Here is a 55,942-nt window from a genome sequence, read left to right on the forward strand (position 1 = left end):
GCACCTGGCTGCCCGTGGTGAAGAGCTGGCGCCTGAACGAGCGCCACTACGGCGCCCTGCAGGGCCTGAACAAGGCCGACATGGCCAAACAATATGGCGACGAGCAGGTGCTGATCTGGCGCCGCAGCTACGACACGCCACCGCCCGCACTGGAGCCGACCGACCCGCGCTGCGAGCGCAGCGACCGCCGCTACGCCCTGCTGCAACCCGACCAGGTGCCCCTGACCGAATGCCTGAAAGACACAGTGGCCCGCGTCATGCCGTTCTGGAACGAGGCGCTGGCACCCGCCATCAAGGCCGGCAAACGCGTGGTGGTGGCCGCCCACGGCAACAGCATCCGTGCCATGGTGAAGTACCTCGAAGGCATCAGCGACGCAGACATTGTGGGCATCAACATCCCCAACGGCATTCCGCTGGTGTACGAACTGGACGCCGATCTGAAGCTCATCAAGCGTTACTACCTGGGGGACGCCGAAGCCGCAGCGGCCGCGGCGGCTGCCGTCGCGGCACAAGGCAAGGGCTGAAGGCCACCCGCTGAGGCACCAAAGGCTTTACGGAACCGAAATACCCGGGCTTGCTCCAAGGTGTATATTGCTTTGCAGCAGGCGCCTCCGGCACCGCTCAGGTTTGTTTTGAGGTATTTCCATGGGTAAATTTGTGGGTCAAAAGCTGAAAATTGCGGGCTGGGTTGCCATTGGCGCGGTGGCTGGCGCGCTCACCACCGTACAACTGCAGGCGGTGGCTCGGGGCACGCTGGCGCCCTTGCCACTCGAAGAGCTGCAACAGCTCGCTGCGGTGTTTGGCATGGTCAAGACCGACTACGTGGAGCCGGTGGATGAGAAAAAACTCATCTCCGAAGCCATCTCTGGCATGGTGGCCAGCCTCGATCCGCACTCCCAGTATTTCGACAAAAAGTCGTTCAAGGAATTCCGCGAAGGCACCAGCGGCCGGTTCGTGGGCGTGGGCATTGAAATCACCATGGAAGACGGTCTGGTCAAGGTGGTTTCGCCCATCGAAGACTCACCTGCTTTCCGCGCCGGACTCAAAACCGGCGACCTGATCACCAAGATCGATGACACGGCCGTGAAGGGCCTGTCGATCAACGACGCGGTCAAGCTCATGCGGGGCGAGCCGCGCACCAAGGTGCTGCTCACCATTTTCCGCAAGGACGAAAACCGCAGTTTTCCGGTGACGATCACGCGCGAAGAAATCAAAACCCAGAGCGTCAAGTCCAAGGTGGTCGAGCCCGGCTACGCCTGGGTTCGGGTGTCGCAGTTCCAGGAACGGACCATTGAAGACTTTGCCCGCAAAGTGGAAGAGATCTACAAGGCCGACCCCAAGCTCAAGGGCTTGGTGCTGGACCTGCGCAACGACCCGGGCGGTTTGCTGGACGCAGCGGTTGCGCTGTCAGCAGCGTTTCTGCCTGAAAACGTCACGGTGGTGTCGACCAACGGCCAGCTCGAAGACAGCAAATTTGTCTACAAGGCGATTCCGCAGCACTACCTGCGCCGCGGTGGCCCGGACCCGATCAAGCGGCTGACCGACGCCACCCAGGGCGCACTGAAAAAAGTACCGCTGGTGGTGCTGGTGAACGAAGGCTCTGCATCGGCCAGCGAAATCGTGGCGGGCGCCTTGCAAGACCACAAACGCGCCACCATTCTGGGCAGCCAGACGTTCGGCAAGGGCTCGGTGCAAACCGTGCGTCCCCTCGGGCCAGAAACCGGCCTGAAGCTGACCACCGCGCGCTACTACACGCCCTCGGGCAACTCCATTCAGGCCAAGGGGATCGTGCCCGACGTGATGGTGGACGAAACCCTCGAAGGCAATGTGTTTGCCGCCCTGCGTACCCGCGAGGCCGACCTGCAAAAGCACCTGGGCAACGGCAAAGACGCCGAACCGCCCATGACCGATGCGCGCCGCGCTGAGGAACAGCAGCGCGAAGAAGCGCGTGAGCAAGCCCGCAAACGCCTGGAAGAAGAAGCCAAGAAGAACCCGGGCCAACGCCTGGTGCCGGAATTTGGCAGCGAAAAAGACTTCCAGCTGCAACAAGCGCTCAACCAGCTCAAAGGCCAGCCGGTGGTGGTGAGCAAGACGCTGACGGTGCGCAGCGCCGAAGAGAAAAAAGACAACTGACCCTGCGGCGGCCCTGCCGCAGCGACTGCCCTTGAACGACGCCCAGCTCCTGCGCTATTCGCGCCACATCTTGCTCAACGAACTCGGCGTTGAAGGGCAAGAGCAGTTGCTGGCGTCGCACGCGCTGGTGATCGGTGCCGGCGGCCTGGGCTCGCCGGTGGCCTTGTACCTGGGCAGCGCGGGTGTTGGCCGCATCACGGTGGTCGACCACGATGTGGTGGACGAAACCAACCTGCAGCGCCAGATTGCACACAACCTGGCCCGGGTGGGCATGGCCAAGGCGCTGTCGGTGCAGCAGGCCGTCGCCGCGATCAACCCCGACGTGGTTGTTGCGCCCGTGGTGCAACGGGCTGACGAGACCCTGCTGAACACACTGGTGGCGCAAGCCGACGTGGTGCTCGACTGCACCGACAATTTCACCACCCGCCACGCCATCAACCGCGCCTGCGTGGAGCACGGCAAACCGCTGGTGTCGGGCGCCGCCATCCGCATGGACGGCCAGCTCAGTGTGTTTGACCCGCGCGTGCCAGGCAACCCCTGCTATGCCTGCGTATTTCCCGAAGACAGCGGCGTGGAAGAAACCCGCTGCGCCACCATGGGCGTGTTTGCGCCACTGGTGGGCATTGTGGGCACCATGCAGGCCGCTGAAGCGCTGAAGCTGCTGACGGGGCAGGGCTCGCGCTTGACCGGGCGCCTGCTGATGCTGGACGGCCGCGACCTGGCCTTTAACGAAATCGCCCTGCCCCAAAACCCGCAGTGTGCGGTGTGCGGCCAGCCGCACGCCTGAAGCCGCAAGCCGCGTGCCTCAAGGCAGAGAACACGGCCCGTGCCGGCGCCGAAATTCACGCGGTGTTTCAGCACCGTCCACACCAAACACCCCTTTGCGTTCGGCACGCGCCTGCGCTTCTTCGGCCGCGTAAGGCCCGAGGCTGCGCCGCCAGCGGGAAGACCAGGCGTGGCCGCCACGCACCAGCACGGCGGCCATGTCATCGCCACCGGCAGTGACTTGCGCCAAGCCGCGGCCGTAGGTGTCAAACGCGCGTACGCGAACCGTCACCACCTGGTCGAGCACGCGCACGGCCAGTGCATCGCGGGCGGCTGGGCCACCGCTCTGGCAAATCTCTGGGGCATCCACGCCGTCCAGCCGCAACTTGCGGTAGCGGCCACCGGCCAGCGGCTTGACCCACAGCGTATCGCCATCAAACACCCGGGTGACGCGGCCGGTAAAGGTGAAAGGCAATGGCTGCCTGGCCTGACTGGGGGCGGCGCCGGCAGCTGCATCCGACCGGGCCCAACCAGTGGCTGGGCCAGCCAGCGCAGCGGCCACCAGCAGGGCAAGCGAACCACGTGGCGCACACCAAAGGCTCGTGTATTTGTAAAACGTCATGCAGGTAGTCTGCCAGCTTCAAGGCCAGACAAAAGGCAGCGGCGCACGGCACGGGCCGTTTGTCACACCGATCACACAGCCATGTAGCGCCCCGGACGGTGGTTGATGGCCAGTGTCATGTTGAGCACCAACGCACCCAGCACCGACCAGAGGATTTGCGACCAGTCGACCACCGCCATGGCGGCCAACACAATGGCGCAGTCAAAGGCCATTTGAACGTGGCCAGCGCGCCAGCCAAAACGCTCTTGCAGGTACAGCACCAGGACGTTGAAACCACCCAGACTGGCGCGGTGGCGAAACAGCATCAACATGCCAGCCCCCATGAGCAGGCCTCCCGTGACCGCGGCAAAACCGGTAGACAACGCAGCAAAGGTGATGCCCTGCGGCACCCATTGCACAAAGACTGCCAGCAGCGCCACGGCGGCAAAGGTTTTGAGCGTGAACACCCAACCCATGCGCTGAAAAGCCAGGCCGTAAAACGGCAGGTTGATGGCAAAAAACACGAGGCTGAAGTTCCAGCCGGTGGCGTAGTGCAGCAAAAATGCCAGGCCCGCCGTGCCGCCGGTGATCAGCCCAGTGTGGCGAAACATGACCACCCCCAACGCCACAAACAACGTGCCGGTGAGCAAGGCCTGAATGTCTTCATGCGGCTTGTGGCGGCTCGGTGGCAAGGTGGTTTGACTGGTGGGGGTTACGGGACGAAAACGAGACAACCAAGTGGACACGGGCAGGCACCAAAATTAAAAAAGCCCGCGCAACGCGGCCACAGCGCTGCAGTGTCTCCGATGGCTGCAGCCGCGGGTTTGATACAGGTCAGGCCCTGCGTGCGCCCACGCGCCACCCGATCAACCTTTTTTAGAACCGGCCAGCAACAAGGCCCCGCCCACCACGATGGCGCCCACGCCCACCCACATGGGCACGTTCACCGTTTCCTTTTCTTTCACGGACAGTTCCACCGGACCGAGCTTGATCACCTCGGTGTCTTTGGTGTAGCTGAAGCTGCCGTACAGCAACCCCGCTATGCCGGCTGCAATGCACAGGATGCCGGCCAATTTGATTGCGTTCATGAAGTTTTCCATTCCATCACTGGACGTGCAACCCGGGTCCGAAAAGACACAGGCGCCAGACCGTGGCCCATGATGCACCAAAGTGGCGACTCAGGCTGTAACGATCCAGCCTTCCAGGGGATCGAATGGCGGGAGTCCCCAGCACGGGTGCCCGGCACTGTGCTGGGTCTGGGCCCAGGCTGCCTGCAGCAGGCAAAGCACCGCGTCCAGGCTGTCGCCGCTGGCGTCGTCGGCCAGTGCGTCGCGCTGCGCATGGCTGAGCTTGAGGCGCAGCTGGGCGCCCTGCAACAGCGGCACCAAGCCGCTTTCCAGCGCGTTGATGAGTGTCTTGCGGGCAATCAGGCGGTCAGGCGTCTGCCGCGTCTTGTCGTCGCTCTTGTACGAGGTGTTGCCCAACACGCTGCGCGCGAGTAGGCCGGGGTAGGCTTCCAGGGCCATGCGGTTCGGATCGCCGGGGTGCAAACCCGGCAGGGTGACACCCGCATCGATCAAGCGCGGCACACCCGCATGCAGCATGAAAGCCACCGGCGGGTTGACCCATTTCATGCTCGGACTGGAGCCTGCGGGGACGTCGGTAGCGCGGTGGGCAAACTTGCCGCCTACCGGGCGCGCGTCGCAGAACGCGGCGAACGCATCGCGGATGGTGGAGCGGTCCAGGCTGGCGTAGTGCGCCATGCAGTCGCGCCAGCCGGTCGGCCAGCCCAGCGTGGTCACCAGTTCACGCGGCAAGCCAAAGGGTAGATCAAAACCACCCACCCATATCTGCGGGCGGCTGAGCCGTTCACCCCAGGCGTCCAGCGTCTCGAACCGCTCCATGTTGCCCAAGAGGACGCGGCCACGGTCCAGGGTGCCGACGGCCAGGGTGATGGGCTTGCGGCGGCTGGGTGCACTGGTGAAATCGCACCCCAGCAGGGCGGTGGTCACGCCGAACGGTAGGCCAGGAGCCCGGTGGAAAGCAGCAAACCCACGGCGCTCAAGCGCGACCGATGATGCTGGCCGTGGCCATCAACTCTTCGAGCAGCGCCAGTGAGACCTTGCCCGACACGGCGTAGGGATCGAACTCGGGACGCTCGGAGTACTTCAGCACGATCGAGGTGTTGAGCTTGGACAGGTTGACCTGGCCCATGGTCCAGCCACCAAAGCGGCGCTCGGAGATTTCTTCGTAGTGCAGCAGCACCGCGTCGGTGTGGCGCTTGTCGGCCACGATGTGGTTGTAAAGGGTGTTGACCGCCGTGCGCCCGCCTTCAATGGCTTGCAGAAACACGCCGCCGCCGTAGCACAGCACACCGGTGATGCCGTTGCCAATGTTGTGCGAACGGGAGGCTTCGAGGATGGACTCGATCAGACGGGCGCTGTCTTTATCGACGGCGCGGCTGACGTAAAGCAGGCGTACAAGCATGGGAACCTTCAGATAAAACGGGGTGGCAACGCTGGGCTGGGTTCAGCGTGGAATCAACGAGAGGAATTCGCGCCGGAGGTTGGGGTCTTTGAGAAACACGCCGCGCATGACCGAGTTGATCATCTTGCTGTCCATGTCTTTCACACCACGCCAGGCCATGCAGTAATGGCTGGCTTCCATCACCAGGGCCAGGCCGTCGGGCTGGGTTTTTTCCTGGATCAAATCGGCCAGTTGCACCACGGCCTCTTCCTGGATCTGCGGTCGGCCCATGATCCATTCGGCCAGACGCGCGTACTTGGACAGACCAATCACATTGGTGTGCTCGTTGGGCATGATGCCAATCCAGATCTTGCCGATGACCGGGCAGAAGTGGTGGCTGCAGGCACTGCGCACGGTGATCGGGCCAACGATCATGAGTTCGTTGAGGTGCTCGGCGTTGGGAAATTCGGTGACCGCAGGGCCCTTCACGTAGCGGCCGTTGAACACCTCTTTGATGTACATCTTGGCCACGCGGCGCGCGGTGTCACCGGTGTTGTGGTCGTTATCGAGGTCAATGACCAGGCTCTCCAACACGCCTTGCATCTTGCCGGCCACCTCGTCGAGCAGCTTGTCCAGCTCGCCCGGCTGAATGAACTCAGCGATGTTGTCGTTGGAGTGAAAGCGCTGCCGTGCGGCTTTGACGCGCTCTCGAATTTTGACCGACACAGGCACACCCTGGTCGTCATCGGCGGGGAGGGCTGGGGTCATGTCAGGTTCTGTTTTCACGAGCATGCGACATGCTAACACCGGCACCTTGAGCCCACTGCCCGCCCTGAATAACTGGGAATCTCTTGGGGTTTTGACCCGTCCCAGATCAACCCCACCCCGAGCGCTTGGCGCATCTGCCGAGGTCAGTAACGGTGGCCCGTGATGAACAACACGGCACGCATGATGCCGAAAGCGATGCGGTCGAGCACACGTTGATGGTAGGGACGCTGGCTCAGGCTCGTGGCATGCAATTGCTGTCCACTGCGGATGACGTGGTCGTCCAGGCAATCGTGCAGCAAAGCGGCAAAGCGCCTGTCGGTGGTCATCACGTTGGCCTCTCGCGCCAAGAGCATCGACAAAGGATCCAGGTTGGTCGAACCCACCGTCGCCCAGCGCTGGTCAAACACGGCCACTTTCGCATGCAAGGCACTGGGCGCGTACTCGTGGATTTCAATACCCGCATTCAACAAGGTCTGGTACACCGGGCGCGCCGCGCGGTACTGAAAAAAATGCTCGTACTTGCCCTGCAACAACAAGCGCACGCGCACACCGCGCCCCACAGCGAGCATGAGAGCCCGCCGCAGCTTGCGCCCGGGAATGAAGTAGGCGTTGGCAATGACAATGTCGCGTCGCGCCTCGCCAATGGCCTTCAGGTAGGCACGTTCTATATCGTGCCGGTGGGTCACGTTGTCGCGCAGCAGCAAAGCGGCGCGGGCACCATCGACGCCCAGCGAGGCGGGCGCTGTCTCGCTGGACTCAACAGCCGCAGCACCAGGAAAGTCCAAGCCAGTTCGGGACTCGATCTTCGCCAGCAGACGCGAAAAATCGCCCACCGGGCGGGTGGCACGCAACGCCTGCCAAGCCGCGCGAAATTCCCGCTGCCGGGCCTTGCGCACCGCCTGCAGGCGCCACCACAACTGCTCCATGGTTTCCACCATGTCGTCCACCAGCGGGCCAGCCACCTGCAACGAAAAATCGAGTCTGGGTGCCAGCAAACGGCCCAGCGCCACATCGTCTTGATCGTCAATGATGTTGATGCCGCCACAAAACCCAACCGTGCCGTCCACCACACACAGCTTGCGGTGCAACCGCCGCCAGCGGCTGGGCAACAGCAAGCCCAGGCGCCCCAGCGGCGCGTAAACCCGCCAGCGCACGCCGGCTTTGGCAAAGCGCTGCACCCATTCGGTGGGCATGCGGGGCGTGCCCACACCGTCGATCACCAGCCGCACCGCCACGCCACGCAATGCGGCCCGCTCCAAGGCCTCGGCCACGCTCAGCGCCGAGCCCGCAAATTCAAAAATATAGGTTTCCAGGTGCACCACCGAGCGCGCGGCATCCATGGCCTCCACCAAGGCAGGGAACAGCGCCGAGCCGTTTTGCAGCAAAACCAGCTGGTGACCCCCTTTCATGCCCCCAGCACCCCGGCGCCCAGGCGCATCGGCGTCCAGCGGCAGGCCCGTGCTCACAGCTCCAGCTCGGCAATGAGCGGCAAGTGATCGGACATGCGTGTCCAGGCCCGCCCGTGAGGCACATGGGCCGACACCGGCTTGAGCCCCCGCACAAAAATACGGTCCAGATGCAGCAGCGGCAAGCGCGACGGGTAGGTCGGCAAGCGAATGCCGTCAAACGTGCGCAGGTCCAGGTCGGCCATGGGTTTGAGCAGCTGGGCGCCCCAGTCGTTGAAATCTCCCGCCACGATCAGCGGGGCATCAGACGGCAACTCGGCAGCAATGTAATGCCCCAGGCGCTGCACCTGGCGCTCACGGCTGGCATGAATCAACCCCAGGTGCACCACCACCACATGCACAGCGACCCCGTCCACCAGCAACTGCACATGCAACAGCCCGCGTTGCTCAAAACGGTGGTCGGACACATCCGAATGTTTGCTCTCCAGCACCGGCCAGCGCGAGAGCAGCGCGTTGCCGTGTTCGCCGTGGCGCGTCACGGCATTGGTTCGGTACACAGCCTCGTAACCGTCCGGCGTCAGGTAGTTTGCCTGGTCCAGATCGGGCCAGCGGGTGAAGTGCTTTTCCAGCTTGCGGTTGTGGCTGCGCACCTCTTGCAGACACACGATGTCGGCATCAAACTGCTCCACCGCGTGCGCCAGGTTGTGAATTTCCAGCCGGCGCCCCGGACCCAGGCCCTGCACGCCTTTGTGGATGTTGTAAGTTGCGACTCGAACGATGCTCATGCCCAAATCATGCCACCAATGGACTCGGGTTTGCTGCCCAGGGTGACTGATGCCAGCAGGTGCGAATTCAGCGGCTGCGCCGGTGCGGGAGCTGCAAAATAGCCTCGGCATTGGACGGTGAAAAACAGCGCTCGGCCGCCTCGGCCCAAGGCAACCAGACTTGTGCCTGGTGCTCGCGGGGACTCAAGACCACAGACAGCGGCTGCGGGATGCACAGACCAAAAAGTCGCTCGGTGTTGCGGGTCACGCCGGGTGCGTAGCGGTGCCGCCACTGCGGGTAAATTTCGTACACATTTTCCAGGCCCCAGTCGGTCAGTACGTGGCCGGGTGCCTGGGCGTCCAGCCCGGTTTCCTCGGCCACCTCGCGAGAGGCCGCCACTGCAAACGGTTCGTCTTCCTGGTCGAGAGATCCGGTCACCGACTGCCAGAAACCCGGTGCATCGGCACGCTCGATCAGCAGCACCTCCAGCGCCGGGGTGTGGATCACCACCAGCACCGACTGCGGAATTTTGTACGGGCGCGCCGAAGTCAAGAAAGCCTCACAGCCAGCGCCGTCCTGCTCGCTGCCACAGTCGCCAAGCCGACCAAGCGCCCCAGCTCAGGCGAAACAGCCGCGTCGGCTTTCGGACCACCCAGACCACGCCCACCGTCAGCACCGGCAAGAGCACGGCCGTCGGACGGGATCGCACCCAGACCCACGCATCCTGTGCATGGTCGGCCAAGGTGAACGCTGGCGCGAGCGCGCGCAGGTTGGTGTCCAGCTGGCCGCGCAGCTGCTGGGAACGCAACACCAGGGCTTGCCGTCGCTGCGCGAGCGCTTGTTGGGATTGCGCCATGGGCTCAGGAACGCAGCTGCTCGCGGTCCTGCCGCAACTCGGCCAGGCTGCTGGCGAACAGGGCCGAGCCGCGGCGCGCGCGCTGCCATGCCATCCAGGTGGCGATGCCACCCAGAGTGAGAAAGAGCGTGGCAAACACCGCCAGCGCCAACAGGCGCTGTGTGTCCCACAGCGCCACCGTGATGAAGATGGCCAAAAAGCCCAGGCCCATGGCCAACAGAAGCGCCGCCACCAAGCCCCACAGCAACAGACCGACCACGCGCACCACCTCTTCCTGCGCTTCGACACTGAGCAGCTCCAGGCGCACCTGCAACAGTGTCAACACCGTGCCGGCGAAGCCCTTGAGCGAAGCGCTCAGGCGGGTGGGCGGTGGCCTGTCCATGCCGATCAGCGTCGACCGATCAGCAACCCGATCACCAGGCCCACGCCCACCGCGGCGCCAATGGCAGGCCAGGGGTGCTCGTGTACGTAGTCGTCGGTGGCGCGAGCCACTTCTTTGGTTTTGACCTTGACCTTGTCTTCCAGGTCGCCCAGCTTGTGCCGCGCGTCCATGAGATTGCCGCGAATGCGTTCGCGCATCTCCACCAACTTGCCTTCGGTCTGACCCGCAGTGGCCGTCAGCAGCTCCTCGGCATCCGCAATCACGCGTTGCAAGTCGCGCACCAGTTTTTCCTTGTTGACCTGGGTATCGCTGGCGAAATCGTTCATGGCATTCCTCCTGGTAATGGGTTGTCAAAGCGTCTCAAACAAGACCGTCAACAGACTGTGATTGTGCTGCGATAGTTCCCAGCGAACCAGCGCTGGGCCCAAGCTCTCATGAACGACCGGACAAACTCAGACTGTCTTCGCCAGATCCACGTTGCGCAGGCGGATGTGCAGTTCGCGAAGCTGTTTTTCATCCACCAGACTGGGCGCTTGCGTCAAGAGGCACTGGGCGCGCTGGGTCTTGGGGAAGGCGATCACGTCGCGGATCGAGTCGGCACCGGTCATGAGCGTGACGATACGGTCCAGGCCAAAGGCCAGGCCGCCGTGGGGCGGAGCGCCGTATTGCAATGCGTCGAGCAAGAAGCCAAACTTGATCTGCGCTTCTTCGGGCGTGATCTTCAGTGCGTCAAACACTTTTTGCTGCACGCCAGCGGTGTGGATACGCACCGAACCACCGCCGATTTCCCAGCCGTTCAAGACCATGTCATAGCCTTTGGCAATGCACTTCTCGGGTGCGGTGACCATCCAGTCTTCGTGGCCGTCTTTGGGCGCGGTAAAGGGGTGGTGCACGGCGGTCCAGCGGTCGGCTTCTTCGTCGTGTTCAAACATGGGGAAGTCCACCACCCACATCGGTGCCCAGCGGGCTTCGAACAGGCCGTTTTTCTTGCCCAGCTCGCTGTGGCCGATCTTGATGCGCAGCGCGCCGATGGCGTCGTTCACCACCTTGGCCTTGTCGGCGCCGAAGAAGATGATGTCGCCGTCTTGCGCGCCGGTGCGCTTCAAAATCTCGGTCACGGCCGCGTCGTGCAGGTTCTTCACAATCGGGCTCTGCAGGCCGTCGCGGCCTTTGGCCACTTCGTTGACCTTGATCCAAGCCAGGCCCTTGGCGCCGTAGATTTTGACGAAGTCGGTGTAGGCGTCGATTTCGCTGCGGCTGATTTCCGCGCCGCCGCGCACGCACAAGGCCACCACTCGGCCGTTCTTCATCGTGGCCGGCGCGCTGAACACTTTGAAATCCACGTCGGCCATCACGTCGGTCAGCTCGGTGAATTCGAGTTTGACGCGCAAGTCGGGCTTGTCGGAGCCGAAGCGGTGCATGGCTTCGCTGTAGGCCATCACCGGGAACTCGCCCAGGTCCACACCCAGGGTGTTCTGGAACACGGTTTTGATCATGCCCTGGAACATGTCACGGATGTCTTCCTCGGTCAGGAACGAGGTTTCAATATCGATCTGCGTGAACTCTGGCTGGCGATCGGCGCGCAGGTCTTCGTCGCGGAAGCACTTGGTGATCTGGTAGTAACGGTCGAAGCCGGCCACCATGAGCAGCTGCTTGAACAGCTGGGGCGACTGCGGCAGCGCGAAGAAGTGGCCGTCGTGCACGCGGCTGGGCACGAGGTAGTCGCGAGCGCCTTCCGGTGTGCTCTTGGTCAGCATCGGGGTTTCGATGTCGATGAAGCCGTTGGCATCGAGAAACTTGCGCACTTCCATGGCCACGCGGTAGCGCAGCATCAGGTTGTTTTGCATGTACGAGCGGCGCAGGTCCAGCACGCGGTGCGTGAGGCGGGTGGTTTCGCTCAGGTTGTCGTCGTCGAGCTGAAACGGCGGCGTCACCGACGGGTTGAGCACCTTGAGTTCGTGGCACAGCAGCTCGATCTTGCCGCTCTTGAGGTTGTCGTTGGTGGTGCCGTCAGGGCGCGCGCGCACCAGGCCGGTGATCTGCACGCAGTATTCGTTGCGCACGTCTTCGGCCACCTTGAACATGTCGGCGCGGTCGGGGTCGCACACCACTTGTACGTAGCCTTCGCGGTCGCGCAGGTCGACAAAAATGACGCCGCCGTGGTCGCGTCGGCGGTTGACCCACCCGCACAGGGTCACGGTCTGGCCCAGCAGGGCTTCGGTCACAAGACCGCAATAGTGGGTACGCATAGCCATGGCAATTTTTCTTTCAACAGTGTCGCCACCGAGGTGGCGGGGAAACATTCAGGACGGGGTGTTGGTGGCGCTGGCCGCAGCCATTTGCGCCACTTGAAGTTGGGCATTGTTCGGCCCGCCAGGCACGATCACACCCATGGAAACGATGTAGGTCAGCGCGGCATCGACGCTCATCTGCAGTTCGACACAGGCGCTTTTGCGCACCATCACAAAATAGCCGCCGGTGGGGTTGGGCGTGGTGGGCACAAAAACGCTGTAAAAATCATCTTGCGGGCTGGCGCCACCAGGCTGCGCCTGCAATTGGCGCAACACATCACCCGCAGGAGCGCCGGTCAAAAAGGCGATGGTCCACATGCCTTCGTGAGGCCACTGCACCAGCAGCGCCTTGCGAAAAGCGTTGCCTTTTTCAGAAAACAGGGTGTCCGATATCTGTTTGACGCCGGAATAAATGGAGCGCACCACCGGAATGCGGTGCAGCAAGGCGTGCCACCAGTGCACCAGCTTGTTGCCAATGATGTTGGACGCCAACGCGCCAATGGACAGCACCACCGCCAGGGCAAACACCACCCCCAGCCCGGGCACATGCACGCCCAGCAACTGGTCGGGATGCCAGTTGACGGGCAAGATATGCAGCGTCTGGTCCAGCGTGGTGACGACCCAGTCCAGCACCCACAGGGTGATGATCAGGGGCACCAGAACCAGCAGGCCAGCGAGCAGCCATTTGCGCAAGGAGGGCATCAGGGCGGTCTCAGGTGGACGTCGTCGAGCCTGATGATGGCGCCGGCGAGGCAGCGGGAGCCGCGGCCGGTGCCGCAGCAGGAGCCGGCGCCGCGGTGGAGGCACCGGCAGGCTTGGCTGCTTCAGCCGCAGCCGGGGCAGCACCCTCTGCGGACACGGCCGGCGGGGTGGCGGTGTTGCCACCGCGAAAATCGGTGACGTACCAGCCTGAGCCCTTGAGCTGGAAGCCGGCAGCGGTTACCTGCTTGCGAAAACTGGGCTGACCGCAGGCTGGGCAAACGCTCAGCGGGTCATCGGACATTTTTTGCAACACGTCCTTGGCATGGCCGCAGGACTCGCACTTGTAGGCATAGATGGGCATGACGTGAACCAGTAGGGGACTCGGGGTCGCTTCGGCAAATGCAGTGGCCAGGGGCCGGGCCGTCATTCGCCGAAGGGAAGTTGAACAAAACCCGACATTATAAATTGGGGGTCCGGCGCTGTGCCGTCCACCGGTCAGGCACTTGGCCGCTCGGCAGTCCGTGCAGGGGGTGCGGTCTCAGCCACTCACCACAGGCGCACGCGCACCAGCAGCTGCATGACGAGCAAACCCAGCAAGAAGCCCAGTCCGCCATACAAAATGGCCTGCAGCAAACGGTTGGTGCGGCGCTGTTCGGTCAGCAAGCTATCGAGTTCGCGGCGCAACTCGTGGGGTTTGTGCTGCAGGTAGTCGTGCAGCAGCCGCGGCAGCGCAGGCAGCAGCTTGGCGTATTGCGGGGCTTCGGCCTTGAGTTGCTCCAGCAACTTCTTGGGGCCCAGCTGGTCCACCATCCACGTTTCCAGGAAAGGCTTCGCGGTGTTCCACAGGTCCAGCTCGGGGTCCAGGTCGCGGCCCAGGCCCTCGATGTTGAGCAGGGTTTTCTGCAACAGCACCAGCTGCGGCTGGATCTCCACCTGGAAACGGCGCGAGGTCTGAAACAGGCGCATCAGCACCATGCCCAGCGAAATTTCTTTCAGGGGGCGATCGAAATACGGCTCACACACGGCACGAATGGCAGACTCCAACTCGTCCACCCGCGTGTCACCCGGCACCCAGCCCGACTCGATGTGCAGCTCGGCGACCCGCTTGTAGTCGCGGCGGAAGAAGGCGGTGAAGTTTTGCGCCAGGTATTCTTTGTCGAACTCGGTGAGCGTGCCGACGATGCCGAAATCGAGCGAGATGTAGCGCCCAAACGTGGCCGGGTCCACACTGACCTGGATGTTGCCCGGATGCATGTCGGCGTGAAAGAAGCCGTCTCGAAAAACCTGGGTGAAAAACAGGGTCACGCCATCGCGCGCCAGCTTGGGAATGTCCACCCCCAAGCGGCGCAACTCGTCCACCTTGTTGATGGGCAGGCCGTGCATGCGCTCCATCACCATCACCTCGGTGTGGCAGTAGTCCCAGAGCATTTCGGGAATGAGCACCAGGTCCAGACCCTGCATGTTGCGGCGCAGCTGGGCCGCGTTGGCGGCCTCCCGCACCAGGTCCAACTCGTCGTGCAGGTATTTGTCGAACTCGGCCACCACCTCTTTGGGTTTCAGGCGCTTGCCGTCGGCCGACAAAGCGTCCACCCAGCCGGCCATCATGCGCATCAGGCTCAGGTCTTTGTCGATGACCGGCAGCATGTTGGGCCGCAGCACCTTGACTGCGACCTCGCGTCCGCCATGGCGGCCATCGCGCAGGGTGGCAAAGTGAACCTGTGCGATGGACGCACTGGCCACCGGCACCTGCTCAAAGTGCGAAAACACCGCGTCCAGCGGTTTGCCAAACGCGCGCTCGATGGTGGCCACCGCCACCGCGCTGGGAAACGGTGGCACACGGTCTTGCAGGCGGGCGAGCTCGTCGGCAATATCGGGTGGCAGCAGGTCGCGGCGGGTGGACAGCACCTGCCCGAACTTCACGAAGATCGGCCCCAGCCGCTCAAGTGCCTCACGCAGGCGCTGGCCGCGCGGTGCGTCCAGATTGCGGCCAATGGAAACAATGCGCGTCAGCAGCCGGATGCCGCGGCCCCGAAAGCTGGAGAGCACCAACTCGTCCAACCCATAGCGCAGCACCACCCAGACAATGAACGCGCCTCGAAACAAGCGATTCATGCGGCGGTTCCGTCAGCACCTGGGGCGGTTGCAGCCGGTGGGGCTTCGGCGGGTGCCGGTGGAGCGCCTGGTGACGCAAAAGGCGGCCGGGGGAAACCTTCGGGCTTGCGTGCCACGAACGACTTGACGGCCTGCGCCGCCGAACGGGCAAAACGCGTCAGCGTGTGGGCGGGGGCGTCGCCCACGAACCGCGACAGGTCTTCTTCTGGGTCCCAGCGCACGTTGTCCACCAGCCAGGCCACCTCGGCCGCCAGTTGCACATCGCCCTGAATGTCCACACCGGGCTTGTCACCGGCCAGCACCGTCTGCGCCAGGGCCAGGGGTGAAGTCTGGGTCAGGGTCACCCGCAGTTCGGGCTGGGCGTCGGGCGCTGCGCGTTCGAGCAGGCCCGCAGCGGTGGGGGTGAGCGTGAGGTGAAATTCGCCCCACTGCATCTTCACCGGTTTGCCTTTTTGGCGCCGCAGACGGTCTTGTGCGGCTTTTTCCTGCATGAGCACATGGTTGAGAAACAGAACGATGCGGTTCTGCAACTCATCCACCACCCAGTCAGGCGGCCTCACGGCACCCAGCAGGGATTGCAGGAAATTGGGAAGGGAGCCGCCAGTGGACGGTCCAGACGAAAAAACGGGGGGTTCATTTTTCATGACCCCCCGATTTTGACGGATAAAGCCAGGCGCAACGGGTGCGCGGGGCTCTTGTTTGCGACGGCGGCTACTGCAACGCCTGAACGCCCGCCACCAACCAGCCACCCGACCCGTTCTTGGGGCGGGTGATGTTCCAGACCTCACGGAAAGGATTGGGCCCGGCTGACACGTCTTCCCGGATCAAGCCCGAAAATTCGACGCTGGCCATGTAGCCCGCATCCATTTCTTCGATACCCAGCAAATGGGCTTCCAGCATCACCACCTCGGTCTTGTTGACCGTGCCACCACCCGAGCGCTCCCGCTCAGACAGCTGGCTCTGGATCTGCTCCAGCATGCCATCGGTCATCATGGCGCGCAGACTGGGAATGTCTGAACGGTCCCAGGCGTCTTGCAGGCTGAGAAAGTTGGCCTTGGAAGCCTTGAGAAAGCCTTCGGCATCAAAACCGGCGGGAACGCCCCACCCCTGCGATCCCGACAAGGACGAGCCGATCATGGAACCACCGGCTGCGGCATCAGAAGCGCCAGCATGGCTCTCCCACGGGCGGGCAGAGGCGTCATTGCCCACGTTCTTCGGGCTGTAACCCCGCGGCGTGGCGGGGTCAAACTGAGAATTGCCGCCACCGGCAGCCGCCTGGTAGGCCAGCCCCGAGGACCCTGCGCTGGCGCGGCGGCGCATCAGCATGCCGACCACGGCGATCACCACGGCGGCGAGCAACGCAAACAGGAGGAACTGGGCAAAACCTTCACCCAGGCCGAGGCTGGAGGCCAGCCAGGCCAAACCGAGGCCTGCCGCCAAGCCGCCCAGCATGCCGCCCCAAGCGCGCTTGGGTGCAGGCGCTGCAGCCGTGCTGGCGGCGGCGGGGCGCACAGCGGCATTTTGTGTGGGTGCCGGCGCAGCCTGCTGCGCAGGCGGCGTGCTGCTGCGCTGCGTCACATTGCCCGACTGCTTGCCAAACGACAAACCGCCGCCGAGGCGCTTGGCCCAGACGTCCTGAGCGCCCACGACCATGGCACACACCAGCACCACCGACCACAATGTTTTGTTACCCATCTTTGTCCCCCCAGACGAAAAAACCAACCGACCCATATCAGATCAACATTTGATCCCCATGTGTAGAGCCACCACACCCGCCGACAGGTTGTGCACGTCCACATGCCCAAACCCGGCACCCTTCATCAACTGCCGCAGCTCTTCTTGCCCGGGGTGCATGCGAATGGATTCGGCCAGGTAACGGTAGCTGTCCTCGTCGTTGGCCACCAGCCGCCCCAGCTTGGGCAGGATGTTGAACGAATACCAGTCGTAAGCTTTTTCAAGTGGCTTGGCCACCCGGGAAAACTCCAGCACCAGCAACTTGCCGCCCGGCTTCAGCACCCGCTGCATCTCGGCCAGCGCGCGGTCTTTGTGTGTCATGTTGCGCAAACCAAACGCCACCGACACAAAGTCGAACGCGTTGTTTTCAAATGGCAACTGTTCCGCGTCGCACACCAGCGTGGGCAACACCACACCCAGATCGAGCAGGCGGTTGCGCCCTTCGCGCAACATCGCCTCATTGATATCGGTATGAACCACGCGACCTGTAGGGCCCACCTTCTTGGCGAATGCCAGCGACAGGTCGCCGGTACCGCCAGCAATGTCCAGCACCTGGTCACCTGGCTGAGGGTTGGCAACCGTCAAGGTGTAGCGCTTCCAGACGCGGTGCAGGCCAGCCGACATGAGATCGTTCATCACGTCGTAGCTGGGTGCCACCGAATCGAACACGCTGCGCACGTGCTGCGCTTTTTCGCGCTCGTCAACCGACTTGAAACCGAAGTGTGTAGAGGCCATACAACAATCCTAAGCGGTTAATGGCTACCACAGGCGCTCCCGCCCTTCGCCGCCATGGGCGCATCGCGTTCCATGCCGGCCGCTTGCAGGCGGGCGTTGTAATCGGCCCACAACTCGGTTTGTTTGGAGCCTAAAAAGTACAGGTAGTCCCAGGAAAAAATGCCGCTGTCATGCCCGTCCGAGAACGTGGGTTGCACCGCGTAGTTGCCCACCGGCTCCAGCGCGATGATGCCAACCTCGCGCTTGCCGGTCTGCAGCACTTCCTGCCCCGGGCCGTGGCCCTGCACTTCAGCCGACGGCGAATACACGCGCATCAGCTCAAACGGCACATGAAACTCGCTGCCGTCGGAAAAGCCAATTTCCAGCACCCGCGATTGCTGGTGCAGGGTGATGGATTGCGGCGTGGGGGTGTTTTTGTCAAGTCCGGCCATGGTGTCTCCTGTTGTCGCTGGGTGGAATCAAACGAGAACGCGTTCGATGCCGCCTTCATTGGCCTTGGCCACGTATTCGGGCAACCAATCTTTGCCCAAAATCTGGTTGGCCATTTCGACCACGATGTAGTCGGCTTCAAGCAAGCCGTTGTTGAGGTCGTCGCCGTAGCGTGTCAGGCCCTGCAGGCAGCTCGGGCACGAGGTCAGCATCTTGATGTTGGCGGTTTCGCCCACCGTGCCGGCCGCGCGCAAAGCCGCTTCGCCTTTTTTGATCTCTTCTTCCTTGCGAAAACGGATCTGGGTCGAAATGTCGGGCCGGGTCACGCCCAGCGTGCCGCTTTCGCCACAGCAGCGCTTGCTCTCCAGCACGTTGTCGCCCACCAGCGCCTTCACCGTCTTCATCGGGTCCTGAAGCTTCATGGGGCTGTGGCAGGGGTCGTGGTAGAGGTAACCGCCCTGCCCGGCTGGCAAGGTGATGCCTTTTTCGAGCAGGTATTCGTGGATGTCGATGATGCGGCAGCCCGGGAAGATCTTGTCGAATTCGTAGCCCTGCAGCTGGTCGTAGCAGGTGCCGCAGCTCACGACCACGGTCTTGATGTCCAGGTAGTTCAGCGTGTTGGCCACGCGGTGGAACAGCACCCGGTTGTCAGTGATGATTTTTTCCGCCTTGTCGAACTGCCCCGAGCCGCGCTGCGGGTAACCGCAGCACAGGTAGCCCGGCGGCAGCACGGTTTGCACACCGGCATGCCACAGCATGGCCTGCGTGGCCAGGCCCACCTGGCTGAACAGCCGCTCGGAACCGCAGCCGGGAAAGTAAAACACCGCCTCGGTCTCGCTCGTGGTGCCCACCGGGTTGCGGATGATCGGCACGTAGTCCTTGTCCTCAATGTCCAGCAGCGCGCGGGCGGTTTTCTTGGGCAGGCCGCCAGGCATTTTCTTGTTGATGAAATGGATCACCTGCTCTTTGATGGGCGCCGGACCCAGGGTGGCTCGGGGCGCCGCCGTCTGCTTGCGCGCGACCCGCTTGAGCAACTGGTTCGCCAGGCGCTGTGCCTTGAAGCCCACGTCCACCATGGCCGAGCGCATGAACTTGACGGTCTCGGGGTTGGTGGCGTTCAGGAAGAACATGGCCGCCGCATTGCCCGGGCGGAAGCTCTTCTTGCCCATCTTGCGCAACAGGTTGCGCATGTTCATGGTCACGTCGCCAAAGTCGATCTTGACCGGGCACGGACTTAAGCACTTGTGGCAGACCGTGCAGTGGTCGGCCACATCTTCAAACTCTTCCCAGTGCTTGATGCTGATGCCGCGGCGGGTTTGCTCTTCGTACAGAAAGGCCTCCACCAGCAGCGAGGTGGCCAGAATCTTGTTGCGCGGGCTGTAGAGCAAATTGGCGCGCGGCACATGCGTGGCGCACACCGGCTTGCATTTGCCGCAGCGCAAGCAATCTTTGACCGAATCGGCGATGGCGCCAATGTCGCTCTGCTGCATGATCAGCGACTCGTGACCCATCAAGCCAAAACTCGGCGTGTAGGCATGGCTCAGGTCAGCACTGCGCAGGTTGCCATCAGCGGCCAAGCCTTTCACGCCTGAAATATCGCGCAGCAGCTTGCCTTTGTTGAAGCGGCCTTCAGGGTCCACCTTGGCCTTGTATTCCGCAAAGGGGCGCAGCTCTTCGTCGGTCAAAAACTCCAGCTTGGTGATGCCAATGCCGTGCTCGCCCGAGATCACGCCGTCCAGGCTGCGCGCCAGCACCATGATGCGGGCCACCGCTTCGTGTGCGGTTTGCAGCATCTCGTAGTCGTCGCTGTTGACCGGGATGTTGGTGTGCACGTTGCCGTCGCCGGCGTGCATGTGCAGCGCCACCCACACACGGCCTTTGAGCACGCGCTTGTGAATGGCCGTGCATTCGGCCAGGATGGCGCCAAACGCCGCACCGGTAAAAATTTGCTGCAGCGGCGCGCGGATCTGCGTCTTCCAGCTGGCGCGCAGGGTGTGGTCTTGCAGCTGCGGGAACAGCGTGTCCACATCGCGCAGCCAGGTGGCCCAGAGCGAACGCACTTCGCGCACCAGCGCCAGCGCCTGCTGCACGCGGTCTTCCAGCAGCTCGGCACTCGGAATGTCGTTCGCGTCGTCGGTCTTGCCCAACGGCAGGTTGCCTTTGACAAAGAAGGTTTCCAGCGCTTCACACAGCTTGAGCTTGTTGCGCAGCGACAACTCGATGTTGATGCGCTCGATGCCCTCGGTGTACTCGCCCATGCGCGGCAGCGGGATCACCACGTCTTCGTTCACCTTGAAGGCGTTGGTGTGCTTGCTGATGGCCGCGGTGCGCTTGCGGTCGAGCCAGAATTTCTTGCGCGCTTCGGCGCTGATCGCCACAAAACCTTCGCCGCTGCGGCCGTTGGCCAGACGAATCACCTCGCTGGTGGCGCGGGCCACGGCGTCGGCGTCGTCGCCCACGATGTCACCCACCAGCACCATTTTGGGCAGCGTGCCGCGTTTGCTCTTGGTGGCGTAACCAACCGCCTTGAGATAGCGGTCGTCCAGGTGCTCCAAGCCGGCCAGGATGGCGCCGCCCGGGCGCTTCATCTCGGCAAACATGAAGTCCTTGATGTCGACGATGGACGGCACACAGTCCTTGGGGTTACCGAAGAACTCCAGGCACACAGTGCGCACGTGCTCGGGCATGCGGTGCACCAACCAGCGCGCGCTGGTGATCAGGCCGTCACAGCCTTCTTTCTGAATGCCCGGCAAGCCGGCCAGGAACTTGTCGGTCACGTCCTTGCCCAGACCTTCCTTGCGGAAGGTGGCGCCCGGAATCACCAGCTGTTCGGTGCGAACGGGCGTCTTGCCGTTGGCTTCGAAATACCTCAATTCAAAGGTGGCCACCTCGGCGTCGTGAATCTTGCCGCGGTTGTGATCCATGCGCGTGACTTCGAGCCACTGCGCCTGCGGCGTCACCATGCGCCAGCTCACCAGGTTGTCCAGCGCCGTGCCCCAGAGCACGGCCTTTTTGCCGCCGGCGTTCATGGCGATGTTGCCGCCCACGCACGAAGCTTCGGCCGAGGTCGGGTCCACCGCAAACACATGGCCCGCGCGCTCGGCCGCGTCGGCCACGCGCTGCGTCACCACACCGGCCTCGGTCCAGATCGTGGGCAGCGCTTCGGCGTGGCCGGGCACCTGCACGAACTCCACCTCGGTCATGGCTTCGAGCTTTTCGGTGTTGATCACCGCGCTTTTCCAGGTCAACGGGATCGCGCCGCCGGTGTAGCCGGTGCCGCCGCCGCGCGGCACGATGGTCAGACCCAGCTCGAAACAGCCGCGCACCAGTTCGGCCATCTCGACCTCGGTGTCGGGAGTGAGCACCACGAACGGGTATTCCACGCGCCAGTCAGTCGCGTCGGTCACATGGCTGACGCGCGAGAGGCCGTCAAACTTGATGTTGTCGTGGGCGGTGAGCTTGCGCAGCGCCTTGGTGGCGCGCTGGCGCAGCGCGGCCATGTCTTCAAACGAACGGGCAAACGCATCGACCGCGCTGCGTGCAGCGGCGAGCAGCTCGCCCACCAAGGCGTCGCGGGCCTGGTCGTCTTGCGGCGTGCGGCGCTTGGCCACTTCGCCCAGGCGGTGGTGCAATGCATCCACCAGCTGCTTTCGGCGCTTGGGCGTGTCCAGCAAATCGTCTTGCAAATACGGGTTGCGCTGCACCACCCAAATGTCGCCCAGCACCTCGTACAGCATGCGGGCCGAGCGCCCGGTGCGGCGCTCGCCGCGCAGCTCATCAAGCAAGGCCCAGGCGCGCTCGCCGAGCAGCCGCATCACAATTTCACGATCCGAAAAAGACGTGTAGTTGTAGGGGATTTCGCGCAGACGCGGCGCGTCGTCGGTGGCGTTTTCGAGGAGCGAAAGCGGGGTGGGAGCGTTCATGGGAAGTAGGCTGCCAGCAGAAAGAGCTGAACGGGCGATGGTACCGCAGGGCCACATACACATACCCGGGCGCTGGGTACTGGCACACTCTGAAAACACACGCTTCAAACCGTCCATGCAACCCGACGACTCACCCCTGGCAACCCCAAACCGGCCCTGGCCCTACCCGCGCTGGATCGCCCACCGCGGCGCAGGCCTGCTGGCGCCAGAAAACACCTTGGCCGCGTTGCGGCTCGGTGCTGCTCACGGCTACCGCATGTTTGAGTGCGACGCCAAACTGAGCGCCGACGGCGTGGCCTTTTTGCTGCACGACAGCACGCTGGAGCGGACCACCAACGGCCAAGGCGTGGCGGGTGATCTGGAATGGGCGGTGCTCAGCCAGCTCGATGCCGGCGCCTGGCATTCAACTGCCCACGCCGGCGAACGCCTGCCCACGCTGGCTGACGTGGCGCGTTGGTGCATCGCCAACGGCCACTGCCTCAATATTGAGATCAAGCCCACACCGGGCACCGACCTGCACACCGGCCGCGCTGTGGCCCTGGCGGCCGCGCAGCTTTGGGCGGGCCATGCCCAACCGCCTCTGCTCACCTCGTTTCGGCCCGAGGCCTTGGCCGGCGCCCGGGAAACCGCCCCGGCCCTGCCCCGCGGCCTGTTGCTGGAAACCCTGTGGCCAGGCTGGCAAAACGCCGCACAAACCCTGGGCTGCCAGGCAGTGGTGTGCGAACAAGGGCTGTGGAGCGAAGCGCTCATGCACCAAGTGCGTAGCGCCGGTTGGCGCAGCCTGGCCTACACCGTGAACGACGCCACCGCCGTGCAGCGGCTGCTGGCGCTGGGCCTGGACGGCATCATCACCGACCGGGTGGACCGGTTTGCACCCGACCGCTGAACCGGCTCAGCGCCGCCGCATCCACCAGCCCAGCGTGCCTTGCACCAGCACCAGCGCCGCGTAGGTAGCCATTTTTCCGTCGCGACCAAAAAACACCAGCCCAGCCAGCAGCACAGCCACACCGGCTGCCAGCAACACCGTCAGATCGATCGCACGGCTCCAGCGCGCCACGCGTCCTTTGCTCGACCACTGGGGCGCCAGCCACAAGACAAAGCCGACCACCAGTGCGGGTGCGATGAAGCCCGCAACATGCGCCAGGAAGGCAAAGAAATTCATTGTGTGTGGGCCGGGACGTGCATAAGCGATCAATTTTATAATCTGCACATGTCTGTCTGGGCGCTCGGCATCAACCACCACACGGCTCCGCTTGATCTGCGGGGCCGGTTTGCGTTCGCGCTCGACCAAATTCAGCCCACGCTGCACGGTTACCGCCAGAGCCTGGCGCGCCAGCCCGAAGCCACCCTGCTGTCCACTTGCAACCGCACCGAGCTGTATGGCGCGGGCGACCAGGCCGCCGTCGAGCCCACCCTGGAATGGCTGGCCCAGACCGGCGGCGTCAGTACCCACGTGTTGCGCGACCATGCCTATGTGCTGCGCGAAGACGACGCCGCGCGCCATGCGTTTCGCGTGGCCAGCGGCCTCGACAGCATGGTGCTGGGTGAACCACAAATTTTGGGTCAGATGAAAGACGCGGTGCGCGCCGCCAGCGACGCCGGCGCCCTGGGCTCCACGCTGCACCAGCTGTTTCAGCGCTCGTTTGCGGTGGCCAAGCAGGTGCGCACGTCCACCGAAATCGGCGCGCATTCCATCAGCATGACCGCCGCTGCCGTGCGCCTGGCGGGCCAGTTGTTTGAAGACCTGCAGGACATCCGGGTGCTGTTTGTGGGCGCTGGCGAGATGATTGAGCTCGCCGCCACCCATTTCGCTGCCAAATCGCCCAAAAGCATGGCGATAGCCAACCGCACCCTGGAGCGCGGTGAAAAGCTGGCCGGCCGCTTTGGCGCCGAGGTGATGCGCCTGGCCGACGTGCCCGACCGCCTGCACGAATTCGACGCCGTGATCAGCTGCACCGCCAGCACCCTTCCCATCATCGGCCTGGGCGCGGTGGAGCGGGCTTTGAAAAAGCGCCGCCACCGCCCGATGTTCATGGTGGACCTGGCCGTGCCGCGCGACATTGAAGTGGACGTGAAAGAGCTGGACGACGTCTACCTCTACACCGTGGACGACCTTGCCGCCGTGGTGCAGACCGGCAAGGACAGCCGGCAGGCCGCCGTGGCGCAGGCCGAAGTCATCATCGACGCAGGCGTGCTCAGTTTCATGCACTGGCTGGAGCAACGCGACCCAGCCAACGGCGTGGTGCCCCTGATCCAGCAGATCAACGCCCAGGCCGACGAATGGCGTGCCGCCGAAATGGCCCGCGCCCGCAAGCTGCTGGCCAAGGGTGAGCCGGTGGAAGCCGTGCTTGAAGCCCTGTCACGCGGCCTGACGCAAAAAATGCTGCATGGCACCTTGGCCGAGCTGCACACCGGCGACAGCGCCGCGCGCGCCGCCACCGCGCAAACGGTGTCGCGCCTGTTTCTGCGCGAAAAATCCTAGCGCGGCGCGGGCTTGCCCAGCGGGTGCGTTGCCTGGCAACGCCCTGTTGCGGTGCGCCAACCGCTGATGGTCCAACCCACACACCTTCATGAAGCCCTTCGTCCACGACACCCTGATGCGCCAGCGCGTGCGCCTGCACGAACTGGACGCACTGCTCTCAGCCCCCGACGTGGTCGACAACATGGACCGCTTTCGCACCCTGAGCCGCGAACACGCCGACGCCTCGTTGATCGTGGACGTGTTCAACCGCTACCTGCAACGCGAAGCCGACCTCGCCTCGGCCGAAGGCATGCTGCAAGACCCCGACATGGCCGAGATGGCGGAAGAGGAAATACAGAGTGCCAAGGCCGAGCTCGGCCAACTCGACGCCGAACTGCAACAGCTGCTGCTGCCCAAAGACCTGGACGACGAACGCAACGCGTTCATGGAAATCCGCGCTGGCACCGGTGGTGACGAATCGGCTCTGTTTGCGGGCGATCTGGCCCGCCTGTACACCCGCTACGCCGAACGCCAGGGCTGGCAGGTGGAGGTGGTGAGCGAATCGCCCAGCGAACTCGGCGGCTACAAAGAAGTGGTGCTGCGCATCGCCGGGCAAGGCGCCTACGGCAAGCTGCGCTTCGAGTCCGGTGGCCACCGGGTGCAGCGCGTGCCCGCGACCGAAACGCAAGGCCGCATCCACACCAGCGCGGCGACGGTGGCGGTGATGCCCGAGCCCGACGAAACCGAAGCCGTCAAGCTCAATCCGGCCGAGCTGCGCATCGACACCTACCGCGCCAGTGGTGCCGGCGGCCAGCACATCAACAAAACCGACTCTGCCGTGCGGGTCACCCACCTGCCCACCGGTATCACCGCCGAATGCCAGGACGGCCGCAGCCAGCACAGCAACAAAGCCAAGGCGCTGCAAGTGCTCACCGCGCGCCTGCAAGAAAAAGACCGCAGCGAGCGCGCCGCCAAGGAAGCTGCCACCCGCAAGGGCCTCATCGGTAGCGGCGACCGCAGCGACCGCATCCGCACCTACAACTTTCCGCAGGGCCGCCTCACCGACCACCGCATCAACCTGACGCTGTACAAGCTGCTGATCGTGATGGAAGGCGACCTGGACGAAGTCGTTCACGCGTTGCAGGTGGCGCGCGGCACCGAACTGCTGGCCGAACTCGAACAGCGCAACAGCCTGTGAGAGGCAGAGTCTTTCGCCCATGAACGCCACACCCACCCTGCGCGATACGCTGCAGCAAGCCCAACGGCAGGGCCTGGAACGCCTGGACGCCCAGATGCTGCTGCTGCACGCCGTGGGTCGCTCGCCACACGACCGCGCCTGGCTGATGGCCCACGACAGCGACATGCTCCATGAAGGGGTCGCAAACCGCTGGCAGGCGCTGCTACAGCGCCGCCAAGCCGGCGAGCCCGTGGCCTACCTGCTCGGCGAAAAAGCCTTCTTTGGCCTGAACCTGGCGGTGGACGCCCGGGTGCTGGTGCCGCGCCCGGACACCGAGGTGTTGGTGGAATGGACGCTGGACGTGCTGCCTGCCGCTGGGGGTGACATGCCACCCTGCGTGCTCGATCTCGGCACGGGCAGCGGTGCGATCGCGCTGGCGCTGGCCCGGCAACGGCCCGACGCCCAGATCCACGCCACCGACGCCAGCGCGGACGCCCTGGCCGTGGCCCAGGCCAATGCCACCCAACTCGGGCTGTCGGTGCTGTTCCACCGTGGCCACTGGCTGGGCGCTGTGCCTGGCCTGCGTTTCAATGTGATCGCCAGCAACCCGCCCTACATTGCCGAGGGCGACCCGCACCTGGCCGCCCTGCGGTTTGAACCCAGTTCTGCCTTGGCGGCTGGCCCCGACGGCCTGGACGACATCCGAACCATCATCAACCAGGCGGACCAAGCCTTGCTACCCGGCGGGTGGCTGCTGCTGGAACACGGCCACGACCAGGCAGAAGCGGTGCGAGCGCTGCTGTTGCACGCCGGATTCGAGCACATCAGCAGCCGCAACGACCTTGCGGGCATTGAACGCTGCAGTGGCGGGCGCTGGCCTCAGCAGCGATAATTGACCATTTTTACGGGTTATTGAACACCCAACCGCAAAAGGACCCATCTGCCATGAGCGACGCCCAAATCCGAATCGACCAACTGGTCAAATCCAACGACATCGTGCTGTTCATGAAGGGCAACGCGAGCTTCCCCATGTGCGGCTTTTCAGGGCGCGCCATTCAAATCTTGAAGGCCTGCGGCGTGGACCCCAAAGCGGTGAAGACCGTGAACGTGCTGGAAGACGACGGCGTGCGCCAGGGCATCAAGGAATACAGCAACTGGCCCACCATTCCCCAGCTGTACGTCAAGGGCGAGTTCATTGGTGGCTCGGACATCATGATGGAGATGTACGAATCGGGTGAGTTGCAGCAGGTGATCACCGGCGAAGCCTGAAGACACGCTGCAGCCAGCGAGACCTAGAAAAGCCACCCTCGGGTGGCTTTGTGCTTTCTGGCGGGTGCCTGTGGCGCGCGTCTGGTGCATTTTCGGGCGACGAACCAGGCAATTGCCCTTGAAGCCCGGTTTTTGTGAGGCTTTTCCTGCATTGAGATCGGGCACGTCTTGTGCTTGAATGAAAGCGTCGCCGAAACCCACAAGGAGAACCGCATGAGCTCACGCAGCCTGGTCGCTTCACCCTCCCTCGGTCTGCCCATCGCCCAGATGCGCAGCGTGTTCAGCGCCGACGATGTCGAGCGCAAACTGCACAAGCTGCAAAACAGCGGCAGCGAACGCGAGTACGAAAGCCTGCGCAGCACCTACCAACGCATGCTGGAGCGCGGCCCGCAGCGCTTCGCCGTCAAACCGTCGGGTGTGCCCGACATGGCACCGTTGTACGATCTGCTGCCCAATTTTGGTGAGGTACTGGACGACGTGAAGCGCCACGTGGCCCTGAGCCAAGACAGCCGCGACAGCCTGGAGGTCACGCCCATCTTGCTGCTTGGGCCGCCCGGCGTGGGCAAAACCCATTTCGCCCGCCAGATCGCCGACCTGCTCGGCACCAGCATGAGCCTGGTGCCCATGAGCTCCATGACCGCTGGCTGGCTGCTGTCGGGCTCGTCATCACAATGGAAAGGTGCCAAGCCGGGCAAGGTGTTTGAAGCCCTGGTGGACGGCCAGTACGCCAACCCGGTGATCGTGGTGGACGAAATCGACAAAGCCAGCGCGGACGCGCAATACGACCCGTTGGGCGCGCTCTACAGCCTGCTGGAGCACGACACGGCGCAAAGCTTTGTGGACGAATTCGCCGAAGTGCCCATTGACGCAAGCCAAGTGATCTGGATCACCACCGCCAACGACGAGCGTGCCATTCCCGAGCCCATTCGCAACCGCATGAATGTGTTTGAAATCGCGCCTCCCTCGCCCGATGCAGCCCGCAAAATTGCAGCCCACCTGTACCGCGGTATCCGCAGCGAACACGATTGGGGCCAGCGCTTCGACCCGGAACCCGCAGACGACGTGTTGGACCAACTCACCGGCTTGGCGCCGCGCGAAATGCGCCGGGCGCTGGTCACGGCTTTTGGCAATGCACGTCTGGACAACCGCTACAACATGGAGGCGGACGATCTGCCGCGGCATGGCGCCGGCAAAAGCCGCATTGGCTTCCTGCAATAACGCTTGCGGCTGGTGCTTGGGGCAAACCGACGCTCAGGCGTCCGGGTGCACCCAGTTTTTGGCGGCGGCGTACACCGCATTCGGGTATTTGTCGCGGCCACGGCTGCCGTTGTAACGGCCCAGGGCCAGGAACGAGTCGCCTCGCTCGCGGTCCAGGTAGTGCCGCAAAATCACACAGCCGAAACGCAGGTTGGTCTGCATGTTGAACAACTTGCCGGCATCACCGTCACCAATCAGGCGCGACCAGAACGGCATGATCTGCATGTAACCCCGTGCACCCACGCTGGAGATGGCGAACTTGCGAAATGCACTTTCCACCTGAATCAGTCCCAGCACCATCGTGGTGTCCAAGCCCGCCCGGCGCGACTCGTACCAGACGGTCTGCAAAAACTCGATCCGCGTTTGAAAGTCGGTTTTCCTGCGGTGCAAACGGTCGCTCATGGCCCCCAGCCAACGCAGGTGCGCCAGGCGCGCTTCCAAACTTGAAAATTCGGGCACTGGCGGTGCATGGTTGGAAATGGCGGCAATCAGAGCGCCCCGCACCGAGTCGGCCAAAGGCTCTTCCAGCTGACCTCCCGCGGCTGCCAACGGTATCCCTTGCAGCCCCAGCCCTGCACCCCACGTAGCCACAGACACCAGGCATTGGCGGCGGTTCACCCGCGGTCCATCTGCCGTGGTCCCTGGCAGGCCCGCTTGCCCAACCAGCGCAATCATTGCCCCAGTTTGCCCTTCAGCATCTCAAGAATGTCGGCAGCCGCCACCTGGGTGGCTGCTGCGTCACGGCGGTGCTGGTATTCCACCTGGCCTGCCTTCAGCCCACGGTCGCCAATGGTCACGCGGTGTGGCACGCCAATCAGTTCCCAGTCGGCAAACATGGCGCCCGGGCGTTCGCCACGGTCGTCCAGAATCACATCCACGCCGGCCGCCAGCAACTGTTCGTACAGTTGCTCTGATGCGGCCTTTACCTCTGGGCTGCGGTCCATGCCAATCGGGCAAATCACCACGGTAAACGGAGCCAGCGTATCGGGCCAGATGATGCCGCGATCGTCGTGGTTTTGCTCAATGGCCGCTGCGGGCAAGCGGGTGATACCGATGCCGTAACAGCCCATTTCGAAATGCGCCGGCTTGCCGTCTTCGCCCAGAAACGTGGCACCCATGGCGCGCGAGTATTTGGTGCCGAGGTAAAACACATGGCCCACTTCAATGCCGCGTTCAATTGCCAGCACACCCTGGCCGTCCGGCGAAGCATCGCCCTCGACCACGTTGCGGATGTCGGCCACCAGATCAGGCTCTGGCAAGTCGCGCGCCCAATTGACGCCGGTCATGTGGAAATCAGCCTCATTGGCTCCGCAAATCCAGTCGGCCATCACCGCCACCTCGCGGTCAGCGATCACCTGCACGGGCTGCTTCAGGTTCACCGGGCCCAGGTAACCGGGCTTGCTGCCAAAGTGGGCCTCAATTTCGGGCACGGTGGCAAAGCGGAAGCCCAAATCGAGCCCAGGCAACTTGCCGACCTTCACCTCGTTCATGTCGTGGTCACCACGCAGCAGCAGCAGCCAGATGCGCGACTTCACAATTTCGTCGCGCTCGTTGATCTCGTCGGTGGCCAACACCAGCGACTTCACCGTGCGGGCCAGCGGCACGCCCAGCAACTCGGCCACGTCGGCGCAGGTGCTCTTGCCCGGCGTTGGCGTCTTCACCATCGGGTTGGCCGCTGCCGGACGCGCACCGGCGGGTGCCAGCGCTTCGGCTTTCTCCATGTTGGCGGCGTAATCGCTGGTGGGGCAATACACGATGGCGTCTTCGCCGGTTGCGGCGATCACCTGAAATTCTTCACTCAGGTCGCCACCAATGGCACCGCTGTCTGCGGCCACAGCGCGGTAGCGCAAACCGAAGCGGTCAAAGATGCGCCGGTAGGCGGCTGCCATCGTCTGGTAACTGCCCTGCGCGGCATCACCGTCCCGGTCAAAGCTGTAGGCGTCTTTCATGATGAACTCGCGCCCGCGCATCAAGCCAAATCGCGGACGGCGTTCGTCACGGAATTTGGTCTGGATCTGGTACAGATTTTTCGGCAGCTGTTTGTAGCTGCGCAGTTCCTGGCGCGCGATGTCCGTGATCACCTCTTCGCTGGTGGGCTGCACCACAAAGTCGCGCCCATGGCGGTCCTTGATGCGCAGCAACTCCGGCCCCATTTTCTCGAAACGACCCGTTTCCTGCCACAGCTCTGCCGGCTGGATCACCGGCATGGTGAGTTCAACCGCACCGGCGCGGCTCATCTCCTCGCGCACGATGGCCTCCACCTTGTGAATCACCCGCAAACCCATCGGCATGTAGCTGTAGATGCCAGCACCGAGCTTCTTCACCATGCCCGCACGGGTCATGAGTTGGTGGCTGACAACCTCGGCGTCCGCCGGGGCTTCCTTGAGGGTCGTGATCAGGAACTGGGAGGCTTTCATGGGATCGGCTGCCACGTTGGCAGAGGTGAGGTTGGCAGATGGGGAGGGATCGCACCACAGCGTTGGCGGTATGCCCGGCAGACTAGGGCATACCCGCATGCGTTCGGCCGCAATACAGGTGGGTGATCACTTCGCAAGCCCCGGTTGGCGATGCATAATGAACACAGTTTAAAAATTTGGGGTTGATTATGCTTGACAGAGAAGGCTTCAGGCCCAATGTCGGCATCATTCTGCTCAACCAGAGAAACCAGGTGTTTTGGGGCAAGCGCATCCGCTCCCATTCCTGGCAGTTTCCGCAGGGTGGTATCGACCGGGGCGAGACACCCGAACAGGCGATGTACCGCGAGCTGCACGAGGAAGTGGGTTTGATGCCTGAACACGTGAGTATTGTGGCCCGCACGCGGGACTGGTTGCGCTACGAGGTGCCTGACCGTTTCATCCGGCGCGACGCGCGCGGACACTACAAAGGACAAAAGCAGATCTGGTACCTGTTGCGCTTGGTTGCGCAAGATTGGAACCTGAACCTGCGCGCGACCAGCCACCCGGAATTTGATGCTTGGCGCTGGCACGACTACTGGGTGCCTCTCGACGTGGTAGTTGAGTTCAAGCGCGGTGTCTACGAAATGGCACTGACCGAACTCGCGCGCTATCTGCCGCGCAACGACACCCGCAACCGCTTTCTTCGCGGTGGCATGCGCCAGCGGATGACCGATGACGGCCCACCCAACATGCCTTTTTCGAGCATGCCCCAAGGGCTGGAACTGCCACCGGGCGCCAGCTTTGACCCCGATCCGCAGAGCGACAACCGGGCGCAAGAGGCCTGGGCTCAACACGGCGAAATCAAATAGGCTGGGACCCGTGCCGAGGGGGTGGCGTTAGCCAACCGCGGGAAATAGGTGTTGTGTTGGGCTGCGGCAGTTCAGCATGCCCCCGCACAGCTTAAAGCTGCTGGGCAACGGATTTTTGAAACGCAAGCGGTCAACCGGAGCGGGGAACCTGCGAGGAAACGGACTGCGCCAATGGCGCTTGTCAAAGAGACGACCTTCGGCCGGCCCCGAAATAACGTCAACCGCGGGCCAGCACCAGGTTGTCGCGATGAATCATTTCGGGCTCGGCCGAATATCCCAGCAGACGCTCGAAGTCGCTGGAAGCCTTGCGGCAGATCAGTCGCGCTTCCGAACTGGCGTAGTTCGCCAAGCCACGGGCAATTTCCTGACCGCTGGCGTCGCGCACAGCAATCACGTCGCCGCGCGAAAAGTCACCCTCCACGGCGGTCATACCAATGGGCAACAGGCTCTTGCCTTCGCTCACGATCTTGCCCACTGCGCCAGCGTCCACACACACCGAACCACGCAATTGAAGATGGTCAGCCATCCAACGCTTGCGTGCCTGGTTCTTGGGCGTCTGCGCCAGCAAGCAGGTGCCAATCGCTTCCCCGTCGCACAGACGCATCAACACCTGCGGCTCACGCCCCCAGGCGATGACGGTCGAGGCACCCGAGCCAGCAGCCCGCTTGGCAGCCAGAATCTTGGTGATCATGCCACCCTTGCCAATGCCCGAGCCAGCGCCCCCAGCCATCGCTTCCAGCAAGGGATCGCCCGCACGGGCAACGTGAACAAACTGCGCCGCCGGATCGCGCCGCGGATCTGCCGTGTAAAGACCCTTTTGGTCGGTCAAAATGACCAGGGCATCGGCTTCGACCAGGTTGGCCACCAGCGCACCCAGGGTGTCGTTGTCGCCAAACTTGATTTCATCGTTGACCACGGTGTCGTTTTCGTTGATCACGGGCACCACACCCAGCTGCAACAGCGTGAGCAGCGTGGATCGGGCGTTGAGGTAGCGCTCGCGATCAGCCAGGTCAGCGTGCGTCAACAGCACTTGCGCACTGCCCACACCGCATTCACGCAGCTTGGTCTCGTACATCTGCACCAAACCCATTTGACCCACGGCAGCCGCCGCCTGCAGCTCGTTGATTTCCTTCGGCCGCACGGTCCAACCCAGGCGCTTCATGCCCTCGGCCACAGCACCGCTGCTGACCATGATCAGCTCTCGACCATCTTTGACCAAGGCCGCCAGCTGCTGGCTCCACTGGCCAATGGCCTCTTCGTCGAGACCTCGGCCTTCGTTCGTCACCAGGCTGGAGCCCACCTTGACCACGATTCGGCGGGCGTTCTTCAGCAGCGCGGACTGGGCGACCTGCTGGGCATTCGGGGAAGCATCAAGCTGCATGTGCGTTCAGGTACCGTCAACAACAGGAAATCTACTCGAAGGGCATCAGTTCGCGTCGGGCGCCACAGCAAAGCGTGGGTCAACCTCAACCGGCTGCTGTGCCTGGTGCACCTGCGCGATGTGCTGGTACACCTTCTGAACCAGCAACTCGCACCCCTCACGCGTCAACGCGGAGATTTCAAACACCGGCCCCTTGTATTTCAAGCGTTTCACAATGTCCTTCACCCGAGCTTCGCGCTCGTCGGTCGGCACCATGTCGAGCTTGTTCAGCACCAGCCAGCGCGGCTTGTCATACAGCGACTGATCGAACTTTTTGAGCTCAGCCACAATCGCCTTGGCCTGCTGGACCGGGTCAACGCCTTCATCGAAAGGCGCTACATCCACAAGATGCAACAGCAAGCGCGTGCGCTGCAGGTGGCGCAGGAACTGATGACCCAGACCTGCACCTTCCGAGGCGCCTTCGATCAAGCCAGGCACATCGGCCACCACAAAACTCTTTTCAGGCGCCACGCGAACCACGCCCAGATTGGGGTGCAGCGTAGTGAAAGGATAGTCAGCAATCTTCGGGCGAGCGTTGGAAATGGCGGAGATCAGGGTGGACTTGCCGGCATTGGGCATGCCCAGCAGCCCCACATCGGCCAGCACCTTCAGCTCCAGCTTAAGCGTGCGCCGCTCACCCGCCCAGCCCATTGTTTTCTGGCGCGGCGCACGGTTCGTCGAACTCTTGTAGTGCATGTTGCCAAAGCCGCCGTCACCGCCCTTGGCGATCGTGACCTGCTCACCGGGCTGCAGCAATTCGTGCAACACCTCGCCCGTTTCGGCATCCGCGATGATGGTTCCCACCGGCATCTTGAGCACGATGTCGTCACCCTTGACACCAAACATGTCCGAGCCTTTGCCGTGTTCACCACGGTGCGCTTCAAACCGACGGGTGTATCGAAAGTCGACCAGGGTGTTCAGACTGGCATCAGCTACCGCATAAATGTTGCCACCACGCCCGCCATCGCCTCCGTCGGGACCGCCAAATTCCTTGTACTTCTCATGCCGGAACGATGCGCAGCCGTTGCCACCATCGCCAGCAGCGACATCAATCGTAGCTTCGTCCACAAATTTCATGACATCTCTTCCCAGGAACAACTGACACAACAATGACCAATACAAAAAGCCCGCACAGGCGGGCCTTTTGTATTCAGGACATCACCAAAGCCGGTGAACTGCGAGGTTTTCACAAACCCGGCAGCCACACCGGCAAGCCACATCACAAAGGTGTGATGTTGACCGTCTGGCGATTCAGCGCGCCTTTGATGGCGAAGCTGACACGGCCATCGACCGTCGCAAAAATGGTGTGGTCCTTACCCAGACCGACGTTCATGCCGGGGTGGAACTTGGTACCGCGCTGGCGCACGATGATCGAACCTGCGCTGACCACTTCACCGCCAAACGCTTTCACGCCGAGCATCTTGGGCTTGGAATCGCGCCCGTTTCGCGTTGAGCCGCCGCCTTTTTTCTGTGCCATGTTGACTTACTCCTCAGGCTGCGATCGACGAAATCTGCAGTTCGGTGAAATTTTGACGGTGACCTTGGCGCTTTTGGTAGTGCTTGCGACGACGCATCTTGAAGATGTGTACCTTGTCGTGCCTGCCATGCGACAAAACCGTGACTGTGACCGTTGCGCCGGAAACCAAGGGAGTGCCTACCTTGATCTCGCTGCCGTTGCCGACAGCCAGAACCTGGTCAAACACGATCTCTTGGCCCACATCCGCAGCAATCTGTTCTACTTTAATTTTTTCGCCAGCAGCAACACGATACTGTTTGCCGCCGGTTTTTATGACCGCGTACATATGAACCTCTTGTAAAAAATCCACGAATGGATATTCGGCAGACCAAATTCCACCGAACTCAAAATTTTAGCACGGGTTAACGAGCAGAGCAAGAACCGCCCACCAAAGCCGCCGCTGGCTCACCGAGCCGCAGCGGTCCTGCACCCGGCTCAGCCAGAAACGCGTTGTTCCCGTCTCTATAATCCGGGACTGCTTTTAGAAAAGCCCACCACCCGCAGAGCCACCTTGACCACTCTTTCAAGCCACCCAGCCAACCCGCTGGACCTCATCCAGCCCGACATGCAGCGGGTTGACCAAGTCATCAGCGAAAGGCTCACCACAGAAGTTCCGTTGGTGCGCGAGGTGGCGCAATACATCATTTCAGCCGGCGGCAAACGGCTTCGCCCCGCGCTACTGCTGCTCATGAGCGGCGCTCTGGGCAACCAAAATACCCACCGCCACACGCTGGCCGCGGTGGTGGAGTTCATTCACACGGCGACGCTGCTGCACGACGATGTGGTGGATGAATCGACACTGCGCCGCGGGCGCGAAACAGCCAATGAACGCTTCGGCAACGCGGCCAGCGTGCTGGTGGGTGATTTTTTGTACTCGCGCGCGTTTCAAATGATGGTGGACGTCAACAACATGCGCGTGATGCAAGTGTTGTCGGACGCGACCAACGTGATCGCCGAGGGTGAGGTGCTGCAACTCATGAACATGCGGGACGCCTCGCTCAGCGAGGCCGACTACCTGCGTGTGATTCGCTCCAAAACGGCAAAACTGTTTGAAGCCAGCGCGCGCCTAGCCCCGATTCTTGCCAACGCCGATGCCCGCACAGAAGAAATCTGCGCTACGTACGGTCAAGCACTGGGTACAGCCTTCCAAGTGATTGATGACGTGCTGGATTACGAAGGCAAAGCCGAAGAACTGGGCAAAAACTTGGGGGATGACCTTCGTGAAGGCAAGGTTACGCTGCCGATCATCTGCGCGCTGAAAACAGCTTCAGAACCCCAGAAACAACTGATCCGCCATGCGATCGAACAGGGCGATGCAGCCCACCTTGACGACATCTTCGCCATCATTCTGGAAACGGGTGCACTGGAGACCGCACGGGCCAGCGCAATGGCTGAAGCACAACGCGCCGTTGACGCGGCGAAGCAGCTTCCAACCAATGAATACAGCGCTGCTTTGCTAGAATTGGCCACCGGTTTGATGGGTCGCCGCTCGTAAAAAGGGGGGCTGAATCAAGACCCCTCCAAGCGGTTTTGGAGATGCGATCGGGGTGTAGCTTAGCCAGGTAGAGCGCTACGTTCGGGACGTAGAGGCCGGAAGTTCGAATCTTCTCACCCCGACCACCATCTTCATGCAAACAGGCAGGACAGCAAGCATCCTGCCCGTCACCGGGTTTGTGCGCAGCGTTTTCCGGTCCTTCACACAACGCCGAAAACGTCAGTTTCCGCGAATCCGACACAATTCGCCTGAATAAACGGATGCAAGTCGTTGATTTACGTTAGATTACGGTTTTATGGCGTCTATCGATACGGTTATTCAAGATAGCTCCACCATGGCACTGCCTGGCTTGGGGCGAGCACTCGTGGCTGCAGGCAAGCTGGGGCAAAGAGCGGCCGAAGACCTGTACAAAAAAGCGCAGAGCAGCCGAACCAGCTTCATCGCAGAGCTCACAGGCTCTGGGGCTGTGTCGGCCTCAGACATGGCGCACACCATGTCCACAGCCTACGCGGCGCCGCTGCTGGACCTGGATGCGATCGACATCACCCGCCTGCCCAAAGGCTTGCTCGACAGCAAAATTTGCGCGGACTACCGCATTGTGGTGCTCAGCAAGCGCAACAACCGCCTGATGGTCGCCACGGCGGACCCTGCTGACCAGCAGGCTGCCGAGAAGATCAAATTTGCCACGCAGATGGGCGTGGACTGGGTCATTGCTGAATACGACAAGTTGAGCAAGTTGGTCGACAGCCAGACCACGAGTGCCAACGACGCGATGGACAACATCGTTGGTGGTGACTTCGAGTTCGATGACATTGCCACCGAAGCGGTGGTCACCGACACCGCCGAAAAAGCCACCGAGGTGGACGACGCGCCGGTGGTCAAGTTCCTGCACAAGATGCTGATCGATGCCTTCAACATGCGCGCATCGGATTTGCACTTCGAGCCTTACGAACACAACTACCGCGTTCGCTTCCGTATCGACGGTGAGCTTCGCGAAATCGCGTCCCCGCCGATTGCGATCAAGGACAAGTTGGCTTCCCGCATCAAGGTGATTTCCCGAATGGACATCTCTGAGAAGCGCGTGCCGCAAGACGGGCGGATGAAGCTCAAGATCGGTCCGGACCGGGTGATCGACTTCCGGGTGAGCACGCTGCCCACTCTGTTTGGCGAAAAGATCGTGATCCGTATTCTGGACCCGAGCAGCGCCAAGGTGGGTATTGATGCACTCGGCTATGAGCCGGAGGAAAAAGAGCGCCTGATGAACGCGATCGTGCGCCCTTACGGCATGGTGCTCGTGACAGGCCCTACGGGCTCGGGAAAAACCGTATCGCTGTATACCTGCCTAAACATTCTGAATCAGCCAGGTATCAACATCTCCACCGCCGAAGATCCGTCCGAGATCAACTTGCCCGGTGTGAACCAGGTGAACGTCAACGAAAAGGCAGGCCTGACATTCGCCGCCGCGCTCAAAGCGTTCCTGCGTCAAGACCCCGACGTGATCATGGTGGGTGAGATTCGCGACCTGGAAACTGCTGACATTTCAATCAAGGCGGCCCAGACCGGTCACATGGTGCTGTCCACCCTGCACACCAACGATGCACCCACCACGCTCACCCGCATGATGAACATGGGGATTCCCACGTTCAACATCGCGTCCAGCGTAATCCTGATCACGGCCCAGCGCCTGGCTCGGCGCTTGTGTCCGAATTGCAAGGCGCCGCTGGATGTGCCTCGCAAGGCCCTGATTGATGCAGGTTACAAAAGCGAAGACCTGGACGGCACTTGGACACCCTACAAACCAGTAGGCTGTTCAGCTTGCAACAATGGCTACAAAGGCCGCGTTGGCATTTACCAGGTGATGCCCATTTCAGAAGAAATACAGCGCATCATTTTGCGCGGTGGCGGCGCCTTGGACATTGCCCAGCAAGCCAGCAAAGAAGGTGTTCGCACACTGCGCGAGTCCGGTCTGCTGAAGGTCAGACAAGGGATGACCTCGCTGGAAGAAGTGCTCAGCGTCACCAACGAGTGATGCAGCGCTAGACACACGACTCCGAGGACACCATGGCAACCGCTGCATCTAAAAGCATCAAAGACTTTGTTTTCGAATGGGAAGGCAAAGACCGCAATGGCAAGACCGTTCGCGGTGAGACACGCGCGGTAGGTGAGAACCAGGTGCTGGCCGCCTTGCGCCGCCAGGGCATCGTGCCGGGTAAAGTCAAAAAGCGGCGCATGACATCGGGCAAGCGCATCAAGCCCAAAGACATCGCCATCTTCACACGCCAGCTGGCGACGATGATGAAGGCTGGTGTACCGCTGTTGCAGGCCTTTGACATTGTCGGGCGAGGCAATCCCAACCCCAGCGTGACCAAGCTCTTGAACGACATTCGGACCGATGTCGAAACGGGTACCTCGCTGAGCGCCGCCTTTCGCAAGAATCCGCTTTATTTCGACAGCTTGTACTGCAATCTGGTAGAGGCTGGTGAGGCTGCCGGTATTCTGGAAGAGTTGCTCGACCGTCTGGCGGTTTACATGGAGAAAACCGAGGCCATCAAGTCCAAGATCAAGTCGGCTTTGATGTACCCCATTTCGGTGGTGATCGTTGCCTTTGTGGTCGTTGCAGTGATCATGATTTTCGTGATCCCGTCGTTCAAAGAGGTGTTCAGCTCCTTCGGCGCAGACCTGCCCGGACCCACGCTTTTCGTCATTGCCATCAGTGAAATTTTCACCGAATTTTGGTGGTTGATTTTTGGCGGCCTGGGTGGCGGGATCTACTTTTTCATGCAAGCCTGGAAGCGCAATGAAAAAGTGCAAAAGGTCATGGACAGGTTCATGCTCAGGATGCCAATTTTCGGCACCCTGGTCGAAAAATCGGTCATTGCCCGCTGGACGCGTACGCTTTCAACCATGTTCGCCGCAGGTGTGCCCTTGGTTGAGGCTTTGGATTCGGTGGGAGGCGCATCGGGCAACTCGGTCTATGCATCGGCCACAGAGAAAATTCAGCAGGAAGTATCGACCGGTACCAGCCTGACCAACGCGATGACCAACGCCAACATCTTTCCGTCCATGGTGCTGCAGATGTGCGCCATCGGGGAAGAGTCGGGCTCCATTGACCATATGCTGGGCAAAGCTGCCGACTTCTACGAAGCGGAGGTGGACGACATGGTGGCCGGCCTGTCGAGCCTGATGGAGCCCATCATCATCGTGCTGCTGGGCACCATCATTGGCGGCATCGTGGTGTCGATGTACCTCCCCATCTTCAAGCTGGGCCAGGTGGTCTGATGCTGGGCATCAGCACGGCCGACGCAGCTCTGCTGGGTCTTTTGGGCTTGTTGGTCGGCAGTTTTTTGAATGTGGTGATACACCGCCTGCCCAAGATGATGGAGCTGCAATGGGCAGCCGAGTGCGCTGAACTCCAGCAGGGGTCCGCCGGTCTGACCAGCGATCCAACGGCTGAACCCACCCGATTCAACCTGATGGTGCCCCGCTCCAGGTGTCCTCATTGCGGCCACCAGATCCGCTGGTTTGAAAACATTCCCGTTGTCAGTTACCTAGCCTTGCGAGGTAAGTGCGGCAACTGCGCTGCGCCCATCAGCGCACGCTACCCTGCTGTGGAACTGGTCTGTGGAGCGCTGTTCGCCTGGTGTGGCTGGAACTGGGGACTCACATGGGAAGCGCTGGTGTGGTGCGGTTTTTCTGCCTCAGTGCTGGCACTGGCCTGTATTGACTGGGACACCACGCTGCTTCCCGATGACATCACGTTGCCGCTGCTCTGGGCCGGGCTGTGTGCGGCTGGGCTGGGGTTGATCAACACCGCCATCACAGACGCCTTGTGGGGCGCAGTCGCCGGCTACCTGTCGCTTTGGCTGGTTTACTGGGCCTTCAAACTGATCACGGGCAAAGAAGGCATGGGCTACGGCGACTTCAAGCTGTTTGCAGCGTTTGGCGCCTGGTTTGGCTGGCAAGCACTGATCCCGGTGATCTTGATGGCATCGGTCATCGGTGCCGTGGTCGGTATCGCCATCAAAGTGTGGGGGCAGTTGCGCGAAGGCGGCTATGTGCCGTTCGGCCCCTTTCTCGCCATGGCGGGGCTGACTTCGATGATTTTTGGTCCGTCTGCCATTCTGGCATTCATCGGTCTGTGAGCCCTGCGATGCACGCTCGTCCTGCGCTGAGGCTTGGACTGACGGGTGGCATCGGGAGTGGCAAAAGCACCGTTGCGGCGCTGCTTGAGCAACGGGGTGCGTTCGTCATCGACGCAGACGCCATCTCACGTGCTTGCACCCTCAGTGGCGGTAGCGCCATGCCCACCATTGCAAGCACTTTTGGCCAAGACTTTGTGAATGCCGATGGCGCGCTGGACCGACAGCGCATGCGAGATCATGTGTTTGCCCGTCCTGACGCACGGCGCACATTGGAAGCCATCATCCATCCGCTGGTTGGCGCAGAAGTTCGGCGCCTGGCTGCCTCGTCAAACGCCCGCTGCCTGGTCTTCGATGTACCGTTGCTGGTCGAATCGCCACATTGGCGCCACCAATTGGACCGCGTGGTGGTGGTGGACTGCTCGCACACGACGCAAATACGGCGGGTCAGCCAGCGCAATGCGTGGGACGCCCACACCATTGAAGCTGTGATTCGCAGTCAGAGCCCACGCGTCCAACGCCTGGCGGCGGCTGACGTGGTGCTCTGCAACGACACGGACAAGATCGAACACTTGCAGCGGCTGGTGAGCGGGTTGGCCCAACGGTTCGGGCTATGATGAAAGCCTTGTTCGCCCTGGCCTCTTGGCCCCTTCTCCACGAAGCTCCGCCGCTGTGATCCTGTACGAATACCCTTTCAACGAACGTATCCGCACCTACTTGCGGCTGGAACAGCTCTTTCGCCGCCTGTCTGAACTCGTTCCTCGCAGCCACTCGCTGGACCACCACTACGCGATCCAGACCATTTTCGAAATCATGGACGTGGCCTCGCGTGCCGACATGAAGTCGGACGTGCTCAAGGACATTGACCGGCAAAAGCTTCAACTCAACAGCTACCGCGGCAACCCGGCCATTTCTGAGCAGGTGCTTGACGGCGTGATCGCACAACTGGACGACTGCTTTGCCCAGCTGAACCAGTTGAGCGGGAAAACCGGGCAATCGTTAACGGAAAACGACTGGCTCATGAGCATTCGCAGCCGCATCGGTATCCCAGGTGGCACGTGTGAGTTCGATCTGCCCGCCTACTTCCACTGGCAGCACCACAGCGTCGAACAGCGCCATGCGGATTTGCAGCGCTGGGTGGCGCCACTGGCGCCGCTGGCGGCCTCCATCGGGCTGCTGATGAAAATGTTGCGTGACTCAGGTTCCGCGCAAAAAGTGGTTGCACCCAACGGCCAGTTCCAACAAAACCTGCCACAGGGGCGCACCTTTCAGTTGCTGCGCTTGCGCATGGACCCCTCCGCAGGTCTCATACCTGAGATCAGCGGTAACCGTTTGATGCTTTCCGTGCGCTTGATGCGCCAGGGTGAAGACGATCGCCTTCATCCCGCGCAAGAAGACGCTGCGTTTGAACTCACCCTCTGCGCTTGAGGTCTTGCATGTCGAACGAAGGAACGGAAATTCCCGTCAAGATGGTTCGCTGCCCGGCCTGCGCCGGCCCCAGCGTTTATGCAGCCAGCAACCCTTACCGGCCGTTTTGCAGCCAGCGCTGCAAAAACATGGACTTTGGCGCCTGGGCCAGTGAAACCTTCAAACTGCCTGAAACGCTGACCGACAACGATCCGGAATTCCAGCAGAGCTGAGATGCCACAAAAACGGCATGCAGCTCAAGCTGTTGGCTCATCCGCCAGCCACTCCAGCACCGGTACCGTGCCAGGCAACACGGGAGAACATCGAACGGGCAAGCGCTCCCAACTGAAGTCTTGGCCTTCGTGCATTTGTAGCGCTCCAGTCCATTCAAATACCTTGCAGAAGTGCAGACGCACGAGCGCGTGGGGATAGTCAACGAGCTTCTCTTTCCAGGCGATTACCGGGCCAATGTGCACGCCAATCTCTTCTTGTAGCTCGCGCCGCAAAGCCTGTTCAACCGACTCACCCGCCTCCAGCTTGCCGCCGGGAAACTCCCAGTAACCGGCATATACCTTGCCCTCAGGCCGGGATGTCAGCAAAAACTCGCCGCTGGGCGCGATCAGCAAGCCCACGGCCACATCCACCACCGGGCGCGCTGGCCCATCCGCCCGGCGAAGTTCACCGTCCACCAACAAGATCGAATCGCTCACCGCAAGCCTTTGTGCCGAATCAGCTTAGCCACGCGCCGCATGGGTACCCGCGTAATCACGGGCGAACTGGTAGGCCACCCGGCCGCTGCGTGAACCTCTTTCAAGAGCCCACACCAGCGCTGCAGGCCGAGCCGACTCAATGGCCTCGACGGACACGCCGAAGGACGCCAGCCACTGCGCCACGATGGTGAGGTACTCATCTTGGCTGAAGGGGTAGAAACTCACCCAAAGACCAAAGCGCTCAGAGAGGGAGATTTTTTCTTCCACCACCTCACCCGGGTGCACCTCGCCATCAGCGGTGTGGGTGTAGCTGAGGTTTTCTTTCATGTATTCCGGCAGCAGGTGGCGCCGGTTACTGGTGGCGTAAATCAGCACGTTTTGACCCGCCGCCGACACCGAGCCGTCCAGGATCGACTTCAAAGCCTTGTAGCCAGGCTCGCCGTCTTCAAAACTCAGATCGTCACAAAACACCACAAAACGCTCGGGCCGGTCAGCCACCACATCCACAATATCGGGCAAGTCCACCAAGTCGGCCTTGTCCACCTCAATCAGGCGCAGTCCTTCAGAGGCGTACTCGTTCAGGCAAGCCTTGACCAAGGACGACTTGCCCGTACCGCGGGCGCCTGTGAGCAGCACGTTGTTGGCCGGCAGCCCCTGCACAAACTGCAAGGTGTTGCGCTGGATCTTTTCCTTCTGCCCACCGATTTCCTGCAAATCGGCCAACCGCATGTGCGCGACCTGGCGCACAGGTTCCAACACACCATGGCCACTGCTGCGCTTGCGGTAGCGAAAGGCCACCGATGCCGACCAGTCGGGAGCGCCCAAGGGTTGCGGCAGCACCGACTCGATGCGCGCCATCAGTTGCTCGGCACGCTCCAGCAGGCGTTCGAAGTTGGCATTCATGAGCGGTAATCGGCGTTGATGGTGACGTAGTCGTGGCTGAAATCGCAGGTCCAGACTGTTTCGGTTACATCGCCGCGGCCAAGGCCTATGCGCACCAGGATCTCGGCGTCCTTCATGACGCGCTGACCGTCTTCCTCGCGGTAGTCGGGGTGCCGGCCCCCAGCCGCCACCACATGCACATCACCCAGGTGCAGTTCAATTTTCGTGGCATCCAGATCGGCAATGCCCGCGTAGCCCACCGCCGCCAAGATTCGGCCCAGGTTCGGGTCGCTGGCAAAAAATGCGGTTTTGACCAACGGCGAGTGCGCCACCGCGTAAGCCGCCTGCAGGCATTCAGCCGACGTCTGACCGCCCTCAACCCGGATGGTGATGAATTTGGTCGCGCCCTCTCCATCGCGCACGATGGCGTGCGCCAGGTGTTGCGCCAGGGGCACCAGCGCGGCCAGCAGGGCTTGACCGTCGGGGCTGCCGAGATCGGTGATGGGCGCGTGCCCGGCCTTGCCTGTGGCAATCACCACAAACGAGTCGTTGGTGGACGTATCGCCATCCACGGTGACACGGTTGAACGACACATCGGCGAGCCGGCGGGCCAGTGTGCCCATCAACTCTGGGGCCACACAGGCATCGGTGGCCAGAAAACCGAGCATGGTTGCCATGTTGGGGCGGATCATGCCCGCCCCTTTCGCAATACCGGTGGCACTCACCGTGGTGCCGCCCAGCACGAACTGACCGCTTGCCGCCTTGGGCAGCGTGTCGGTGGTCATCACGCCTTCAGCGGCAGACAGCCACTGGGCACCCGATGCCACAGGCGACTGCGCTGCGAGTTCAAGCGCCTGGGGCAAACCCGCCAGGAGCCGGTCCAGGGGCAAAGGCTCCATGATCACCCCGGTGGAAAACGGCAGCACCTGTTCATGACCCAACCCGAGCGCACGCGCCATGGCCGTGCAGGTCTGGCGCGCCGCAGCCAATCCTGGCTCGCCCGTGCCGGCGTTCGCGTTGCCGGTGTTGATGACCATGGCACGAATGGCAGCACCCGAGGCCAGGTGCTCACGGCACACCTGCACCGGTGCAGCCGCATAGCGGTTTTGGGTGAAAACCGCACCCACCGCACTGCCTTCGTCCAAAAGGAAAACGGTCAGATCTTTGCGGTTGGCCTTTCGGATACCCGCCTGAGCCACACCAATGCGTACACCGGGGATGGCCAGCAAATCAACAGCCAGCGGGATATCAAGTTGAACAGGCATGGAAACTCCGTGAAAAAGACGTGGCTTGCCGTGGGGCACCCGAACGGGTCAGCCGCGGGATATCAGTCCAGCTTGCCGTGGCAATGCTTGTATTTTTTGCCACTGCCGCAAGGGCACGCATCGTTGCGCCCCACACGGGGTACGGCGTCTGCCAAGGCACCCGAGGCGGTAGCCACGGCTCCGGCGCTGGTGATGACTTCCACCTCACCCGTTTCGGTCGGCGCGGTGTAGGTCATGTTGGCAATCTGTTCGGCTCGCTCTTCCAGTTGCTCTGCAGCCTGGGCAATTTGCTCCGCGGACTGCACCCGCACGTTCATCAAAATACGCGAGACATCGTTCTTCACGCTGTCCAGCAGCTGCCCGAACAACACGAAAGCTTCGCGCTTGTATTCCTGTTTGGGCTGCTTCTGGGCGTAACCCCGCAGGTGAATGCCCTGGCGCAGGTAGTCCAAGGCCGACAGATGTTCGCGCCACTGGCTGTCGATGGTTTGCAGCAACACCACCCGCTCGAACTGGGTGAAGTTCTCTTCACCCACCACCTGGACCTTGCCGTTGAAGACCTCTTTGGCAGCGGCCAACACACGTTCCACAATATCATCAACGTCGATGGCCTCGGCGTCTGACACCCAACTGGACACCGGCACATCCACTGCCCACTCTTCGCGCAAATTGCGCTCCAAGCCAGCGAGATCCCACTGCTCTTCCACGCTGCCCGCAGGCACAAACTGGTGCACGAGGTCGATGAAGCAGCCGTCGCGCAGCGAGTCGATCTGGCCGCGCAGGCTGTCAGCGTCCAAGATATCGTTGCGCTGCTGGTAGATCACCTTGCGCTGGTCGTTGGACACATCGTCGTATTCCAGCAGCTGCTTGCGAATATCGAAGTTGCGCGCCTCAACCTTGCGCTGAGCGCTCTCAATGCTGCGGGTCACGATGCCCGCTTCAATGGCCTCGCCCTCGGGCATCTTCAGGCGATCCATGATGGCGCGCACGCGATCGCCCGCAAAGATGCGCATGAGCGAATCGTCCAAACTCAGGTAGAAGCGCGACGAACCGGGGTCGCCTTGGCGCCCCGATCGCCCACGCAACTGGTTGTCAATGCGGCGCGACTCGTGGCGCTCGGTCGCGATGATGCGCAAGCCGCCCAGTGCCCGCACCTTCTCGTGATCCAGCTTCCATTGCTCGCGTACCGCTTCGATGCGCGTGGCCTTCGTGGCATCGTCGAGCGAAGCATCGGTCTGCACCGCCTCAACCATTTTTTCCAGGTTGCCACCCAACACAATGTCGGTACCGCGGCCCGCCATGTTGGTGGCGATGGTGATGGCACCGGGGCGCCCCGCCTGGATGATGATGTCCGCTTCGCGGGCATGCTGCTTGGCGTTCAGCACCTCGTGGGGCAGGTTTTCAGCCTGCAACAGCGTGGCAATGATTTCGGAATTTTCAATCGACGAGGTACCCACCAGCACCGGCTGACCACGCTCGTGGCATTCGCGAATGTCTTCGATCGCTGCGACGTATTTTTCTTTCGTCGTCTTGTACACCCGGTCGAGCTGATCGGTGCGCGAACTGGGGCGGTTGGGTGGGATCACCACCGTTTCCAGACCATAAATTTCCTGGAATTCGTAGGCTTCGGTGTCGGCCGTGCCCGTCATGCCGGAAAGCTTGCCGTAGAGGCGGAAATAGTTCTGGAAGGTGATGGAGGCCAGCGTCTGGTTTTCAGGCTGGATCGTCACGCCCTCTTTGGCCTCCACGGCCTGGTGCAAGCCATCGCTCCAGCGACGACCCGACATGAGGCGGCCCGTGAATTCATCGACGATGACAATTTCACCGTTCTGGCTGACGTAGTGCTGGTCGCGGTGGTAGAGGTGGTGCGCCTTCAGCGAAGTCACCAAATGGTGCAACAAGGCAATGTTGGACGGGTCGTAGAGCGAAGCGCCTTCGGGCAACAACCCGGCCTGGCTGAGCAAACGTTCGGCATTCTCGTGCCCTTGCTCGGTCATGTGGATCGAGTGCGCCTTCTCGTCCATGGTGAAGTCGCCTGGCTTGATCACGCCCTCGCCCGTGCGCGGATCGGCTTCGCCTTCTTGGCGCACCAGCTGGGGAATCAGCTGGTTGATGGCAAGGTACAAAGGGGTCTGGTCTTCGGCCTGGCCGCTGATGATCAGCGGCGTGCGTGCCTCGTCGATCAGGATCGAGTCCACCTCGTCAACGATGGCGTAGTTCAGCGCACGCTGAACCCGGTCACCAGCCTCGTACACCATGTTGTCACGCAGGTAGTCGAAACCGTACTCGTTGTTGGTGCCGTAGGTGATGTCGGCACGGTAAGCGGCCTGCTTCTCTTCCCGAGGTGCTTGCGGCAGGTTGATGCCCACCGTCAAACCCAGAAAGTTGTACAGCCGTCCCATCCACTGAGCGTCGCGGCTGGCCAGGTAGTCGTTCACCGTCACCACGTGCACGCCTTTGCCGGTGAGTGCGTTCAGGTAAACGGGCAAGGTGGCGGTGAGCGTCTTGCCCTCACCCGTGCGCATTTCGGCCACTTTGCCATGGTGCAAGGCCAAACCACCCACCATTTGCACGTCAAAATGACGCATCTTCATGACGCGCTTGCTGGCCTCTCGAACCACCGCAAAAGCCTCGGGCAACACCGACTCCAGCGCCTCACCGTCGGCCACTCGGCGTTTGAAAATCTCGGTCTGCGCCTTCAACTCCTCGTCGCTGAGTTTTTCAAACTGCGCCTCCAGACCATTGATGCGCTCCACGGTCTTGCGGTAGGTCTTGAGCAAACGGTCGTTGCGGCTACCGAAAATTTTGGTGAGGAAGTTTGTGGCCATACGTACAGGCCTGAACGGACACCCGAGGGTCTCCGTTCAGGCAAAAGGGGATTCGGAAGGTTCTTTCGAACGTGGGTGGCATAGGACACCAACGGCTTGCCGTCAGGTTCCGCCGAACGCTCATATTTCAAGAGCAAGGCGGCATTTTACCTGCCGCATCAAGGCGCTTTCAGGGTTTACGGGCTCGACCCTGTTGCAGCTGCGCCGTTGCCATCGACTCACCCGCAGCCAGAAAGCGCTGGGGGTCCTGCGGGACGCCCGACACCCACACCTCAAAATGCAGATGAGGGCCAGTTGAACGCCCCGTCGAACCTACATCGGCGATCTTCTGACCACGCTTCACAATGTCACCTTTTTTCACGAACACCTGAGATGCATGGGCGTAGCGGGTGATCAGCTCATTGCCGTGATCCACTTCAACCATATTGCCGTATGCCGGATGGTATTCCTGCACCACGACCATACCGCCGGCCGCAGCCAGAATGGGCGTACCGGTGTCCGCCGGGAAGTCCAGGCCGGTGTGCAAGGCAGATCGGCCGGTGATGGGATCGATGCGAAAGCCGAAGGGGGAGCCCACGCGAACGCCCGCCACGGGTTGCTCGGTAGGCACCATGGTTCGCTGAATCTTCTGGTCAAAAAGGCGAGATTCCACCACCGTCAACCAATCCACGCGCGAGTCACTGGACATATCGAGCTGCTCCATGGCGGCCATCAACTCGGGTACGGAAAGCTCCCGAACAGCCACCAAAGACCCGCCAGCACCGGGAGCCGTCTTGAACTCGGCTGGATTGAGGCCAGCCAGCCCGGCCACCCGATCGCCCAATGACTCCAACTGCATCATCCGGGCCTGCATTTCACCCAGCTTTCGAGCCATGGCATCCAGGTTTTCACGCATGAAGACTTCCTGGGTTTCCACCTCGCTCTGGTGCACCATGCGCCCTACCGAGGCAAAGCCCGGCCACCCTTGCCGCACCCCTTCCAGAAATACGCCGTGGTACGCCACCACAGAGCCCAACATCAACAAGACCGAGGCCAGCAAACCAGCACCGATCAATTTGTAACCGCTGAGGTGCAGGGCCCGACTTTTCGCCAACCAGGCGTCCGTGATAATGATGTGCAAAATTCAACCTTTTCGAAAAGTCACCGCGTCGAGTCGACGCACACCCACCGAATGCGAACAGCCCCACGACTCAACACCATGCTCAGCCTGGAGCAGGCAGTCGGCGAGGCACCCAGCCTGGCTGCGCTACAAGAACGGATTCAGGCATCGCAGCGCTGCCTCCAACAAGTGAGCGCCCTGATCCCCGCGACATTGCGCCAGCACGTCAAAGCAGGCCCGATTCAAGAGAACGAGTGGTGCATATTGGTGGGTAGCGCATCGGCTTCAACCAAACTTCGCCAGCTGCTGCCGGCAATGCTGCAAGTGTTGGCCCAAAACGGTGCGCAGGTTAACGCAATTCGGATCAAAGTCCAAATGGCGGGCAGCTGAGGGCAAACGCCGCCGGCACATGGGCCCTGCAAAAAGGGGTGGTGCCGCTTGTCTGACTCGAACAGACGACCTATCGCTTACAAGGCGATTGCTCTACCAACTGAGCTAAAGCGGCACAAACTAACATTTTACTTGACGCGGGTGAGCTGCGGCCGCCCGCCCCCGCGCGCAGGCCCATCGGGCTGAGGCGGTGGAGGCTCGCCCCCCTCTGATGCGGCCTCTTCCACGGGCACAGCGCGCAGCGCACCGCGGACGGGCGACTCGGCTGAATCTTCCGTTTCGCTCGCGTCCTCCAAAACAGACATCACACCCTGTGGAGCCCCACCGACCCCGCTGACCGTGGCCACCGGTGGCGCAGGGAAAGCCATGCCTTGCCCGTTTTCACGTGCGTAGATGGCAATCACATGGCTGACAGGAACAATGATCTCGCGCGCCACACCACCGAAACGGGCCTTGAACTCGATGAAGTCGTTGCCTAGGCGCAAGGCGCTGGTGGCGTCCACACCGACGTTGAGAACAATCTCACCGTTCTTGACGAACTCCATCGGCACCCTCACCGATGCATCCACCTGCACGGCAATGTAGGGTGAAAAGCCGTTGTCAACACACCATTCGTGCAGAGCACGAATGAGGTAGGGACGTGTGGAGGGTGTTTCCGACTCGAAAGATTTCATGGGCTGTCCACATGCAAAAAATGGCACCAGACACAAAAGGTCTGGTGTACCGATTATTTGCGCATGACCTTTTCAGAAGGCGTCAGCGCTTCAATGTAGGCTGGGCGCGAGAAGATGCGCTCGGCGTACTTCAGCAAGGGTGCAGCATTTTTGCTGAGCTCAATACCGTAGAAATCCAGACGCCACAGCAGGGGGGCGATCGCCACATCCAGCATGGAGAAATTGTCGCCGAGCATGAACTTGTTTTTCAAGAACACGGGGGCCAACTGGGTCAAACGGTCGCGTATGTGCGCACGGGCTTTTTCCAGCGCCTTTTCATTGCCTTTGGTGCTGCGCGATTCCAGCATGGACACGTGCGTGAACAGCTCTTTTTCGAAATTCAGCAAAAACAGGCGCACGCGGGCGCGGTCAACGGGGTCGCCGGGCATCAGCTGGGGATGCGGAAAGCGCTCGTCGATGTACTCGTTGATGATGTTCGACTCGTACAAAATCAGATCGCGCTCGACCAGGATCGGGACCTGTCCGTAGGGATTCATCACGCTGATGTCTTCGGGCTTGTTGTACAGGTCCACGTCGCGGATCTCAAAGTCCATGCCTTTTTCAAACAGGACAAAGCGGCAGCGGTGGGAGTAAGGGCAGGTGGTGCCCGAATACAAGACCATCATGAGGGAGTCTCCTTAAAGCAAAAACAGTGGGTTGCATAAACACCGTGCGGTGCTGCAAACCACTGTGGAACGGAGGGTCCCGCGCTCTAGAGCGAGGGACCCGACCCGGATCAAATTATTTGATGTCTCTCCAGAACACCGCGTTCAGGCGCCAGGCGATGACGGTGAACACCGAAAGGAAGAGCAAAACCCACACGCCAATGCGCACACGGTTATTTTGCTCAGGCTCGGCCATCCATTGCAGGTAAGCAACCAAATCGCCCACGTTTTGGTCGTAGGCAGAGGCGGTCATCGTGCCAGCCTTCACAGGCTCCCAGCCCTTGTGGACCTCGATTTCGGCACCATGGCTGGTCACTTTGTCGAAGACCGGCTTTCGCTCGCCCTGAAGTTCCCACAGCGGGTTTGGCATCCCAATGTTGGGGAACACCAGGTTGTTCCAGCCTGTAGGTTTGGTCTCGTCGCGGTAGTAGGTGCGCAGCAAGGTGTAGATGTAGTCAGGGCCAGAACCCTGCTTGCTGGCGCGTGAGCGAGCCACCAAGGTGAGGTCGGGCGGGTTGGCGCCAAACCATTTTTTGGCCAGTGCCGGGTCCATATTGGACTTCATCGTGTCACCGATTTTGTCGGTGGTGAAGGTCAGATTCTCAGCAATTTGCTTGTCGTTCAGACCAATATCGCGCAGGCGGTTGTAACGCATGAACGATGCCGAATGACAGCTGAGGCAGTAGTTCACGAACAACTTGGCACCGTTTTGCAGCGCGGCCATGTCATTGGTTCGCTGTGGGGCTTTGTCCAGCGGGAAACCCGCGCCTGCAGCCAGCGCGGCACCCGACAAACCCAAGGCCATCATGAAGCCCAGAAGAATTTTTTTCATTTGATTGACTCTCCGGAATCGCTGGTAGGGGCTCAGTGGGGCGTAAACGTGACGCGGGTCGGGACGGGCTTGAACTCGCCGATCCGGCTCCACCAAGGCATCAGCAGGAAGAAGCCAAAGTAGAACAAGGTACCGACCTGCGAGACGCGCTCACCGATAGGCGATGGGGGCAACACACCCAGGTAGCCGAGGATCAGGAAGTTGATCACGAACACGGCGTAAAGCCACTTGTTCCAGCTTGGACGGTAACGGATGGATTTGACAGGGCTGTTGTCCAGCCAAGGCAGGGCAAACAGGATCACCACGGCACCACCCATCGCAACCACACCCCAGAATTTGGCATCAATGGCCAGCATCAGAGCCACAATCACGACAGCGCCACCGACCACAGCCGCCTTCATGGCCGAGCCGATCTTGGCCTTAACCACACCCAGCACAGCACCAAGCAAAACGCAGGCGATCAGCGCGTACATCATTTCGTTGGTGATGGCACGCAGCATCGAATAAAACGGCGTGAAGTACCAGACGGGTGCAATGTGCAACGGCGTCACCAGGGGATCGGCTGGAATAAAGTTGTTGTATTCCAGAAAGTAGCCGCCCAGTTCAGGGGCGAAGAACACGATGGCGGAGAAGGCCATCAGGAACACGGACACACCAAGAATGTCGTGAACGCTGTAGTAGGGATGGAAGGGAATACCATCCAGCGGGATGCCCTTTTCGTCCTTGAGCGCCTTGATTTCAACGCCGTCGGGGTTGTTGGAACCCACCTCGTGCAGCGCAATGATGTGAGCAACCACCAAGCCCAGCAGCACCAGCGGCACCGCAATGACGTGGAAGCTGAAGAAGCGGTTCAACGTAGCATCGCCCACCACAAAGTCGCCGCGGATCAGCAAAGCCAGGTCAGGACCCACAAAGGGAACCGCGGCAAACAAGTTCACGATCACCTGGGCGCCCCAGTACGACATCTGACCCCAAGGCAGCAGATAGCCCATGAAGGCTTCCGCCATCAGGACCAGGAATATGGCGCAGCCGAACACCCAGACCAACTCGCGCGGCTTGCGGTACGAACCGTAGATCAAGCCACGGAACATGTGCAGGTAGACGACCACAAAGAACGCCGAGGCGCCTGTAGAATGCATGTAGCGAATGAGCCAGCCCCACGGCACGTCGCGCATGATGTATTCGACCGACGCAAAGGCCACCGGCACGCCAGCAGCGTTCAGGTTGGCGTCGGGCTTGTAATGCATCACCAGGAAAATACCGGTGACGATCTGGATTACCAGCACCAACAGCGCGAGCGAGCCGAAGAAGTACCAGAAGTTGAAGTTCTTGGGAGCGTAGTACTCGGCCAAGTGCTCGTTGTAGAGCTTGGACAACGGAAACCGGTTGTCGACCCAGTTGAGCGCTTTTTGGCCCATGGGAGCATCGGGGGAAATTTCTTTGAATTCAGCCATTATTTGCCTCTGAGGTCAGGTGTCTGCTTGCACTGCGAAGTACGGCAGCTCAGGCCTTCTTCTCTTCGCCGACCAACAGGGTCGTATCGGACAGGTAGTAGTGCGGGGGCACTTCGAGGTTGTCAGGCGCAGGCTTGTTCTTGAACACCCGCCCTGCCACGTCAAACGTAGAACCGTGGCAAGCACACAGGAAACCACCCTGCCAGTCGTCAGGCAGCGAAGGCTGCGGACCAGGAGACAACTTGTCGCTGGGTGAGCAACCGAGGTGGGTGCAAATACCCACGGCCACGAGCACTTCGGGCTTGATGGAGCGGTGGCGGTTTTTTGCGTATTCGGGAGTGGGATAAGCATTGCGATCCGAGTTGGGATCGGCGAGCTGGTCTTCTTGCTTTTCAAGAGCCGCCAACTGCTCGGGTGTGCGGCGCATGATCCACACGGGCTTGCCACGCCACTCGACCACACGCTTCTCGCCAGGCGCGAGCGTGGAAATATCGACTTCGACGGCGGCACCGGCTGCCTTGGCCCGCTCGGACGGCTGAAAACTGCTGACGAAGGGGACGGCGACAGCGGCTGCACCTACGCCACCCATGGCGCAGGATGTGATCAGCCAGGTTCGGCGGCTGTTATCCACAGTCGCATCGACGGTTGCTTCACTCATGGGGATCTTTCAAACTGGTTCGAGAGGACACTAGGGACAACCCGTGATTGTACTGGACCCAAAGGTGCCCACTGTGGCTTGCCGGGGTATGGGAGTGGGCTATTGTCACGTTGACAAAAGCGCAACAGCTGCACAGCGCGTCAGCCGCTTGTAATGCGATGGTATGCGGTGGCAAAATCGCCAACCGGTTCAGACGCTGCCGACCAGGCAGACCTATTTGACTTCTCGCAGTGTCGAACACTTTAAACAACTTATCTGGAGGAAGCGGCCATGGGCATGATGCAGGAATTCAAGGAGTTTGCTGTCAAGGGCAATGTGATCGACCTGGCTGTGGGTGTGATCATTGGTGGAGCGTTTGGCAAGATCGTGGGGTCTTTGGTTGACGATGTGATCATGCCTGTGGTGGGCTCCATCTTTGGCAGCCTCGATTTTTCCAACCTCTACCTGGCACTTGGTACGGTGCCCGAGGGCACCGCCCCTACTTTGGCGGCGATGAAAGCTGCTGGCGTTCCGACCTTGGCCTACGGCAATTTCGTGAGTGTGGCGATCAACTTTTTGATTCTGGCATTCATCATTTTCATGATGGTCAAACAGATCAACCGCATGAAGCGCGCTGAAGCTCCCGCCCCAGCCGCCCCCCCGGCCACACCGGAAGACGTGGTGTTGCTGCGCGAGATTCGCGACAGCCTGCGCAAGTAAGCCTGCGCAACCTGTTCAAAGCCGCTGGCGCCATGAGGCGCAGCGGCTTTTTTATTGGGTTGAGCTGGCCTCCAGGGCCGCATCCAACGCTGCCAGCAAACTGGCCGCACTGGCTCGTCCGGTGCCGGCGAGGTCAAAGGCGGTACCGTGGTCCGGGCTGGTGCGGACAAAAGGCAGACCCAGCGTGGTGTTGACCCCATGCTCCAAGCCCAAAAGCTTCACAGGTATCAATCCCTGGTCGTGGTACATCGAAATGACCACGTCAAACGCCCCTTGGCGAGCGCGCATGAAAACGGTGTCGGGCGCATGCGGACCGCTGCAATCCAGACCTTCAGCTTTGGCCTGCTCGACGGCTGGCGCGATGGCATCAATCTCTTCACGCCCGAACAAACCGCCCTCACCTGCATGGGGATTGAGGCCTGCCACGGCAATGCGCGGCTTCGCCAAGCCGCAGAGAAGAAAATGGGCCTGCGTGATGCGCACCGTTTGCAAAACCTGCGCTTGAGTGACCGCGTCGAGCGCATCCTGCAGCGACACATGGATGCTCACCAACACCGTACGCAAGCCTGGGCAACTGAGCATCATGCGCACGGGCAAGGCCGAGACGGCAACACCGAGGTGCTCTGCGGCAAGCGCCTGCAACAACTCGGTATGCCCGGGAAAAGCCACGCCGGCAGCAGCCAATGCCTCTTTGTGAATGGGTGCGGTGACCACGGCGCGCGCTTGTCCCAAGAGAGCCGCGCCCGCAGCAAACCGAATGCAGTCGGCGGCAGCCTCGCCCGCTTCAGTGCTGATGCGCCCCAACACCACGGGCTGCTTCAGGGAACAAGCTTGAAGGACGCCCATACAACCAGGGGGAACTTCGCTGAAATGTTCAAGCGCGCTCAATTCGGCCAACACCGGGATTGGCTGCGTCTGCGCAGTTGCCAACGCCACACATTGCATGGCCCGACGCATCGTTTCCATATCGCCCGCCACCACCACCTGCTGCATCAGGCTGGGCCGCTCGCGAAACGCCTGGGCAATGATTTCAGGGCCGATACCAGCAGGATCGCCCATGGTCAACACCACGGGCTTGATTAAAGAGTTCTTGACCACAGAGGGATTCATGGCTGATGCCCTCAGGCGGGGTTGTCGATGTCAATGAATTGGTGAGACAAGCCAAGCGCCTGCGCCACATGCGCACCCACAGCCTGCACGCCATACCGTTCCGAGGCATGGTGCCCGCAGGCGATGTACGCCACACCGCATTCCCGCGCGTAGTGCGCCTGTGGCTCCGAAATCTCTCCGGTGATGAACACATCGGCACCGGCTGCAATAGCGGATTCAAAGTAAGACTGCGCCCCCCCCGTGCACAGTGCAACGCGCTCGACGGGCCGGTCGGGTTCGACCACCAGCGTCACCGCACGCCCCAAGGTCTGCTCCACATGGGCCGCAAGCTCGGCCGCAGACGCCGAGCGCCGCTGCCCCATCAAGCCCAACGATTGGGCACCGAAACGTCCCGCAGGTCCGTCAAACGCAGACACCCCAAGGCGCAAGGCGAGCTGCGCGTTGTTGCCAAGTTCGGGGTGGGCATCGAGCGGCAGGTGGTAGGCCAGCAGGTTGATGTCGTGCGCAAGCAGGCGCGCAAGCCGCTGTTTCATCCAGCCGGTGACGCACCCGTCCTGGCCTCGCCAAAACAAACCATGGTGAACCAAGATGGCGTCAGCCCCAGCGGCAATCGCTGCGTCAATCAAGGCCCGACTGGCCGTGACGCCCGTGACCAACTTGCGAATCCCCTGGCGCCCTTCTACCTGCAAGCCATTGGGGCCATAGTCGTTGAACAGGGCGGGCTGCATCAAACCGTTCAAGGTTTCTAGCAACATGGTGCGTGAAACCGCGCGCTCGGGTGTTTTCATAGAAAAGGCCTGTCTTGAAAAATTGGCACGGGCGTGGCCCAGTTAAAAGACCAACCAACCTTTCATTTTGACAGCCCCCGCAGACAAGAGCGCAACCCTTGGCAAGCGAGGGATTGATCGCGACACAGACTGGCCGTGAGGCCGTTCAGCGCTGCGCCTGTTCCGACTCCAGCATCTTGCGGGTGAAAAATCGGTAAAACCAGATCGCCATGCCAATCATAAAAATGATGCCGGAAATGCTGAACAGTCCGTAATCGGTCGAGAAGAGATCCACGATGGCTTTCATTTTTTACTCCATTCCTCTAACAAAGGCTTTCATTGCACCGCGTCCACCGCCCGCGCGCCTTGACGTGGGTCAAGCCGCTTGAACTCAAG

60 protein-coding genes and 2 tRNA genes (1 of these 62 only partly in view) are annotated in these 55,942 nt (G+C 61.6%); 20 read left to right on the plus strand and 42 right to left on the minus strand.

Translation table 11 applies throughout. The features are described from left to right. The 3 genes from gpmA to AC4QBL_RS12735 form a co-directional block, all read left to right on the plus strand. Positions 1-524 carry the 3' portion of a 2,3-diphosphoglycerate-dependent phosphoglycerate mutase gene (gene gpmA / locus AC4QBL_RS12725; protein ID WP_472900359.1) on the plus strand. 220 nt of this gene lie to the left of the window's left edge, so the window shows 524 of its 744 coding nt (coding positions 221-744); the start codon falls outside the window, past its left edge; it ends in the stop codon at positions 522-524. A gap of 133 nt (positions 525-657) precedes the next feature. Continuing rightward, positions 658-2,133 carry a S41 family peptidase gene (locus AC4QBL_RS12730; protein ID WP_472900378.1) on the plus strand — a complete coding sequence of 492 codons (1,476 nt, stop codon included), beginning with the start codon at positions 658-660 and terminating at the stop codon, positions 2,131-2,133. A 31-nt stretch (positions 2,134-2,164) separates the two neighbouring features. Next, positions 2,165-2,920: a HesA/MoeB/ThiF family protein gene (locus tag AC4QBL_RS12735; RefSeq protein WP_472900358.1), complete on the plus strand. Its 756-nt coding sequence runs from the start codon at positions 2,165-2,167 to the stop codon at positions 2,918-2,920. A gap of 18 nt (positions 2,921-2,938) precedes the next feature. On the opposite strand, the gene AC4QBL_RS12740 is transcribed toward AC4QBL_RS12735, so the two are convergent. From AC4QBL_RS12740 to AC4QBL_RS12840, 21 genes are all read right to left on the minus strand, one after another. Next, the gene (locus AC4QBL_RS12740) at positions 2,939-3,373 is read right to left on the minus strand and encodes a thermonuclease family protein (RefSeq protein WP_472907060.1); all 435 of its coding nucleotides are present in this window, start codon (positions 3,371-3,373) and stop codon (positions 2,939-2,941) included. A 218-nt stretch (positions 3,374-3,591) separates the two neighbouring features. After that, a complete protein-coding gene (locus tag AC4QBL_RS12745) occupies positions 3,592-4,191 on the minus strand; it encodes a YitT family protein (RefSeq protein WP_472900356.1) in 600 nt (199 codons plus the stop codon). 174 nt (positions 4,192-4,365) lie between these two features. Further along, positions 4,366-4,587 (minus strand): hypothetical protein, encoded by a 222-nt coding sequence (locus AC4QBL_RS12750; RefSeq protein WP_472900355.1) that lies wholly within the window; start codon positions 4,585-4,587, stop codon positions 4,366-4,368. 90 nt (positions 4,588-4,677) lie between these two features. After that, positions 4,678-5,511: a DUF429 domain-containing protein gene (locus AC4QBL_RS12755; protein WP_472900354.1), complete on the minus strand. Its 834-nt coding sequence runs from the start codon at positions 5,509-5,511 to the stop codon at positions 4,678-4,680. 49 nt (positions 5,512-5,560) lie between these two features. Next, positions 5,561-5,986, minus strand: coding sequence for a BLUF domain-containing protein (locus AC4QBL_RS12760; RefSeq protein ID WP_472900353.1), 426 nt, complete (start codon positions 5,984-5,986; stop codon positions 5,561-5,563). Between the two features lie 42 nt (positions 5,987-6,028). Then, positions 6,029-6,757, minus strand: a complete 729-nt coding sequence (gene folE / locus AC4QBL_RS12765) for a GTP cyclohydrolase I (protein ID WP_472900352.1) — start codon at positions 6,755-6,757, stop codon at positions 6,029-6,031. A 119-nt stretch (positions 6,758-6,876) separates the two neighbouring features. Then, positions 6,877-8,142: a cardiolipin synthase ClsB gene (gene clsB / locus AC4QBL_RS12770; RefSeq protein WP_472900377.1), complete on the minus strand. Its 1,266-nt coding sequence runs from the start codon at positions 8,140-8,142 to the stop codon at positions 6,877-6,879. A gap of 53 nt (positions 8,143-8,195) precedes the next feature. Next, positions 8,196-8,924: an endonuclease/exonuclease/phosphatase family protein gene (locus AC4QBL_RS12775; RefSeq protein WP_472900351.1), complete on the minus strand. Its 729-nt coding sequence runs from the start codon at positions 8,922-8,924 to the stop codon at positions 8,196-8,198. A 67-nt stretch (positions 8,925-8,991) separates the two neighbouring features. Continuing rightward, positions 8,992-9,456: a dihydroneopterin triphosphate diphosphatase gene (nudB, locus tag AC4QBL_RS12780; protein WP_472900350.1), complete on the minus strand. Its 465-nt coding sequence runs from the start codon at positions 9,454-9,456 to the stop codon at positions 8,992-8,994. Positions 9,457-9,463: 7 nt separating this feature from the next. Continuing rightward, positions 9,464-9,760 (minus strand): YqjK family protein, encoded by a 297-nt coding sequence (locus AC4QBL_RS12785; protein WP_472900349.1) that lies wholly within the window; start codon positions 9,758-9,760, stop codon positions 9,464-9,466. Between the two features lie 4 nt (positions 9,761-9,764). Then, entirely contained in the window at positions 9,765-10,142 is a 378-nt protein-coding gene (locus AC4QBL_RS12790; RefSeq protein ID WP_472907059.1) for a phage holin family protein, read from the minus strand. A gap of 5 nt (positions 10,143-10,147) precedes the next feature. Next, positions 10,148-10,468, minus strand: a complete 321-nt coding sequence (locus tag AC4QBL_RS12795; protein WP_472900347.1) for an ElaB/YgaM/YqjD family protein — start codon at positions 10,466-10,468, stop codon at positions 10,148-10,150. Between the two features lie 126 nt (positions 10,469-10,594). Further along, positions 10,595-12,397 (minus strand): aspartate--tRNA ligase, encoded by a 1,803-nt coding sequence (aspS, locus tag AC4QBL_RS12800; RefSeq protein WP_472907058.1) that lies wholly within the window; start codon positions 12,395-12,397, stop codon positions 10,595-10,597. Between the two features lie 48 nt (positions 12,398-12,445). After that, positions 12,446-13,135 (minus strand): DUF502 domain-containing protein, encoded by a 690-nt coding sequence (locus tag AC4QBL_RS12805; protein WP_472900345.1) that lies wholly within the window; start codon positions 13,133-13,135, stop codon positions 12,446-12,448. Positions 13,136-13,145: 10 nt separating this feature from the next. Next, positions 13,146-13,496: an FmdB family zinc ribbon protein gene (locus tag AC4QBL_RS12810; RefSeq protein ID WP_472907057.1), complete on the minus strand. Its 351-nt coding sequence runs from the start codon at positions 13,494-13,496 to the stop codon at positions 13,146-13,148. Between the two features lie 185 nt (positions 13,497-13,681). Then, positions 13,682-15,247, minus strand: a complete 1,566-nt coding sequence (gene ubiB, locus AC4QBL_RS12815; RefSeq protein ID WP_472907056.1) for a ubiquinone biosynthesis regulatory protein kinase UbiB — start codon at positions 15,245-15,247, stop codon at positions 13,682-13,684. Then, positions 15,244-15,891 carry a ubiquinone biosynthesis accessory factor UbiJ gene (locus AC4QBL_RS12820; RefSeq protein WP_472900342.1) on the minus strand — a complete coding sequence of 216 codons (648 nt, stop codon included), beginning with the start codon at positions 15,889-15,891 and terminating at the stop codon, positions 15,244-15,246. The genes ubiB and AC4QBL_RS12820 overlap by 4 nt, the downstream gene beginning before the upstream one ends. A 67-nt stretch (positions 15,892-15,958) precedes the next feature. Next, a complete protein-coding gene (locus AC4QBL_RS12825; protein WP_472907055.1) occupies positions 15,959-16,942 on the minus strand; it encodes a Tim44 domain-containing protein in 984 nt (327 codons plus the stop codon). Positions 16,943-16,984: 42 nt separating this feature from the next. Beyond that, positions 16,985-17,716: a bifunctional demethylmenaquinone methyltransferase/2-methoxy-6-polyprenyl-1,4-benzoquinol methylase UbiE gene (gene ubiE / locus AC4QBL_RS12830; RefSeq protein WP_472907054.1), complete on the minus strand. Its 732-nt coding sequence runs from the start codon at positions 17,714-17,716 to the stop codon at positions 16,985-16,987. A gap of 17 nt (positions 17,717-17,733) precedes the next feature. Continuing rightward, complete coding sequence (locus AC4QBL_RS12835; RefSeq protein ID WP_472900339.1) at positions 17,734-18,147, minus strand: gamma-butyrobetaine hydroxylase family protein; 414 nt, start codon at positions 18,145-18,147, stop codon at positions 17,734-17,736. 27 nt (positions 18,148-18,174) lie between these two features. Beyond that, positions 18,175-22,068, minus strand: coding sequence for a DUF3683 domain-containing protein (locus AC4QBL_RS12840; RefSeq protein WP_472907053.1), 3,894 nt, complete (start codon positions 22,066-22,068; stop codon positions 18,175-18,177). A 115-nt stretch (positions 22,069-22,183) separates the two neighbouring features. On the opposite strand from AC4QBL_RS12840, the gene ugpQ reads away from it, so the two are divergent. Beyond that, on the plus strand, positions 22,184-22,954 hold the full coding sequence (gene ugpQ / locus AC4QBL_RS12845; protein WP_472907052.1) for a glycerophosphodiester phosphodiesterase: 771 nt from the start codon (positions 22,184-22,186) through the stop codon (positions 22,952-22,954). 6 nt (positions 22,955-22,960) lie between these two features. Here ugpQ and AC4QBL_RS12850 read toward each other — a convergent pair whose 3' ends face one another. Next, positions 22,961-23,230 carry a hypothetical protein gene (locus AC4QBL_RS12850; protein ID WP_472900336.1) on the minus strand — a complete coding sequence of 90 codons (270 nt, stop codon included), beginning with the start codon at positions 23,228-23,230 and terminating at the stop codon, positions 22,961-22,963. 48 nt (positions 23,231-23,278) lie between these two features. On the opposite strand from AC4QBL_RS12850, the gene hemA reads away from it, so the two are divergent. From hemA to AC4QBL_RS12875, 5 genes are all read left to right on the plus strand, one after another. Then, entirely contained in the window at positions 23,279-24,550 is a 1,272-nt protein-coding gene (gene hemA, locus AC4QBL_RS12855; protein ID WP_472900335.1) for a glutamyl-tRNA reductase, read from the plus strand. An 88-nt stretch (positions 24,551-24,638) separates the two neighbouring features. Further along, entirely contained in the window at positions 24,639-25,727 is a 1,089-nt protein-coding gene (gene prfA / locus AC4QBL_RS12860; RefSeq protein WP_472907051.1) for a peptide chain release factor 1, read from the plus strand. A 19-nt stretch (positions 25,728-25,746) separates the two neighbouring features. Further along, positions 25,747-26,598, plus strand: a complete 852-nt coding sequence (prmC, locus tag AC4QBL_RS12865; RefSeq protein ID WP_472907050.1) for a peptide chain release factor N(5)-glutamine methyltransferase — start codon at positions 25,747-25,749, stop codon at positions 26,596-26,598. Positions 26,599-26,651: 53 nt separating this feature from the next. Further along, entirely contained in the window at positions 26,652-26,975 is a 324-nt protein-coding gene (gene grxD, locus AC4QBL_RS12870; RefSeq protein ID WP_439112809.1) for a Grx4 family monothiol glutaredoxin, read from the plus strand. A 213-nt stretch (positions 26,976-27,188) separates the two neighbouring features. Continuing rightward, positions 27,189-28,193 (plus strand): AAA family ATPase, encoded by a 1,005-nt coding sequence (locus AC4QBL_RS12875; RefSeq protein ID WP_472900332.1) that lies wholly within the window; start codon positions 27,189-27,191, stop codon positions 28,191-28,193. A 33-nt stretch (positions 28,194-28,226) separates the two neighbouring features. On the opposite strand, the gene AC4QBL_RS12880 is transcribed toward AC4QBL_RS12875, so the two are convergent. Together AC4QBL_RS12880 and AC4QBL_RS12885 are read right to left on the minus strand one after the other, a co-directional pair. Then, positions 28,227-28,907 carry a lytic transglycosylase domain-containing protein gene (locus AC4QBL_RS12880; protein ID WP_472907049.1) on the minus strand — a complete coding sequence of 227 codons (681 nt, stop codon included), beginning with the start codon at positions 28,905-28,907 and terminating at the stop codon, positions 28,227-28,229. After that, entirely contained in the window at positions 28,904-30,649 is a 1,746-nt protein-coding gene (locus tag AC4QBL_RS12885) for a proline--tRNA ligase (protein ID WP_472907048.1), read from the minus strand. Before AC4QBL_RS12885 ends, AC4QBL_RS12880 begins: the two co-directional genes overlap by 4 nt. 188 nt (positions 30,650-30,837) lie before the next feature. On the opposite strand from AC4QBL_RS12885, the gene AC4QBL_RS12890 reads away from it, so the two are divergent. Continuing rightward, complete coding sequence (locus tag AC4QBL_RS12890) at positions 30,838-31,497, plus strand: RNA pyrophosphohydrolase (protein WP_472900329.1); 660 nt, start codon at positions 30,838-30,840, stop codon at positions 31,495-31,497. Between the two features lie 217 nt (positions 31,498-31,714). Here AC4QBL_RS12890 and proB read toward each other — a convergent pair whose 3' ends face one another. From proB to rplU, 4 genes are all read right to left on the minus strand, one after another. Further along, a complete protein-coding gene (gene proB / locus AC4QBL_RS12895; protein ID WP_472907047.1) occupies positions 31,715-32,878 on the minus strand; it encodes a glutamate 5-kinase in 1,164 nt (387 codons plus the stop codon). A 45-nt stretch (positions 32,879-32,923) separates the two neighbouring features. Continuing rightward, entirely contained in the window at positions 32,924-33,994 is a 1,071-nt protein-coding gene (gene cgtA, locus AC4QBL_RS12900; protein WP_472907046.1) for an Obg family GTPase CgtA, read from the minus strand. A 142-nt stretch (positions 33,995-34,136) separates the two neighbouring features. Continuing rightward, positions 34,137-34,394: a 50S ribosomal protein L27 gene (gene rpmA, locus AC4QBL_RS12905; protein ID WP_439112816.1), complete on the minus strand. Its 258-nt coding sequence runs from the start codon at positions 34,392-34,394 to the stop codon at positions 34,137-34,139. Positions 34,395-34,407: 13 nt separating this feature from the next. Next, the gene (rplU, locus tag AC4QBL_RS12910) at positions 34,408-34,719 is read right to left on the minus strand and encodes a 50S ribosomal protein L21 (protein ID WP_304831029.1); all 312 of its coding nucleotides are present in this window, start codon (positions 34,717-34,719) and stop codon (positions 34,408-34,410) included. A 279-nt stretch (positions 34,720-34,998) separates the two neighbouring features. Between rplU and AC4QBL_RS12915 the strand changes: the two genes are divergently transcribed. From AC4QBL_RS12915 to AC4QBL_RS12950, 8 genes are all read left to right on the plus strand, one after another. Continuing rightward, on the plus strand, positions 34,999-35,928 hold the full coding sequence (locus AC4QBL_RS12915) for a polyprenyl synthetase family protein (protein WP_472907045.1): 930 nt from the start codon (positions 34,999-35,001) through the stop codon (positions 35,926-35,928). A gap of 48 nt (positions 35,929-35,976) precedes the next feature. Next, positions 35,977-36,053: transfer RNA gene (locus AC4QBL_RS12920), tRNA-Pro, on the plus strand. Between the two features lie 170 nt (positions 36,054-36,223). Further along, the gene (gene pilB, locus AC4QBL_RS12925) at positions 36,224-37,957 is read left to right on the plus strand and encodes a type IV-A pilus assembly ATPase PilB (RefSeq protein ID WP_472907044.1); all 1,734 of its coding nucleotides are present in this window, start codon (positions 36,224-36,226) and stop codon (positions 37,955-37,957) included. A 32-nt stretch (positions 37,958-37,989) separates the two neighbouring features. After that, positions 37,990-39,207: a type II secretion system F family protein gene (locus AC4QBL_RS12930; RefSeq protein ID WP_472900324.1), complete on the plus strand. Its 1,218-nt coding sequence runs from the start codon at positions 37,990-37,992 to the stop codon at positions 39,205-39,207. After that, complete coding sequence (locus AC4QBL_RS12935; protein ID WP_472907043.1) at positions 39,207-40,070, plus strand: prepilin peptidase; 864 nt, start codon at positions 39,207-39,209, stop codon at positions 40,068-40,070. Before AC4QBL_RS12930 ends, AC4QBL_RS12935 begins: the two co-directional genes overlap by 1 nt. Positions 40,071-40,078: 8 nt before the next feature. Then, entirely contained in the window at positions 40,079-40,684 is a 606-nt protein-coding gene (gene coaE, locus AC4QBL_RS12940; RefSeq protein WP_472907042.1) for a dephospho-CoA kinase, read from the plus strand. A 55-nt stretch (positions 40,685-40,739) separates the two neighbouring features. Continuing rightward, a complete protein-coding gene (gene zapD, locus AC4QBL_RS12945) occupies positions 40,740-41,495 on the plus strand; it encodes a cell division protein ZapD (protein WP_472900321.1) in 756 nt (251 codons plus the stop codon). 8 nt (positions 41,496-41,503) lie between these two features. Further along, a complete protein-coding gene (locus tag AC4QBL_RS12950; protein ID WP_472907041.1) occupies positions 41,504-41,707 on the plus strand; it encodes a DNA gyrase inhibitor YacG in 204 nt (67 codons plus the stop codon). A gap of 24 nt (positions 41,708-41,731) precedes the next feature. On the opposite strand, the gene AC4QBL_RS12955 is transcribed toward AC4QBL_RS12950, so the two are convergent. The 5 genes from AC4QBL_RS12955 to AC4QBL_RS12975 all read right to left on the minus strand — a co-directional run bounded on the left by AC4QBL_RS12955 (position 41,732) and on the right by AC4QBL_RS12975 (position 48,279). After that, positions 41,732-42,184 (minus strand): NUDIX domain-containing protein, encoded by a 453-nt coding sequence (locus AC4QBL_RS12955; protein ID WP_472900319.1) that lies wholly within the window; start codon positions 42,182-42,184, stop codon positions 41,732-41,734. 24 nt (positions 42,185-42,208) lie between these two features. After that, positions 42,209-43,087: an ATP-binding protein gene (locus tag AC4QBL_RS12960; protein ID WP_472907040.1), complete on the minus strand. Its 879-nt coding sequence runs from the start codon at positions 43,085-43,087 to the stop codon at positions 42,209-42,211. Then, positions 43,084-44,331, minus strand: a complete 1,248-nt coding sequence (argJ, locus tag AC4QBL_RS12965) for a bifunctional glutamate N-acetyltransferase/amino-acid acetyltransferase ArgJ (protein WP_472907039.1) — start codon at positions 44,329-44,331, stop codon at positions 43,084-43,086. Before argJ ends, AC4QBL_RS12960 begins: the two co-directional genes overlap by 4 nt. Before the next feature lie 62 nt (positions 44,332-44,393). Then, complete coding sequence (secA, locus tag AC4QBL_RS12970) at positions 44,394-47,159, minus strand: preprotein translocase subunit SecA (protein ID WP_472900316.1); 2,766 nt, start codon at positions 47,157-47,159, stop codon at positions 44,394-44,396. Between the two features lie 169 nt (positions 47,160-47,328). Continuing rightward, positions 47,329-48,279 (minus strand): M23 family metallopeptidase, encoded by a 951-nt coding sequence (locus AC4QBL_RS12975; RefSeq protein ID WP_472900315.1) that lies wholly within the window; start codon positions 48,277-48,279, stop codon positions 47,329-47,331. Positions 48,280-48,357: 78 nt separating this feature from the next. On the opposite strand from AC4QBL_RS12975, the gene AC4QBL_RS12980 reads away from it, so the two are divergent. Beyond that, entirely contained in the window at positions 48,358-48,648 is a 291-nt protein-coding gene (locus AC4QBL_RS12980; RefSeq protein ID WP_472907038.1) for a DciA family protein, read from the plus strand. 39 nt (positions 48,649-48,687) lie between these two features. Here the strand turns inward: AC4QBL_RS12980 and AC4QBL_RS12985 are convergent. From AC4QBL_RS12985 to petA, 6 genes are all read right to left on the minus strand, one after another. After that, a tRNA-Thr gene (locus AC4QBL_RS12985) sits at positions 48,688-48,763 on the minus strand. Positions 48,764-48,776: 13 nt separating this feature from the next. Beyond that, a complete protein-coding gene (locus tag AC4QBL_RS12990; RefSeq protein ID WP_472900313.1) occupies positions 48,777-49,322 on the minus strand; it encodes a ClpXP protease specificity-enhancing factor in 546 nt (181 codons plus the stop codon). A gap of 53 nt (positions 49,323-49,375) precedes the next feature. Beyond that, positions 49,376-49,987, minus strand: a complete 612-nt coding sequence (locus AC4QBL_RS12995) for a glutathione S-transferase N-terminal domain-containing protein (protein WP_159607845.1) — start codon at positions 49,985-49,987, stop codon at positions 49,376-49,378. A gap of 115 nt (positions 49,988-50,102) precedes the next feature. Beyond that, positions 50,103-50,858 (minus strand): cytochrome c1, encoded by a 756-nt coding sequence (locus AC4QBL_RS13000; protein WP_472907037.1) that lies wholly within the window; start codon positions 50,856-50,858, stop codon positions 50,103-50,105. Positions 50,859-50,890: 32 nt separating this feature from the next. After that, the gene (locus tag AC4QBL_RS13005; protein WP_472907073.1) at positions 50,891-52,315 is read right to left on the minus strand and encodes a cytochrome b; all 1,425 of its coding nucleotides are present in this window, start codon (positions 52,313-52,315) and stop codon (positions 50,891-50,893) included. A gap of 46 nt (positions 52,316-52,361) precedes the next feature. Beyond that, on the minus strand, positions 52,362-52,970 hold the full coding sequence (gene petA, locus AC4QBL_RS13010) for a ubiquinol-cytochrome c reductase iron-sulfur subunit (protein ID WP_472900311.1): 609 nt from the start codon (positions 52,968-52,970) through the stop codon (positions 52,362-52,364). 270 nt (positions 52,971-53,240) lie between these two features. Between petA and mscL the strand changes: the two genes are divergently transcribed. After that, positions 53,241-53,669 carry a large conductance mechanosensitive channel protein MscL gene (mscL, locus tag AC4QBL_RS13015; protein ID WP_472900310.1) on the plus strand — a complete coding sequence of 143 codons (429 nt, stop codon included), beginning with the start codon at positions 53,241-53,243 and terminating at the stop codon, positions 53,667-53,669. A 51-nt stretch (positions 53,670-53,720) separates the two neighbouring features. On the opposite strand, the gene pdxA is transcribed toward mscL, so the two are convergent. The 3 genes from pdxA to AC4QBL_RS13030 all read right to left on the minus strand — a co-directional run bounded on the left by pdxA (position 53,721) and on the right by AC4QBL_RS13030 (position 55,853). Then, a complete protein-coding gene (gene pdxA / locus AC4QBL_RS13020; protein WP_472907036.1) occupies positions 53,721-54,779 on the minus strand; it encodes a 4-hydroxythreonine-4-phosphate dehydrogenase PdxA in 1,059 nt (352 codons plus the stop codon). Positions 54,780-54,790: 11 nt separating this feature from the next. Then, positions 54,791-55,567 (minus strand): Nif3-like dinuclear metal center hexameric protein, encoded by a 777-nt coding sequence (locus AC4QBL_RS13025; protein ID WP_472900308.1) that lies wholly within the window; start codon positions 55,565-55,567, stop codon positions 54,791-54,793. Between the two features lie 145 nt (positions 55,568-55,712). After that, positions 55,713-55,853, minus strand: a complete 141-nt coding sequence (locus AC4QBL_RS13030; RefSeq protein ID WP_472900307.1) for a DUF3149 domain-containing protein — start codon at positions 55,851-55,853, stop codon at positions 55,713-55,715. Between the last annotated feature and the right edge of the window lie 89 nt (positions 55,854-55,942).

This window comes from Hydrogenophaga sp. L99 (assembly GCF_058731905.1).

Coding starts and splice junctions, on each gene's coding strand:
- rplU (WP_304831029.1), bottom strand. CDS start 34,719: ATGTACGCGGTCATAAAAACCGGCGGCAAACAGTATCGTGTTGCTGCT.
- argJ (WP_472907039.1), bottom strand. CDS start 44,331: ATGCCTGTTCAACTTGATATCCCGCTGGCTGTTGATTTGCTGGCCATC.
- AC4QBL_RS12930 (WP_472900324.1), top strand. CDS start 37,990: ATGGCAACCGCTGCATCTAAAAGCATCAAAGACTTTGTTTTCGAATGG.
- AC4QBL_RS12835 (WP_472900339.1), bottom strand. CDS start 18,147: ATGGCCGGACTTGACAAAAACACCCCCACGCCGCAATCCATCACCCTG.
- AC4QBL_RS12750 (WP_472900355.1), bottom strand. CDS start 4,587: ATGAACGCAATCAAATTGGCCGGCATCCTGTGCATTGCAGCCGGCATA.
- AC4QBL_RS12825 (WP_472907055.1), bottom strand. CDS start 16,942: ATGGGTAACAAAACATTGTGGTCGGTGGTGCTGGTGTGTGCCATGGTC.
- AC4QBL_RS12790 (WP_472907059.1), bottom strand. CDS start 10,142: ATGGACAGGCCACCGCCCACCCGCCTGAGCGCTTCGCTCAAGGGCTTC.
- rpmA (WP_439112816.1), bottom strand. CDS start 34,394: ATGGCACAGAAAAAAGGCGGCGGCTCAACGCGAAACGGGCGCGATTCC.
- AC4QBL_RS12880 (WP_472907049.1), bottom strand. CDS start 28,907: ATGATTGCGCTGGTTGGGCAAGCGGGCCTGCCAGGGACCACGGCAGAT.
- AC4QBL_RS12795 (WP_472900347.1), bottom strand. CDS start 10,468: ATGAACGATTTCGCCAGCGATACCCAGGTCAACAAGGAAAAACTGGTG.
- AC4QBL_RS12915 (WP_472907045.1), top strand. CDS start 34,999: ATGCAGCGGGTTGACCAAGTCATCAGCGAAAGGCTCACCACAGAAGTT.
- folE (WP_472900352.1), bottom strand. CDS start 6,757: ATGCTCGTGAAAACAGAACCTGACATGACCCCAGCCCTCCCCGCCGAT.
- AC4QBL_RS13000 (WP_472907037.1), bottom strand. CDS start 50,858: ATGAAAAAAATTCTTCTGGGCTTCATGATGGCCTTGGGTTTGTCGGGT.
- AC4QBL_RS12995 (WP_159607845.1), bottom strand. CDS start 49,987: ATGATGGTCTTGTATTCGGGCACCACCTGCCCTTACTCCCACCGCTGC.
- pdxA (WP_472907036.1), bottom strand. CDS start 54,779: ATGAATCCCTCTGTGGTCAAGAACTCTTTAATCAAGCCCGTGGTGTTG.
- AC4QBL_RS12820 (WP_472900342.1), bottom strand. CDS start 15,891: ATGAAAAATGAACCCCCCGTTTTTTCGTCTGGACCGTCCACTGGCGGC.
- prfA (WP_472907051.1), top strand. CDS start 24,639: ATGAAGCCCTTCGTCCACGACACCCTGATGCGCCAGCGCGTGCGCCTG.
- secA (WP_472900316.1), bottom strand. CDS start 47,159: ATGGCCACAAACTTCCTCACCAAAATTTTCGGTAGCCGCAACGACCGT.
- AC4QBL_RS12935 (WP_472907043.1), top strand. CDS start 39,207: ATGCTGGGCATCAGCACGGCCGACGCAGCTCTGCTGGGTCTTTTGGGC.
- AC4QBL_RS12785 (WP_472900349.1), bottom strand. CDS start 9,760: ATGGCGCAATCCCAACAAGCGCTCGCGCAGCGACGGCAAGCCCTGGTG.
- AC4QBL_RS12760 (WP_472900353.1), bottom strand. CDS start 5,986: ATGCTTGTACGCCTGCTTTACGTCAGCCGCGCCGTCGATAAAGACAGC.
- AC4QBL_RS12805 (WP_472900345.1), bottom strand. CDS start 13,135: ATGCCCTCCTTGCGCAAATGGCTGCTCGCTGGCCTGCTGGTTCTGGTG.
- AC4QBL_RS12875 (WP_472900332.1), top strand. CDS start 27,189: ATGAGCTCACGCAGCCTGGTCGCTTCACCCTCCCTCGGTCTGCCCATC.
- proB (WP_472907047.1), bottom strand. CDS start 32,878: ATGCAGCTTGATGCTTCCCCGAATGCCCAGCAGGTCGCCCAGTCCGCG.
- hemA (WP_472900335.1), top strand. CDS start 23,279: ATGTCTGTCTGGGCGCTCGGCATCAACCACCACACGGCTCCGCTTGAT.
- pilB (WP_472907044.1), top strand. CDS start 36,224: ATGGCGTCTATCGATACGGTTATTCAAGATAGCTCCACCATGGCACTG.
- AC4QBL_RS12990 (WP_472900313.1), bottom strand. CDS start 49,322: ATGAAATCTTTCGAGTCGGAAACACCCTCCACACGTCCCTACCTCATT.
- aspS (WP_472907058.1), bottom strand. CDS start 12,397: ATGGCTATGCGTACCCACTATTGCGGTCTTGTGACCGAAGCCCTGCTG.
- AC4QBL_RS12840 (WP_472907053.1), bottom strand. CDS start 22,068: ATGAACGCTCCCACCCCGCTTTCGCTCCTCGAAAACGCCACCGACGAC.
- grxD (WP_439112809.1), top strand. CDS start 26,652: ATGAGCGACGCCCAAATCCGAATCGACCAACTGGTCAAATCCAACGAC.
- AC4QBL_RS13025 (WP_472900308.1), bottom strand. CDS start 55,567: ATGAAAACACCCGAGCGCGCGGTTTCACGCACCATGTTGCTAGAAACC.
- coaE (WP_472907042.1), top strand. CDS start 40,079: ATGCACGCTCGTCCTGCGCTGAGGCTTGGACTGACGGGTGGCATCGGG.
- petA (WP_472900311.1), bottom strand. CDS start 52,970: ATGAGTGAAGCAACCGTCGATGCGACTGTGGATAACAGCCGCCGAACC.
- AC4QBL_RS12960 (WP_472907040.1), bottom strand. CDS start 43,087: ATGAATGCCAACTTCGAACGCCTGCTGGAGCGTGCCGAGCAACTGATG.
- AC4QBL_RS12980 (WP_472907038.1), top strand. CDS start 48,358: ATGCTCAGCCTGGAGCAGGCAGTCGGCGAGGCACCCAGCCTGGCTGCG.
- prmC (WP_472907050.1), top strand. CDS start 25,747: ATGAACGCCACACCCACCCTGCGCGATACGCTGCAGCAAGCCCAACGG.
- AC4QBL_RS13030 (WP_472900307.1), bottom strand. CDS start 55,853: ATGAAAGCCATCGTGGATCTCTTCTCGACCGATTACGGACTGTTCAGC.
- AC4QBL_RS12810 (WP_472907057.1), bottom strand. CDS start 13,496: ATGCCCATCTATGCCTACAAGTGCGAGTCCTGCGGCCATGCCAAGGAC.
- ubiE (WP_472907054.1), bottom strand. CDS start 17,716: ATGGCCTCTACACACTTCGGTTTCAAGTCGGTTGACGAGCGCGAAAAA.
- AC4QBL_RS12885 (WP_472907048.1), bottom strand. CDS start 30,649: ATGAAAGCCTCCCAGTTCCTGATCACGACCCTCAAGGAAGCCCCGGCG.
- cgtA (WP_472907046.1), bottom strand. CDS start 33,994: ATGAAATTTGTGGACGAAGCTACGATTGATGTCGCTGCTGGCGATGGT.
- clsB (WP_472900377.1), bottom strand. CDS start 8,142: ATGAAAGGGGGTCACCAGCTGGTTTTGCTGCAAAACGGCTCGGCGCTG.
- AC4QBL_RS12890 (WP_472900329.1), top strand. CDS start 30,838: ATGCTTGACAGAGAAGGCTTCAGGCCCAATGTCGGCATCATTCTGCTC.
- AC4QBL_RS12850 (WP_472900336.1), bottom strand. CDS start 23,230: ATGAATTTCTTTGCCTTCCTGGCGCATGTTGCGGGCTTCATCGCACCC.
- AC4QBL_RS12950 (WP_472907041.1), top strand. CDS start 41,504: ATGTCGAACGAAGGAACGGAAATTCCCGTCAAGATGGTTCGCTGCCCG.
- ubiB (WP_472907056.1), bottom strand. CDS start 15,247: ATGAATCGCTTGTTTCGAGGCGCGTTCATTGTCTGGGTGGTGCTGCGC.
- ugpQ (WP_472907052.1), top strand. CDS start 22,184: ATGCAACCCGACGACTCACCCCTGGCAACCCCAAACCGGCCCTGGCCC.
- mscL (WP_472900310.1), top strand. CDS start 53,241: ATGGGCATGATGCAGGAATTCAAGGAGTTTGCTGTCAAGGGCAATGTG.
- AC4QBL_RS12775 (WP_472900351.1), bottom strand. CDS start 8,924: ATGAGCATCGTTCGAGTCGCAACTTACAACATCCACAAAGGCGTGCAG.